Consider the following 55,837-nt stretch of genomic DNA (forward strand, 5'->3'; position numbering starts at 1 on the left):
GAGGAAGACACGGAGGTAAACATTGAGCCGCTCAACACCTTTGCTTATGGCGTCGCGGCAGGGGCGGAGGCGCGTCTGAGCGTTTTCAGGCTGGGAGCCCGCTACAACCTGGGGGTGGAGGACCTTCGCAAAGAAACAAACCAGGGGCAAAAGATAAACCAGGATATAAAACACGGTGTATTTCAGGTATACCTGGGCCTCGGTTTTTAAGGTATAGCGCCACTTCATCCTCTCCAAAACAGGGACCTGACAGCAGGCCCCTGTTTTGTTTCAGGCCCAAGCCTGGTAAGCTCTGATTCAGCCCTTTGTCTCCGTATACCGTATTTTACTAATGCAAGGAAACCACCCCTGTGCCGCCGGGCACAGCGCCTATACCTATATGAACACACACAGCCACCGACTATACCATACCCTGCTGTGGGTTATGCTGGCCATTGCCGGCGTAGCCTGCGACACCACCGTGAAAACAGACGAAGCGGAGATTGGGGCCGCCATCAACTACCTGGCTCCCTTCAACGCGGACCAAACCTTTCAGATCGATACGGCCGGAAGCTCCGTAACCTGGATCGGCGCCAAAGTGACAGGCCGCCACAATGGACTGATCCCCGTAAAACAGGGCACCATTATGCTGCACAATGGCAAATTGCAGGGCGGTAAGGCCCTACTCGACATGACCGGTGTTCGGTCCGAGGATAAATCGATTGACGAGGCAGGCAACCTAAAGCTCACCAAACACCTGCGCTCTGCCGACTTCTTTGACGTGGAGCAGCACCCCGTCGCTTCTTTCGAGATCACATCCGTTGCCCCCTACGACAGCACCGAGCGGCAGGAGGTGCCAGCCTTTGCCGGAAATGCAAGAGAAATGCGCGTTAAGGATCCGAATCACAAAGTAACCGGCAACCTCACGATCAAGGGCATCACCAAGAGCATCAGCTTTCCGGCCCGCATTGAGGTGGAGGACTCCGTGCTGCGCGCCAAAGCCAATTTCAACATCGACCGCACCCACTGGCGGCTCAGCTATGGCTCCGATCAGTCGCTTGGGAACAGGACGATTTACCCGGCCGTAAATATTGGACTGGACATAGTGGCAAACCTACAATAAACTAACCAGCAAACACTTACACGCCTTGTTGCGTTACAGCAATTGTACTGTTCCTACATTTATTCCGCCCCGGTTATGCTAAAGTCACCCGTAATACGTTCCTACACAAACCATTTGTGAACATATTATGAGAAAATACCTTTGCCTGCTGCCTCTTTTGCTACTCAGCCTCACGGCCAACGCCCAGGGCGGTACCATAGCGGCATTTAACTTAAAGCAGGCAGAGACGCTGAAATTCGGGATGCTGGCACTGGGCGCCTGGGCTCTCGTCAATATCCTGATCAGCAGCATAAAACTGACCAAGTCGTCGCGCAACAAGCGCTTCTTTTTCCAGATGAACATTTACTGGAACATCGTGAACATGATCATTGCAGGCGGTTCGCTATATTACATCCTGTCGGCAGACGCCGGTGCGCGCACTCTCCCCCAAACGGTAGACTTCCACTTCTGGAACCTGAGGCTCCTATACCTGAGCATTGGCCTGGACCTGGCATTTCTGATGCTGGCGGCCTATTTGAAGGAGAAATCGCTGAGCTCTCCAAAGGCGGAGCAGTACCTGGGCTATGGGCAGTCGATCACGTTGCAAGCTATGTTTCTGCTGGTGCTGGATGTAACGCTGGTTGTGCTGCTGGAAGGCCCGGGCCAGGAACTACTCCAGCTGGTGCAGGGCTAAGGTATAGCTACAAAAAAGCCGCGCCGTACCCAGCAGGTATAGCGCGGCTTTTTCAGTTTTATACCTGGTCTAGCGCGCCTCGTGGCGGCCTTCGGCAAATTCCTCTACTATTTTTTTGTTGAACGCAGGTATATCGTCGGGCTTGCGGCTTGTTACCAGCCCATTGTCTACTACCACTTCTTCATCTACCCACTCGGCACCGGCGTTTTTCAGATCGGTTTTCAAGGTATGGTAGCTGGTTACTTTCTTGCCTTTCAGCTTGCCCGTCTCGATCAGCGTCCAGGGGCCGTGACAGATGGCGGCCACGGGTTTGCCGCTCTCCATAAACTGGCTCACAAAGCCAACCACCTTTTCGTTGGCGCGCAGTTTGTCGGGGCTCATCACGCCACCCGGCAGCAGCAGGCCATTGTAATCGTCGGCCTTCACGCTGTCTATCGTTCTGTCTACCTTAAATTTATCACCCCAGTCGGTGTGGTTCCAGCCCTTCACTTCGCCGTCTTTCAGGGCGATGATATGGGTCTCGGCACCGGCCTCTTCCAGTGCTTTTTTAGGCTCGGTGAGTTCTACCTGTTCAAATCCATCGGTTACTACAATCGCTATCTTTTTACCTTGCAGATTATTAGCCATTCTAAGTTCGTTTTTATAGTTTAACATTCGTATAGTTTATTCAAAACGATTTAAAGGGCAAATTGTTAACAGGAAAAACACCACAATAGCGCCTTTCCCCATTTCGTTAGCATACTATGGCCGTATACCTGAAACACCTGTTCTTACTGCTCTCGCTCAGCCTGCTTGCCAGCCTGGCGGCGCAGGCGCAGAATGTTACCACCATCAAGTTCGACCAACTGCAGGAGTTGCGGCAGGCACCGCACGACACGCTGTATGTGGTGAACTTCTGGGCTACGTGGTGCAAGCCCTGCATCAAGGAGATGCCCTATTTTGAGGCTGCGCATGCCGAATACAAAGACCAGCCCGTGCGGGTAATCTTGGTGAGTATGGATGCCGTGCAGGACAAGGAGAAGCGGGTGCTGCCTTTTGTGCAGAAGCGCAACCTGCAGTCGCGGCTATACCTGCTCGACGAGCCCGACGGCAACACCTGGATCGACCGCATCGAGCCGAAGTGGTCGGGTGCTATACCTGCCACCATGTTCTTCAACAACAAGCGCGGGCAATACGAGTTTATCGAGCGCGAGATCTCGCAGCAGGAATTACAGGAACTGATCACCAAGTATAAACCATAACGAACTACTATGAAGAATAACCGCATACCGTTTCTGTACATGGCCTGCCTGCTGTTGGTGGGTGTACTAATGGGGGCTATACCTGCCTCCGAAAACTCAGGCTACCAGGTAGGCGACACAGCCCGTGACTTCAAGCTCAAGAATGTGGATGGCAAGATGGTGTCGATGGCCGATTACAAAGATGCCAAGGGCTTTATCGTGACTTTTACCTGCAACACATGCCCTTACTCCGTGGCCTACGAAGACCGCCTGATCGAGCTGCACAACAAGTATGCGCCTAAAGGCTACCCGATCATTGCCATCAACCCGAACGATGTGAAAGTATCGCCGAAGGATTCTTACAAACACATGCAGGTGCGCGCCAAAGAAAAGAACTTCCCGTTCCCGTACGTGTATGACGAGACCCAGGAGATCACCAAAGCCTACGGCGCTACCCGCACGCCGCATTTGTATGTAGTGCAGAAGCAGCAGGACGGCACGTTCAAAGTTGCCTACATTGGCACGATAGACGACAACTCGCGCGAGCCGGAGAAAGTGCAGAAGAAGTACGCCGAGGCCGCTTTGGACGAGTTGGTAGCCGGAAAGCCCGTGAGCCAACCCAACACCAAAGCAATCGGCTGCACCATTAAATGGCGGGAAGCGTAGGCATTAACTTGACAATAGAGTTTGTGGCAAAGGACAAAAGACCACAGTGTTTTTTGTCCTTTGTCTTTTGTCAAGCATTCCTTTGTCAGGTTTCTTTCTTCACATCTACAGGTATAGGCAGCTCGGTCGGATTGATCGAGCTGTCCGCTTTTTGGGCTACGGGCAAATCGATCTCTCCTTTCAGGCCGGCAATGCGGGCCTCTACCTCGTATTTGTTGTTGTAGTAGCCCACCCGCATCGACTCGCGCAAGTATAGCCACAGAAACCGGAAAAAGCCATACTCCTGAAACTGCCGGATATGGCAAAGCTCGTGCGCCAGCCAGCCCTTGTCTTTCAGAAAACCTTCGCGCTTGACGCCGCTCAGGTGTATCGTTTTGCCTAGCACCATGGCCACATTGCTGCTCTTGAGCACCAGGCGGGCGATGCGCGCAAAAGGCGAGTTCTCCACAATTTTATACTTCATTTTTGTATCGCTTATACCTGCCGAACGATCCTTGAAATGTACGTTGCAAGGCACTCTGCCGGATGAACGTGCTACCTTTCTAGGTGAATCCTATACCTGTTACAGGTGAGCATCAACTACTTGCTATATTGCCAGTTTAGAAAATTGTACCTACTTTTGCTACCTTGTTCGCCATTCCGGGTGATTGGCGGGCAGGTTGCAGGATATAGAGCACAATTTACGAACCTATACCATCCTACAACCATACGGTGACAAAGTTTGCTGCCATGGCAGTGCTAAACATGCTAAACCCTATGACAAAAACGATCATACTGAGCGTACTGGCCATTATTTCCATCGCTCTTTCCTTCTTTTACGATGTAAAAAAGCCGGAGCCTACGCCGGCCGGAGCTGAAAAGGCTACCCTCATGCTCTACCCCATCCAGACCGGGGAGGACATAGCCAGGGCACTTGAGCTGCAGCTGCCAATGGACATGAGCGAGCCTGTTGACTCGGCCTTCTACCACCGCTACTCCCGCAAACTCGGCCTGAAGCTTGACTATAGCGAAGACAAGAACCTGCTCGAAACAGTGGCAAAGTGGCTCGGCACCCCCTACAGCTATGGTAGCAGCTCCAAAAGAGGCACCGACTGCTCCGGTTTTGTAACCCGCATTTACAGCGATGTGTACGGCATCGACCTCAGCCGCAGCTCCCGCTCCATGTTCGACGACGTTACCCGCATCCGCAAAGACAGTGTGCGCACCGGCGACCTGGTCTTCTTCCGCCGCAGCCCCAAGCAACCGATCTTTCATGTGGGCATCTATCTCAAAGATAACAAGTTCATTCACTCTGCCACTAACGGCGGCGTCATGATCAGTTCCCTGAAAGAGCCTTATTACCGCAACTACTACTACGCCGCAGGCCGCGTAGATTAGGGCTATACCTTTATAAACAGCATATAAGAACGGGTCGCAGCAAAAGGCGCCCGTTTTTCGTTTACAGGACAGAACAAAATTACTTGTAGCAAGGTATAGGAAGCTTGTTAGGAGTTGAGCAACTTGCGCCCGATTCGAACAGGTCCTGCAAAAGGGGCCGTACAAAATCACAGACACTATATGACAGACCAGAATACGCAGAACCAGCAGCAACAAAGCCCTGACGGAAAGACCATCTCCCAAAGCCCGCTGTTTAAGAGCATTCTCAAAAAGGCCGAGAAATACCTGGAGCACCCCTCGCAGGTGATCAAGCTTTTGAACGACGCCTTTAAGAAAGCCACCGCCAAGAAGAGCCTGGGCACCATCGCCGCCGAGGTATGGGAGAGCTTCCAGGTGCTTTCGCACATGATCAAAGCAGCCGTGAACGGCGAGTACAAAGGTATACCCAACACCACCCTGGTGGGCGGCATAGCCGTGATTCTCTACTTCCTGATGCCGATTGACCTTATACCTGACTTTATACCCGTGATCGGCCTCCTGGACGATGCTACGCTGCTCGCCTGGTTTATGACCAGCATCAAATCTGAGCTTGACAGGTTCAAGGCCTGGGACGAAGAGCGCCAGACGCGCCAGCAGTCTGTGCACGTGATGGAGCCGCACCACGCCGACAGCTCTTTCGGCACACCGAAGTACAGCGACCAGCCTGCCGGCACCACCGAGGTTCGTCATGAGGGTGCTTCGCAGGGCCACAGCTCCGACGAAAAAGGCCACCATGAGCCGATCGTGCGCTCAGCCACAACCGATAGCAGCCGCGTTCCCAAAGACCCCCACGATGACATTCCGGACGGCGGTAACATCCGCTAAACCTGTTAAAAGACGAGTTTTTGAAAAGCTGCCCGTAAAGGCAGCTTTTTTTCATGCCCTTGCCCGCGCACGAGAGGCTATTTTGAGGTGCCAATTAACGCTATAACATAGCGTAAAAAAATACATTACAGCCACACAATATAGTACTATTTAAATACTGAAATTTGAAAAAATTTAGAAAAAAGCCCTTTGGCTATTAGTTTCTTAAGGAATTAATTTTCTATATTTGGACTGATGATTGTGTATTTTTAACTTTTAGCCAAGGTGTCTTCATCATTTCTACGACTAACATCCGTTAATCTTCACATCGACGGAATCGGGAAGGTTCTGATCGAACGAAGCGACAAGGCCAAGCGTCTTAGCATCAGTGTGCGCCCCATCAAGGGTGTTCGTGTAGCGGTGCCTCCCCACATCTCATTCGAAAAGGCCGAGCAGCTTATCTATACCAAGAGCGATTGGATAAAGGAGCACCAGGCCCGCATGAAGCAGCACGAGGCGCGCGTGACCCTGTACGACGGCCACACCGACTTCAGGACCCGCAACCATACCTTGCGCCTGCTCACGCATGCCCAGTATACTATGCGCTGCGTGATTGAGAACGGCTATATTAACGTGTTCTACCCGGCTTACAAGGATGTGCGCGACAACGATGTGCAGAAGTTTATCCGCAAGTCGATTGAGGAGGCGTACCGCAAGGAGGCTAAAGCGTATTTGCCGGAGCGGGTGAAGTTCTTTGCCGATAAGTTTGGCTTCGATTACCAGAATGTGTTCATCAAGAATGCCAAGTCGCGCTGGGGCAGCTGCTCACATACCAACAACATCAACCTGAACCTGCACTTGATGCGCCTGCCCGACTCGCTCTGCGACTACGTGATACTGCACGAACTGGCGCACACCATCGAGAAGAACCACGGCCCGGGCTTCTGGAACCTGCTCGACAAGGTATGCCCGAACTCAAAAGCGCTCGATCAGAAACTTAAGGCTTACCGCATTTCTATCTACTAACCACCTGCCTATCGACAGAACGCTTACTACTATCGAGAACTTAGAGATACGAGGATGCGGTATAGAACATGTTGCTCTTACTGTATGTATCTAAAAAAATAAAGAAGCGGCCGGGGTTTTCACCCCGGCCGCTTCTGCTTATAACGTTTATGACAATTCGATTAGCTGGCCTTCTGCATCGCATGTGATGCCACGAAATCCACAAAGTCGCCCACCGTGTTGATCGGGACCTCATCCGGAATGGTGATTTGGAAATTTTTCTCCAATTCCAGAATTATATCCACTACATCCACCACATCAAATCCGAAATCCTTTTCCAGACGGGCATTTGCCTGCAAACGGGCAGGTCTAATTTCCTTGGTTTTGCTAATGATACGGATTACCTCGCGCTCAATAGTCTTGTCTGTTGTTGCAATCATATATTATAGGGTGTATTCTCTAAAACTTTACCATTTACAGGCACCTCTTCTTTATCCTGAGGCACAATTTTAACGCCGCCTGCGGGCTTTCTTTCTCCTTTAATTTTGGCTCTCAGCTTCTCGTTGAGCAGGTACATCACCGGCACGATCAGGAGCGTGATGATGGTGGCAAATCCCAGGCCAAAAATGATGGTCCAGGCCAGCGGCCCCCAGAAAGCGGCACTGTCGCCGCCCATGAACAGGTTCGCTTTAAACTCCGTGAACAAGGTATAGAAGTTCAGGTTTATACCTAACGCCAAGGGTATCAGGCCTAGTATAGTAGCTGTGGCTGTCAGCAGCACGGGGTTCAGGCGTGTCTTGCCGGCTTCCACAATCGCTTCCTTCAGGTCACGCCCCTCGGCTATCAGCATATCCGTAAATTCCACTATCAGGATGCCGTTTTTCACCACAATGCCTGCCAATGCCACAATACCAACACCTGTCATTACGACCGACACATCCATGCCAAAGATGGAGAAGCCCAGCAACACGCCGATGATGCTGAACAGCACCTCCGAGAGAATGATGAACGGTTTGGAGACGGAGTTGAATTGCGTCACCAGCACCAGGAAGATGATCAGGAAAGCCGCCACCAGGGCAATCATCAGGAAGTTGGCAGTTTCCTCCTGCTCCTCCTGCTGTCCGCCCATGCTGATCTCATAGCCTTCCGGCGTCTGAAAATTCTGCAACGAACTTCCAATGCTCTGCACCACCTCATTGGCATTGTACCCGTCCAGCACGTTCGACTCCAGTGTTACCACCCGCTTCAGGTCCTTGCGCTTGATGCCTCCGTATGAGGTACCGTATTCTATTGTCGCCACCGATGAGAGCGGGATCTGGCGGACCATTCCACTGTTCATGTCGCGGTAGGTGATGCGCATATCGAGCAGCGCATCGATGTTCTTGCGATAAGGCTCTGCGTAGCGTACCTGTATTGGGTACTCCTCTTCGTCGAGCTTGAACTTGGAGGCCTCTTCACCAAAAATGGCTGTGCGCAGCTCCATCCCGATCTGCCCGGTGCTGATGCCTTCGCGGTTGGCGCGCTCCCGGTCGATGTTAATGATGATCTCCGGTTTGCTGTCCTCCAGGTCGCTTCGGAGTTCCTCTATCCCTCCGATCTGCTGCTGCTCGATATAAGCCTGCACCTGTTTTGACAGCGCCACCAATCCTTCAAAGTCCTCGCCCGCAATTTCGATACTGATCGGCTTGCCCACCGGCGGACCGTTCTGCTCCTTGTCCACCGTGATGTTGGTGCCGGGTATTCCGCGCACCGCCTCCCGTATTTCGTTCATGTACTCCTGCGTACTGCGCTCGCCGGCCCGGTATTGATACTCAACAAAGGCTACGGTAACCTTTCCTAAATGAGATTGTGCGGTTACGCTGCGGTCGTTTTGGTCGCCGGCCCCGATCGCCACATTGGAAATGACCGATTCCACGTCAGGGTTTTCTTTCCCGATCACGCGGTAGATGCGGCGCTCCACTTCTTTCGTAACCGAGTCAGTCACAAGCTGATCGGTGCCAACAGGCATGCTAATGTAGGTATACACGAAATTCGGATCCGAATCCGGGAAGAATACTACTTTTGGCGCTCTTATCCCGGTCAGAAAAATTGAGAAAATAAGTAGCCCAAACATGCTCAAAAACATCCACACGGGGCGCCTGCCCAGCAGCATCCAGCGCAGGAGCCGCTCGTAGGCACGCATGAAGCGAGGCAGCGTTGTGTTCTGGAAACCATGAATCATGCGGCGGAACATAAAGCGATTGAGCAGTACCAGCACCACGACCAGCATGATGAGGTTGGCCGTGCCGTACCAGCCGGCCAGATAACCCACAATGGCCACCAACGTGGCGCCACCTATCAGCAGCCAGAAGTTTCGGCGGGCACGCGGTGCAACATCGGCCTCCTGCTCATGCTCTTTCTTCATGAAGGAAACCGCAAACACCGGGTTGATGATGAAGGCCACCAGCAAAGAGGCCATCAGCGTAACAATGAGCGTGATCGGTAGGAAGAACATGAACTTGCCCACCACACCCGGCCAGAAGGCCAGCGGCAGGAAAGGTGCCACTGTAGTAAGTGTACCCGCTAACACGGGCACAAACACCTCGCCAGCCGCCAGTTTCGCCGATTTAACCACTCCCAGATTGGATTGATGCAGAATCCGGTGTGTGTTCTCAATCACCACAATGGCGTCGTCCACCACAATGCCCAGGGCCAGCAGGAACGAGAAAAGCACAATCATGTTGAGCGAAAAGCCCAGCACAGGCATCAGCATAAAGGCAATGAACATGGAGATCGGCACCGAAAGCCCCACAAAAATGGCGTTGGTCGTGCCCATGAAGAACATCAGGATCAGGGTAACCAGCACAAAACCGATGATGATCGTGTTGATCAGGTCATTGAGGGTATGGCGGGTCTGGGTGGACTGGTCGCCGGTGATAGTGACCTTAAGATCGGCTGGCAGCACGCTCGCCTGCATCTCCTCCACCAAGTCGTGGATGTTGTCGGATGCCTCGATCAGGTTCTCGCCACTCCGTTTGATAACGTTGAGTGTGATAACGGGTGCATTATCAAGGCGCGCAAAGCTTTCCTGCTCCTCAAATCCCTCTTTCACCTCTGCTATCTCTTTCAATTGTATGTTGGCGCCCGACAGCGACTGCACCACAATGTCGCCGATCTTGTTCGGGTCGACGTACTGGCCTACCACGCGCACCGAGCGCTTCATTTCGCCCACCGAGATATTGCCACCCGACACGGTTACGTTTTCAGAAGATATGGCCCGGCTGATGTCTGCAAATGTCACCTGCGCGACCTGCATCTTGTACAGGTCCACGTTTACCTGCACCTCCCGGTCAAGGGCGCCCACCATGTCCACGCGCGTGATCTCCGGCTGCGCCTCGATACGGTCCTGGATGTCTTCGGCGTACTTTTTCAGGCGGTCGAGGCTGTAGTTGCCTGACACATTGAGGTACATGATCGGGAACTCGGAGAAGTTCACCTCCTGCACGTCCGGGTCCTGGTCCAGGTCGGTGGGCAGGTCGGTGCGGGCTTTGTCCACGGCATCCTTCACCAGTTGCTTCGCCTCTACCACATCCACATCGGTGTTGAACTCCACCGTGATCATAGAGAAGTCCTGAATAGAATTGGACGTTACCTCTTTCACTCCCGAAATGGCTTTCAGTTGCTTCTCAATGGGCCGGGTTACCAGGTTCTCAATATCGGCTGGCGAGGTGCCCGGGTATACGGTGCCTACAAACACCGTTGGGATCACGATGTCCGGAAAGTTCTCTTTCTGAAGTGTGATGTACGAGAAGATACCCCACACCGAAATGATGAGGGTGATGATGTAAATACTCGTTCTGTTATCAATAGACCAATTAGTCGGCTTGAAATATTTCATAGTCTTCGGCTAAAAAGGTTAGTGCTGCGCGATGCTTTCCTGGCTGAAAACAACTGGCTGCCCCTCGTTCACGCTCTGGTAGCCTGCTGTAATGATGTAGTCCTGTGCTGTGAGGCCATCCAATACTTCGACCTGCCCCTGGTAGTTCACGCCCGTTTCTACCTCGCGTCTTGAGGCCACGTAGCGCTCACCCTGCTTCTGGGCCACGTACACATACTGTGCTTTCTCGTCGCGCTGCACCAGGTTGACAGGTATAACAATGGCGTCTTCCTTGCGGTAGTCCTGAATGCGCACCACGGCCACCAGGTTCGGTCGAAGGGCCACATCCACATTCTTAGGCCGCATCTCAATGGTGAAGGTGCGGCTGCTAGGGTTGATAAAGCTGCTCACCACATCCACCGTGGCGGTTATTTCCCGATTCAGGTCCGGGAAGCGCACCAGCGCCTCGTCACCTTTACTGATCTTGGTCAGGTAAGCCTCCGACACCTCGGCCACGATCTTGGAGCCGCTCGTGTTTACCACCCGGATAATGCCCACGCCCGGTGCCACAGCCTCGCCCGCATTCGGTATCACATCATCTACCACCCCGCTCACGGGTGATTTGACGTTGAACTGATCGCGCTGCTGCTGCAGGGCTGCCAGGTTGCGCTCCAGCGCCTCCTTGTTATTCTTGGCTGTCAGGAACTGCATCTCGGTACCGATCTTCTGGTCCCATAGGTTTTTCTGGCGCTCGTAGGCTACATTGGCCAGTTCCAGACGGGTACGCACCTCTGCTATATTCTGCTCCAGTACCTGTGCATCGATGGTGGCCATGGTCTGGCCTTTGGTCACTTTGTCGCCACGCTTTACCCGTATACCTGTCAGCACACCCGGTACTTTGGCGCTCACCAGCACGTTCTGGTCAAAGTCCACACGACCCTGTACCTCCACGTAGTGGCGGAAAGTATCCTGCTGCACCTGTGCCACGCTTACCGGCACCGTTTTTTTCTCCACCGGCCCTGCCTGGCCTTCTGCCTTCAGCTCTGCCTCCAGTTGTGCGATCTGCTCCTGCAGCTCGGTCTGCTGCTTTTTCAGTTCGGCCAGCTGTGCCTCTTTATCGCCCCCCTGGTTGCAGGCGGTCAGGCTTAAGAACAGCGCAAGCGATGAAACTCCGAATATTCTTTTCATAGTAAGTCGTGTAAGTCTTTAGTAAGGGGATTTATTTTGTGAGAAGGGTGCCGGTGGCTTTATCGAGGTTCACTTTGGCGATGAGAGCATCATACATGGCGGCGTAGTAATTGGTCTGGGCCTGGCGCAGGTCAGTTTCGGCCGTCACCACCTCCAGATTAGAGCCCACGCCCTCCTGAAACTTGATCTTGGACACGCGGGCGATCTCCTCGGCCAGTTCCAGGTTCTCGCGCTGCGATGCCAGCACATCCAGCGAGTTGGTCAGGTCGGTGGAGGCTTGCTCCAGTTCCAGGTCTATACCCTGCTCCAGGCTCTCAAAACCAAGTTTGGCGTTTTCGAGTGTGAGCCGTGACTGCTGCACCTGGTAGTGTTTGCGCAGGCCGTCAAAGATCGGCACTTGCAAGCCCAGGCCCACATAAGCAAAGTCGAACCAATTGCGGCTGCGGGTAATCTCGCTGAAGTCGTTGTTGGCAGCGAGGTAGCCGTAGCGGCCATTCAGGTATAGCTTGGGCAGGTAGCCGGAGCGGATGTTGCGCAAGTTTAGCATGGCCAGGTCGCGCTGCGTCTCCAACACAGAGTACTCGATACGGTTGCTGTAGTTAAAACCATTGCGGTCTGCCTTAGCCATATCCACCTGCACTTCGCTCAGGCTGTCTGTCAAAATCAACTGCTCTTTCTGCGGCATCCCCATTTGGAATTTGAGCAAGTCTTCGCCTAAGGTCAACAAGCGTTCGGTCTTCTGTTTTTCAACTTTCAGGTTGTTGTAGGTCACCCGCAGACGGTCCACATCCAGCTTTTCAGCCACCCCGTTGTTGAACATCACCTGCGTCTGGTTCAGGAGCGTGTCGAGACGGTTGAGGTTCTGGTTGAGGAGCTCCATGCGCTCGCGGCTCACCAATACGCTGTAATAGGCCTTGGTCACCTGCTCTACCACGTCGATCTCGTTCTGCTCGGTAGTTTTGCGGGACAGCTCGGTATAGGTCTTGGCGGCTTTCAAACCGATCAGGTATGAGCCGTCGAACAAAAGCTGGCTGGCCGTGATAGCCGCGTTGCCGGTATACTGCGGCGTGAATACCACGGGCACGAAAGTGCCTGGCTCTGGTGCGTTCGGGTTATCAGGATCCTGAAAGAACTCGGCCGGCAAGAAGCTCTTTTGCTGGATGACGTTCTTGCCCAGGTCAGCAGCGGCATCGATCTGCGGTAAGCCCATTGCCCGGATCTCTCCGACTTTAGCTTTATCAATGTCCTGCTGGTTGCGGGCTATTTTCAGGTTGACGCGGTTCTGAAGCGCATAGTCGATGCTCTGCTGCAAACTAAAGGCCTGCGGCGAACCTTGCGCCAGCACCCCAAGCGGGCTGAGCAAGAAGAACAATGCCAATATCAGATTGCTGTGTTTTTTCATAGTTGGAGGGGCTATTCAGTTATTCTTCTTCAGTGATTTGCTTGTAGTCGTTGATCATCTTGTGCCCTTTGAGTGTGGCGATGCCGAGCATAAAGTGCTCCAGGCTGGCTGTTTGCACATGCAGCAACTCAAATTGGAAACGGGGGAAAATCCTTTCGTCGAAGGGCACTTCGATCTGGGCCAGACGCAGGCGGGCGATCACCTCCACATCCAGGTCTTTGCGGAACAAACCCTCTGTCATGCCCCGCTCCAGGTTACCCTTGATGCGGTTCAGGAAGTGGTGGTTCTTGTATTCCTGCCACTTGCTCCAGGCATCGGCGTGGTATTTCTGCAGATCGTAAAATATACCGGGGTGAATGCTGGCAAAAACCTGTCGGGTCGTTTTCATGATCGCGAAAAGCTCCTCGATGGCATTGGGCATTTCCTGCCTGCACTGCTCGCAGTCTGCGTCTACGGAGGTCAGGTATGAGTTAATGGCCCAAAGCACGATCTCGTCTTTGTTGCTAAACCATTTGTAAATGGTCTTTTTAGACATTGAAAGGTGCTGCGCAATGTCATCAACAGAGGTACCTTTAATGCCTCTTCGGCAGAAGAGCTTAAATGACTCCTCCGCAATCTTATCTTTTACCGATGGCTGTACGGATGTTTCCATTTTCATAATTCCGCCACAAAACTAAGGAAACGTTTTTGATCACCAAAGTTTCCGAAAAGATTAACAGAATTATTTCGCTAATGTTTAGCCTGATCGGGTAAGGAAGGCCCCGCCTCAGGCAAGGCAAAGTTGTCAGGTTTTCAGGAAGAGTAAAAACTATTTAGACGAACAGGGCAAAAGCTGATTCAGACACTGGAATTCTGACTCTGAACAGCTAAAGGCATATTCATAATTAAATAAATGCAACCGAATTGCTGACAAGTTGTAATTAGATTCCCAACACGCTTCGCAGGCGGGTATAGCCACTTTTACTCAAAGGGATGCGCTGCCCGTTGCGCAGCAGGGCCACATGGCTGTCCTTCTCAAACGGCTCGATGCGTGTGAGTTGTGACAGAGCCATGATGTAAGAGCGGTGCACGCGTACGAACTGCGCCGGGTCGAGCGCCTTTTCGTAATAGCCCATCGTCTTTTTTTTCAGGAACACACCGTCGCGGGTATGGATCTTCACATAATCGTCGTAAGCCTCCAGGTATAGCACCTCGGCCACAGGTATGATGCGGATGTTGTTGCCGGCCCGCACTACGATGCGGTGCTGTTCTTCGGGTTGTTTTCCCGCCGCTTCCTCCAGTGCAGCAGTGGCAGGTATAGTTGCCGTTGCCGCCTGGCTTTGCAGCCATTTGCGCAGGGCCGCATCAAAGCGCTCCCGGCTGAAAGGCTTGAGCAAATAATCCACGGCATTGGTCTCAAAAGCTTTGATGGCGTACTCGTCGAAAGCGGTGGTGAAGATCACGCTGGGCGCCTGCTCCACCAGCTCCAGCATTTCGAAGCCGTTGATCTTGGGCATCTGGATGTCGAGAAAGATCAGGTCGGGCTGGTGCTGCATGATGGCCTTTACACCCTCGAAGCCGTCGCCGCACTCCTGCACCACCTCCATTTCGGGATAGGCTTGCAGGTACTCGGCCACAATGCTGCGGGCCAATGGCTCATCATCTATTATCAGGCATTTTTTCATAGTGCTGGGGTATCTTGATGGTAGTCGTGAACTGATGGTCCTGCTGCGTGGTGTGCAATAAATCCTGCCGGGCATAGAGCAGGTATAGCCTGCGCCGGATGGAGTCGAGCCCGAAGCCGGTGCCTTTGCGGGGCTGGCTTGTGGCTGGGTCGTAGGGGTTTTGAGTGGTAATGGTCAGGTAGCCCTCTGCTGCCGTCGCTTTTACCTTGATGGCCGTCTCCCCGACCGTGTCATAAAGGCCGAACTTTATGGCGTTTTCCACCACCGGTTGCAGTAGCAGAGCGGGCAGCTTCATGCCCTGGCACTCTTCGCTGGCCTCCACCTCTACCTGCAACCGGTGCCCGAAACGCACTTTCTCAATCGCCAGGTATAGCTCCAGTTGTTTCAGCTCATCGCACAGCGGCACCAGTTGGTTATTGTCTTGCCGGAGCGTGCCGCGCAAAAAGTCTGACAGCTGCTGCACCATGGTGCGGGCCTGTTCCGGCCGGCTCACGGCCAAAGCGCTGATCGAGTTAAGGCTGTTGAACAAAAAGTGCGGCTGCAACTGCTGGCGCAGGTTGTAGAGTTCGGCTTCGCGGGCCAGTTTCTCGGTGGCGGCTTTGCGCTTTTCGGCTTCCTGCAGCTCGCGGGTATAGAACCAGAGCCAGGTCAGGAGCAGCATTAACAGGAGCATCAGCCAGTTAAAGGCCACCCGTATCGCCAGTGTGCTGTCCACGAAACTTAGGTATAGCGCATTGCCTTCGAACAGGGCATGCGTGCTCCAGTAGAAAACAGTGGCGCTTATACCTGCCAGGCCAAGGCTCCAGCCCAACAGGTAACCCGCCTGCCGCAGACTGGGTTGGTAGTAGCGTAGGCCGGTCCCCATGGCAAAGCCGCCAATGGCCAGTACCAGGTTGGTCAGCAAAGCGTCGGTGACGACAATACGCCAACCAAAGCCCGTCGGCCACAGCACCAGCACCTGCACCGCCGACCAGAGCAAAGCCCAGCCCAGGTAAAGCAGTCCCAGGCGCACCTGCGATGCCACCCCCTCCATTAGTAGCTCTTAATGCTTAGTCCGCCAAAGAGGGTGGTGCCTTTCAGAATGAGCACCTTGTTCGGGTCGTAACCCTGTGGCATGGCCGGGCGCTTGTCGTCGATACCGCCCAGTATGGCCACCATCTCGTCGGATTTTACCTGCCAGTGCGGCGGAATGATCAGGGAAGTACCTCCAAATATCTGGGTGGCCTCCAGCACGATCGGGTGCTGTATATCAGCCTGCATCAGGTTGAGCTCCGTGCCCCCGAACACACTCACCACTTCGCCGCCCTTGAAGTTTTTAGAGACGATGTTTTTTTTTATGCCTCCGAGCACAGCCGTACTGTCGATGTGGTCTTCGGGTCCGCCTGCCACATAGCCGTTAGTGCCTTCGTAGCCTGGTGCCGTGTAGGCCTCATCGCCTGTGTAGTCGGTGTAGCCGCCAGGGTAAGCACCGTTTACCGGATCGGTGTAATAAGCGGGCGTTTCTTCTGGTTTCAGAGCGGTGGCCGAGTTAACGTAATCTTGCCAGTTGTTTCGTTTTTTGGGTTTCAACAGCAGCCAGAGACCCAAACCAATGATCAGAATAGGCCAGAAGTACATCTTCAGGTTGAAATTAAGGAAGAAGTGCTTATCGAGCAGAAACACACCGCCAATCACGATCAGCACCAGCCAGCTTGGCTTCTGGAACGAGTGCTTGAAGCCCAGGTATAGGCCCAGCGCGATCAGGAACATCGGCCAGGAGAACACCCAGCCCGGCAAAAAGAAGATACCCATTTTGGCAGTGAGCAAGAGCACGCCCACCATCAGGAGAAATACGCCAGCCATTTTGCCGGAACCGCCTCTATTGTAATCTTGATTTTTCATGGTTTTATTTCGTTTAGTTTTAAGATCTGTTCCAAAGGTATAGGATGCCTGTGCGCCACTCAATGGCAATTAGGCTACCCTTGGGCAGAAGTCGGTGAACGGCCGGTTGTCGTCGGTAAACCAAGTTAGCATTTGTTTACCGATTGGCAAGGTATAGCAAATCAAGCCATTTTGCCTTTCACATTTCGCAAATTATTATCTTTGCATACTATGGTTGAGAATATACAGAGAGTAGCACAAGAAATAGAAGCCGCGCAGCTTGGGAGCGCTGCCGAGCTGGAGCAATTCAGAATCGCCTACATTGGCCGCAAAGGTGCCATTGCCGCCCTTTTCGACGACTTGAAGTCAGTAGCGCCGGAGCAGCGCCGTCAGGTAGGTCAGGAGCTGAATCAGCTTAAAAACCGCGCACAGGCCCGTTTCGACGAGGCGCAGGAGCAGCTGACCAACGCCTCGGCTGGCGCTGAGGCAGAAAACGCTTTTGACTTCACGCTACCTCCTATACCGAATACCTTAGGTACCCGCCACCCGCTTTCGCTGGTTCGCGCCGAGATCGTGCGCATTTTCGAGCGCATCGGCTTCAACGTGGCCGACGGCCCCGAAATTGAGGACGACTGGCACAACTTCACGGCCCTCAACTTCCCCGAGAACCACCCGGCCCGCGAAATGCAGGACACCTTCTTTTTGAGCGAGGACCGTGACAAGCTGTTGCGTACCCATACCTCCAACGTGCAGGTGCGCCTGATGGAGAACAACCAGCCGCCGCTGCGCAGCATCATGCCGGGTCGCGTATACCGTAACGAGGCCATCTCAGCCCGTGCGCACATGGTGTTCCAGCAAGTGGAAGGTCTGTACGTGAACAAAGGTGTGAGCTTCAAAGACCTGAAAGAAACGCTTTATTACTTTGCCAAGGAGATGTTCGGTCAGGAGACCAAGATCCGTTTCCGTCCGTCGTTTTTCCCGTTCACCGAGCCTAGCGCCGAGATCGATATTTCGTGCCTTATCTGTAAAGGCGAGGGCTGCAACATCTGCAAGCAATCGGGCTGGGTAGAGATTGGCGGCGCCGGCATGGTAGACCCGAACGTGCTCGATAATTGCGGTATTGACTCCACCGTATACACAGGCTTCGCTTTCGGTATGGGCATCGAGCGCATCACCATGCTCCGCTACCAGATCCGCGATCTGCGCCTGTTCACCGAAAACGATGTGCGCTTCCTGCGGCAATTCAAGGGAGTGATTTAGCGATTGAGTGAATGAGTGATTCTTAATTTTTTGATTGGGGAGTTATTCATTGGTTTGATGATCTGGCCTATTAGTCCAAAAGGCTGACACAAGTTGCAATTCGATCACTACCTGAATTACTAAATCAAAATTCACCCAATATACCTAATCACTCATTCACTCAATCACTCATTCAAAAATCAAAAAAACTCGCTAAATCACTCATTCACTAACTCACTCAATCATGACTTTCGAGGCTATCAAGACGATCGGTATAGTAGGTGCTGGCACCATGGGCCAGGGTATAGCGCAGATCTGTGCGCAGGCCGGCTATAAGACCATCCTGTTCGATATCAATGCGCAGGTGCTCAAAAAATCTGAAGCTACTACCGTGAGTAACCTCGACAAAGGGATTGAGCGCGGCAAACTCACCGAAGCTGAGAAACAGGCTACCCTGGCGAACTTAACCTATACCGGCGATACGCTGCAGTTGAGTTGCGACGTTATCATAGAAGCCGTGATAGAACGGCTGGAGGTGAAGCAGAGCATCTTTAAAGACCTGGACGCGGTTAACACGCCCGACACCATATTTGCCTCCAATACTTCGTCTATACCGATTACCCGCATCGCGGCAGGTATACCGCACCCCGAACGCGTTGTAGGCATGCACTTTTTTAACCCGGCCCACATCATGAAGCTGGTCGAGGTGATTTCTGGAGCAGCCACTTCACCGGAAGTAGCCGAGACGATCCGTCAGCTGGCCTTGAAACTGGATAAGAAACCAGTGATGGCGAAGGATGCGCCAGGCTTTATCGTGAACCGGGTGGCGCGCCACTTTTACGTAGAAGGGCTCAAGTTGCTGGAAGAAGGCGTAGCCGATGCCAAGGGGATTGACCGCCTGATGCAGGCCAGTGGCTTTAAGATGGGACCTTTCGAACTGATGGACCTGATCGGCGTAGACACCAATTACTCTGTTACCTCCTCTATGTTTGAGGCTTTCCATTATGACCCGAAATTCAGACCGAGCCGCATACAGCAGCAGAAAGTGGACGCTGGCCACCATGGCCGCAAGTCTGGTAAAGGCTTTTACGACTACCAGTAAACTCCTCAGCCTGCTGGTGCTGTTTCTCCTTGCTTCCTGCGGCAGCGACAGCCAGGGGCCGGGTATACCCAATGTGCCGGTAAGCGAGCAGATTAACGTGAACAGCCAACTGTACACGCGTTTGCGCCAGGATGGTGGTTACGTATACCTCAACTCAGGCTACAAAGGCATTATCGTGATTCGGCAGAACGCTAACCTATACCTGGCTTTCGAGCGGGCCTGCCCTTACGACCCAACCGCTGACGCACCTTGCGGCCAGGTAGAAGCCGACCAGTCCAACTTGTTTATGGTAGACGCTTGCTGCGGCTCGCAGTTCAATTTTCAGGGAGGTGTGATGGCGGGACCCGCCGTGTATGGGCTCAGGCAGTACCGCACAACCCTGAATGGCACTTTGCTCTCCATTTTCAATTAAAATTTTCAGATTGATTTCCAGAAATTTACGCCAAATAGGAAGATTTTTTTTGGACAGGACTTGCATAATCTCAAAAAGAGGCGTAATATTGCATCATAATTCAACGGCATCAGGCCCGCGAAATAACCGAAACACTCTTCCTTAGCTCAGTCGGTTAGAGCATCTGACTGTTAATCAGAGGGTCCCTGGTTCGAGCCCAGGAGGGAGAGCAAAAGCCACTCAATCGAGTGGCTTTTCTGTTTTATACCCTTTCCGGCTAAACTTCCGCTCCCGCGTGTTATCAACTCAAATCCAACCTTTTCCCCAGAAAGCAAGTATCTGAATATATGACGATTTTGTCATATTAGCCACTGCCAGGTGCTTCAAAAAAGCATGTGGAGCGGCTTACAACTTAAACCAAACAAGACTATGAAAAATATAAGATTATACCTGCCCGTGCTGTTTGTACTGCTGGCAGTAACCATGACCAGTTGCGATGTCATTGCCGATATCTTTAAGGCTGGTATGTGGACCGCCCTCATCATCATCGTCCTGATCGTCGCCCTGGTGGGCTGGCTGTTCAGCCGCTTCAGACGATAACCGTTAATACCTAACAAAAGAAAAGGGAGCCAATCGGCTCCCTTTTTGATTTTCTATACCTGCAACTATTTTGAGTTGGTGCGCTTCGGCATAGTGCCCAGTATGTAATCCCAGAGCGGCGACGACACGCCGTAGGCCACGTTAGGGTCTTTGTAGTGGTGAATGCTGTGATGAATCCAGAGTTGCTTCAGGAAGTTTTTTGGTGGCGCGTAGGCATGCACCGCATAGTGCACAAACAGGTATAGCGCATAGCCAAACAGCAAACCAGCCACCACGCCAAACACAAACTGCCCGAAGATGAGCTTAAACACAAAGAAAAAGAACGAGGCGATGAACAAGCTTACGATCGGCGGCATGGCCAGGCGCTCTTTGTCTTTCGGGTACTCGTGGTGGTTGCCGTGGAAGGTATACTGAATGCGCTCCTTCATGGGCGTATCGGTATCCATGTGGAACACAAAACGGTGCGCACAGTACTCGATCAGTGAGAAGATTAGCCAGCCCAGCAGGAAAAAGCTGATCGCCTCCAGCACATTAATGAAGCTGTACGTGATCCCATAATAGATCAGGCCGATGGCAATAACGATGAAAATGGAAATGGGCAGTGCGATGTGTGTGCGCGTCAGTCTTTCCAGCACAGGGTTCTGGAATATCTGGGCTTGTCCTTTGTGATTGGGTTTCATAGTCAGATTTTGCTAAAAACGGATTTCAACTGCAAAATTAGTTAAATATTAGGTATACCGTATGTATTTATCCGCGGCAGTACATACGTGGTAACAAGGAGTTTCAGTTATGGTTTAACTAACGATTCTAACTGTTCAATGTTATACCTTTTTCCCGATACCGTGTACCTGGCCTGCTTGTAGAATGCCAGGCGTGTAGCTAATGTTTTGACTATGAAATCTTTTAGGTCAGCCTCGCTTTTTTGTGCCAGCAGCGGGCGTTGACTCAAATCTGTTAAAAGCAGTCGCTGGACCAGCTCTTCGGCAGGCACGTCCAGAAAAATGCTTGCACCGTGCTGGTTGATGAAATCGATGTTGTCGAAAAAGCAGGGGGTGCCGCCGCCTGTGGCGATTATGGCTTGCTCAAAGTCCTGAACAACGGCTTCCAGCGCCGCACGCTCTGCCCGCCGGAAGCCCTCCTGCCCTGCTGCCTCAAACAGCTCCTGAATGCTACGGCCTTCCCGCTGCTCGATGTACTCGTCGAGGTCCACGAAGGTATAGCCGAGCCGCCCGGCCAACTCACGTCCCAGGGTGGTTTTGCCGGCTCCCATCATACCGATCAGGAAAATGCGTTGTGTGTTCAAAGGAATCGCTTTTGCAGCATTAGGTACAGCAAACGGCTTACAGCAAACTCACCAATTCCGATACTTCGGGCGTGTCGTTGTGGTGCCACATGCCTTTTACGGTACCGTCCTGCAGCAGCATGGTGCCAGGGTTGGAGCGCATCATGGTCTTGAGCACGGTGCCGTCGCCGAAATAATAAGGAGCGCCCAGCCCTACCTCGTGGCGAAAAGCCTCGAACTCCTGGCGTCCGGAGGAAGTAATGACCACTGGCGCTATACCTTGCTGCTCGGCTGCCTGCACCAGCTTGTTGATTTTGTCGATGTTGCTGCGGTTAGCTTTGCCCACGCTGTGTACGATCACGAGCAGTTTGTTGCCGGTCAGGATCTCCTGCGTTAGGTCGCCCTCGTCGTTCCACACGTTAAAGTCCGTGATCTTCGGACCATCCTCCGGGTTCACGGCCACCATCTCTTTAAAGGTATAGCCCTCCTCCATCGGGTATTCCTCAAACTCCTGCTCCTGCCCGTCTTTCACCATCACATACTTGTAGCGCAGCGGTGCCGAGGGTTCCATCAGCGTCGGAATGTTGTTACCTATTTTATAGGCGCGGAAGTCTACATAAGGCAGGTGCTCGTAGGCGTACCAGCCAATGCCCACCGAAATCAGTGCGGTAAGCGCCGTAACGGTCGCGCCCACCTTGGCCTGCACCAGTGGCTGCAGCTGCTTGCGGTAAATAAGCAACCACACGATCATTACCAGCAGCACAATATCTTTTGTGAACGACTCCCATGGCGTAAGTTTAATGGCATCGCCGAAGCAGCCGCAATCGGTCACTTTGTTGAAGTAGGCTGAGTAAAAGGTCAGAAATGTGAAGAAGACGATCATGGCCAGCAGCAGCCAGAGCACTTCTTTCAGCTTCCAGCGCAGCAGCAGTGCTACACCCAGCACGATCTCCGCTGCACTCAGGAAGATAGACAGAAACAGCGCCGCCGGCACCAGCGACAAAAATACAGGCGAAATGTCGTGGGCGAATACCTCGAAGTACTCTTCCAGTTTAATGGCTGTACCAACCGGGTCGTTGATTTTGATCAGGCCCGAGAAGATGAAGAGCACTCCTACAAAAAGCCAGAAAAATTTAGTGATGTAGCGCATGGTTTACCTCCCCCCTGCCCCCTCCTAAAAACAGAAGGGGGTGAGGAATTATGTTTATGTTTTAGTAAAAGTTCGGCTTAGCTAAGGCACGTTTATATGCTTTAGGTCTTGTTGCCGTTTAATGATTCCTATTTCTGAGTGAACCTGATCAGTTCATTTATATACAGATCACCGAAGCTATCCTGGGTCATGGTTATAAAGCCTTCCGTATGATTCCCCCTGTGTCTTAAGGTCTCTCTGTTATTCCGTTGCCGGGCAATCTTAGTGCTTTCTTCTATTGTGGTGAATTTATCTTTCTCCCCTGCTACAATTAGCATGTCGCACTTTATTTTTTTCAGCTTTGAGGTATAACCGTCGGCTCCTGTCGGCAGCACAATATCCCGGTCTTTTAACTCCTTTATTTTTGAAACATAGGCACCAGGTTCATAGACAAACCCCTCTCCTATCAGAAAGTCCACCTTCTCCTGCTGCAAGGCGAGCGTCGCTACGATTGTGCCCATCGAAAATGCCAGCACTCCTGTTTTATTCCCCTTGATGTTCTTTTTTGTCCACCCCAACACAGTCTGCAAATCGATGGCAAACTCATTGTAATAAAGATTAAGGGGGTTAATTTCAAAATCAGAGCTTTCCCCGAAACCCCTGTAGTCGTATGCTACCACAGTAAAGCCATTATCTGTAAGAGCCTTGATGTGGTAGAGCCAATAAGACATGTTACCGCTATCAGCATAAGTCAGTACCAATGTTGTTTTAGTGTCTTTGTCCTCTGCTGGCTTAATAACCCAGGTGTTGATGGCATAACCATCCACGGTATTCAGCACCTGCTGCTTATAACGCATTCCCAGGCTGTCGGGCGTGGCTACATATTCTCTGACTGGTTTTATGGCATAGCAGTCAAAGGAAAACAGAAAGACAAGAACCAATAGTATATTTTTCATTATATGCTTTTCAGTAAAGTCTCTCCTGTTTAAACTGTACCCTTTCAAACTAGCTTCCTCACTTAATTTAGTTTACGAGAGCTCCCCCTCCTGTTTTTAGGAGGGGGCCGGGGGGAGGTTACTCCGCAAAGCCTGACTTAATCAGCGCGAACACCGCATAATTGATCATGTCGCGGTAGTTGGCCTCTACGCCTTCCGAGATCAGGGTCTGGCCTTCGTTGTCTTCGATCTGCTTGGTACGGTAGAGCTTCATCAGGATGATGTCGGTGATGGAGCTCACACGCATGTCGCGCCAGGCCTCGCCGTAGTCGTGGTTTTTGGCGTTGAGCAGCTTGATGTTCTCTTCGATCTGTTGGGTATACATGTGCTCCACCTCCTCTGCCGAAAGCGTCAGTTCGTCACTCTCCTGCAGGCCGAGCTGCATCAGGGCGATCACGCAGTAGTTGATGATGCCCACAAACTCGTCGCGGATGTCATCCTCTACCATTTGCCTGCCTTTCTCCTGAATGGAGCGGATGCGCTGGGCCTTGATGAAGATCTGGTCGGTGATGGACGGCAATCGGAGCACGCGCCAGGCGGTGCCGTAATCTTTGGTCTTCTTGACGAAGGTATCTTTGCAGCGGTTTACTACCTGATTATATTCCTGGAGTGTTTGACTAATCAACTTTTTAGCTTTAATTTTAAACGATTGACAGATACGCCAACATTGGAATCGAAAGATAAGTTTTTTCGAAAGAAAAGCACACTTAACTGCCGCGGAAAAATCCTTTCGCTGGACACGCCGCTCGTTATGGGCATCCTCAACGTCACGCCTGACTCCTTCTTTGCAGACAGCCGACTCAGCTCCATTGATGAAGTTTTGCACCGCACCGAAGCCATGTTGCGCGACGGAGCTGACATGCTTGACCTGGGGGGTTATTCCTCCCGACCAGGTGCTGCAGAGGTTTCTGTGGCAGAGGAACTGGACCGCGTTATACCTGCCGTAGAGGCCATCATGCAGCACTTTCCGGAAACCATCATCTCCGTAGATACCTTTCGGGCCAAGGTGGCTGAGGAAAGTATAGCGGCAGGCGCTTCCATTATTAACGATATAGCGGGCGGCAACCTCGACGAGGCCATGTTCGAGACCGTGGCACGACTGCAGGTACCGTACATTCTCATGCACATGCGCGGCACACCGCAAACCATGAACAGCCTGACCGATTACAACGACCTGGTGCTGGAGGTGATAGACGAGTTGCAGGCCAAAGTGGCACAGCTAAAAAATCTGGGCGTGAACGACATTATCCTGGACCCTGGATTTGGTTTTGCCAAGACCGTAGACCAGAACTTTGAGTTAATGCGCCGCCTTGAGGAACTTCGTATACTCGAGCTGCCGTTACTAGTGGGAGTATCCCGCAAGTCCATGACCTACAAATACCTCGGCATTGACCAATCAGAGGCACTGGCCGGCACAATAGCACTCAACACCATCGCGTTAGGGAAAGGCGCCGACATTTTGCGGGTGCACGACGTAAAAGAAACTAAACAGACTATCCAACTATACACGAAAGTAGCGCATTGATTCCTTTATTTACACTGGGTTTTTTGGAGATTGAGTTGCTGGATGTGCTCGACATCCTGCTCGTTACGGTACTGTTGTACCAGCTCTACAAACTCCTGACCGGTAGCGTAGCCCTCAAAATTTTCCTGGGCCTGCTCTCCATCTACCTGCTATACTTGGTGGTGAGAGCGGCGGGCATGGAGTTGCTCAGCATCATCCTCGGCCAGTTTATGGGTGTGGGTGTGCTCGCAGCCATTATTGTGTTCCAGCCCGAGATCCGCCGTTTCCTGCTGCTCATCGGTAAAACGACCGCCTTCAACAACGACCGCCTGTTCCGGGGCTTCCCGTGGCGCCGCGATCAGGTGGAGAAACTCAGCCTCACCCCTTTTATTGAAGCCGCCAAATCGCTGGCCGCCAAAAACACGGGCGCGCTGATCGTGTTTGCCAAGAGTTCTGAACTGAAGTACTACGCCGAGTCCGGTGACCTGATCGATGCCGTGATCTCAAAGCGCCTGCTGATGTCGATCTTCAACAAGACAAGTCCGCTGCATGACGGTGCCGTGATCATTTCGGGCAATCGCATTAAAGCGGCCCGCTGCATTTTGCCCGTAACAGAAAACAACGATATACCTGCTTCGATGGGTCTGCGCCACCGCGCTGCCATTGGCCTGAGCGAGGTAACGGACAGCGTGGTGCTGGTGGTATCAGAAGAGACGGGGCAGATCGCGCTCGTGCGCAATGCCGAGGTATACCGCAACTTGTCCTCTGCCGACCTGCGTGTGAAGCTAAACCAATTCCTGTTTGACACCGATCAGAAACCAGCCGCTGCTCCGGCTCCCGCTGAAAAATCAGTGAGCGCAGCCTAAGTATAAAGAAATAGAAACAGCGAAGCCAACCTGTCAAATGGGTTGGCTTCGCTGTTCTTAGACGGGTAGCAGGTATAGCAGTTTTGTAGCTGACCCTGTCCGCTCTCACCCCAACCTGGGGAACAGATTCCCCACTTTCATGTTCCCTTCCACAGTTTGTGATAAATCCGCATAAACAACAACCAACTGATTACCAATCGATTGAGCTCAAATACCAGTTCTGGCACGGTTATGCCAATAGGGCAATGCGAAACAAATGTTAATCTAAACTAAACTGACATAACATGAAAAAAGTAACTTTTTTAGCAGCCGCCATCGCCCTTCTTGGATTTACATCAATTGATGCGAACGCACAAGCTACACAGGCTGCTGAGCAAGCCCAGACACAGACACAAAACGACAATAAAGAGAAAGTTACAAAAGATCAGCTTCCTGCGCCTGTAAAGGCTGTTTTGGATCACGAAGCTTACAAAGAGTGGACAGTAGGCGACATCTACAAAGTGAAACCGGCTGAAGGTGCCGCTAACGCAAAAGTTGTTTACGAAATCGCCCTGACGAACAAAGAAGGCCAGACTGGTACTATTACGCTTGATGAGCAAGGCCAGGACGCTTCTAAAGAGCAGGAATAGTCTTAGCTAAAGCATACAAATAGCCAAAGCGCATTTAAAGAAACTATACTTAGAACTATGGAAAGGGCCTCCGCTTAGCGGAGGCTTTTTTGCTTTTACCCCTTAAATTCTACGCTTCCAGAATACCCAGTAAGCCAGCAAGCCAAACACGGGCACCACCCAAAGCACCACCATCCAGAGCAGGCGCTCGGTCAGGGTATAGTTGGTTCGGAAGATCAGGTGCAGGAGCGAGAGCACCACCAGGACGTAGTGGATTACCACCAGCAGCACCATAAGGCTGAAGAAAGGCTCCATTTCAATATAACAGAACAGCATAGCGATGATTCAGTGTCGTGGATGGCTTATCAGAAAATAATCTGACTGACAAACCAGGCCAGGTAGGCCAGTGCAGGTGCGCAGAGTAGCAAAACCATCCCCAGGTTCACGCGCACCCACTGCGGGTTGAGCATCATGCTCAGGTAAGCCTCCGCCGAGAGCAAGATAGAGAAGTAAAAGGTAATCTGCAGTAGCGTGCCTGTCAGGTTCACCTCACCCCGCATATCCGCTGTGGCATAGGCCAGAAACGAAATCACCAGCCAGGCCAGCACGGTACCGAGCAGCAACTGACCAGCTTTTATCTTGACATTGTTCATAGGTATAGCAGGTATAGGTATAAGCAATCATGACAAGGTAACAAAAAAACGGCCGCTTCCCAATGAAAGCGGCCGTTTCTATACCTGGCGGGTTTGTTGTTTTACTTGATCACACCCAATTCACGGCCTACTTCTGTGAAGGCAGCGATACATTTATCCAGGTGCACACGGTCGTGCACGGCGGAGAGCTGCACCCGGATGCGGGCCTGGCCTTTCGGTACTACTGGGTAGTAGAAACCGATTACGTAGATGCCTTTGTCGAGCATGCGGGCCGCGAACTCCTGCGCCAGCGGTGCGTCGTAGAGCATCACCGGCACAATCGGGTGGTCGCCTGGCTTAATGTCGAAACCAGCGGCGGTGATTTGCTCACGGAAGTACTTCGTGTTCCACTCCAGCTTGTCTCGCAGCTCGGTTGTGGAGCTCAGCAGATCGAGCACGGCGATAGACGCACCCACGATAGACGGTGCCAGTGAGTTGGAGAACAGGTATGGACGCGAGCGCTGGCGCAGCATGTCGATGATCTCTTTACGGCCTGAGGTGAAACCACCCATCGCGCCACCCAGGGCTTTGCCGAGTGTACCTGTAATGATGTCAATCTGGCCCATTACGTTGTGGTACTCGTGCGTGCCGCGACCTGTCTTGCCCATAAAGCCGGAGCTGTGGCATTCGTCCACCATAATCAGAGCCTTGTACTTGTCGGCCAGCTCCACAATTTTGTCGAGCTGCGCCACGGTGCCGTCCATTGAGAAAGCGCCGTCGGTGACGATGATGCGGTGCTTGGTGCCGGCATTTACAGCCTCCTGCAGCTTGGCCTCCAGGTCCTCCATGTTATTATGCTCATAACGGAAACGCTGCGCCTTGCACAGACGGATGCCGTCGATGATTGACGCATGGTTAAGGGCATCGGAAATGATCGCCGACTCAGCATCGAACAAGGGCTCGAACACACCGCCGTTGGCGTCGAACGCCGCCGCGTACAAAATGGTGTCTTCTGTGCCGAGGAACTCAGAGATCTTGCGCTCCAGCTCTTTGTGGATGTCCTGGGTGCCGCAGATAAAGCGCACCGAGCTCATACCGTAACCGTGCGTATCGATGGCGTGTTTGGCTGCCTCGATTACCCGTGGATGAGCTGACAGGCCCAGGTAGTTGTTGGCGCAGAAGTTGAGCACATGCGCCTGCTGCGTGGTATCAATATCAGCGCCCTGTGGGGTAGTGATAATGCGTTCCTGCTTATACAAACCAGCTTCCTTGATCTCGGCAAGCTGCTGTTCTAAATCTGGTTTTAAGGTTTCGTACATGGGTTATCTTCGTTAAGCGGTTACTTGTTTTTATGTTGTGGCAGGTATAGTGCCTGCTTGGATTTACTCTTCCGTTTTGGGCGGCGGACGACGCATGATCGGTCTTGGCCGTGGCGGCTTGGGTTGGGGTGCCTCCTCAGGTATAGACGCAGGCGGTACGCTTGACGGTTCGTCTTCCGGCTTCTGCTGTCCTTCTACTTTCGGGTTGGCCGTTTGATCTAACCCCGTTGAAGCTGCTGCCGGTGCCGGACGTTTGATGATTGGACGCGGCCGTGGAGGTTTGGGTGTTCCTTCGCTTGCGAACTGGCTCGGGTTGTCATTAGCTGTTCCTTCTGCTGCAGCTGGTTTCTCTTCTGCCCCGGGACTATCTTCTTCCTGCACAGGTTTCTGCAAAGCCGTCGGACGCCTGATGACCGGCCTCGGGCGTGGAGGCTTCGGAGTCTCTGCAGCGGCATCGCCCGTTGGCGCCATACCTGCAGCCGGAACATCCGGATTTGGGGCTGGCCTATCTACAGTTGCCTCTTCTTGTTCCTGCACTGGCTTTTGCAAAGCGGCCGGCCTTTTGATGACGGGTCTTGGGCGGGCTGGCTTTGCAGGTTCAGCGGATGGGTTTGCCGCAGCGGGCTGCTCAGGTATAGCGTTATCCGCATGTGTTTCGCTTGCTGGTTGCAACGGCGGTTTCGACAGGGCTGCTGGGCGCTTGATCACCGCCCGGGCTCGTGGCGCGACTGGCTCCTGTGGTACAGGCGAATCCGCCTCTGCGGGCTTGTCGATCGTTGGATCGGCAGCTGGCTTCGATATAACAGGACGCTTGATAACGGGCCTGGCCTTGGGAGTAGCAGGAGTTGTTCCTTCCGCTGGCTTTTCCGAGGCTGTCTGGTCGCCGGTTTCTGGGTTTTGCAAAGCGGCAGGGCGGCGCACTACTGGTCTCGGTTTAGGCACTGCGGCTGGTGTAACCTGCTTCTCCTCAGTTGTTTCCTGTGGAACATCTGTCGCGGCAGGTATAGCTGGCGCATCAGAGTTTGTGCCAACCGGAGTCTCAGGTATAGCAGCAGATGGGGCAGCACGCCGCGCGGCCGGTCTCGGAGCGGCGGTTGCGGCTGGCTTCGGCACGTCTTCTTCGCGCAGGTGGTAGCGCAGGCGTACGTTGTTGAGCACCATCTTTACGGCCACATAAAAGCTATTGGGATGCATCTGCGCATACATGCTTTCCCAAGCCAGATAACGGGCCGGGTCCTCTGCCGCAAAGGCATCCTTGTTTATCCGTTTTTTTATGAGGTACTCTTCAAACGTCATAATATGCTGACCGTGTGCTATACCTGCAAAGGTACGGAAACAGGTCGGAATCGTGTTTCTATATTCGCTCCATCAGCTGGCTGCCTGGTTTGCAGTGCCCGATCGCTCAACAAATATAAGAAAATCGCACACCTGAAACAGGCGGGCATTATTTCTATTTTACTATTGCATTACTTAATCGTTAAATCTGCCTTTGGCTATTTCAGTACCCGATCTGCGGCTATACCTTTGGTGCGTGGTGAAAATATTAGGTTAAGATTAAATTAGTGAGCTTGAAGCGCTTGCCCCTGGCAAGCGTTTTCTATTTGTACCCATTTCAAGTTCAACGTGCTTCTGCTCTGTAGCCTTGCGATTCTTGCACCTATACTTTCAGTATTGCCTCGAAATCGGTTACTTTGTGCAAAATAATTTAACAGACTATGGCAAACACAAGTGACACGGTATTGGTGATTGGTGCCTGCGGACAACTTGGCTCGGAACTCACCCTGGAGCTGCGCAACATGTACGGTGGGTCGAATGTGGTGGCGGTCGACATTGCGGCGCCCAAGCAGGCCGACCTCCGCGACTCAGGCCCTTTTGAGAAAGTGGATGTGCTGGACACAAACGTACTGGCCGAACTGGCCTCTAAATATAAATTCAAGCAGATTTACCACCTGGCGGCTGTGCTCTCGGCCACCGGTGAGCGTAACCCGAAGTTCGCCTGGAAACTGAACATGGAGGGCCTCTTCAACGTGCTGGACCTCTCGCTGGAGCACAAGGTGCAGAAGGTATACTGGCCCAGCTCGATTGCTGTTTTCGGCCCGAACACCCCGCGTCAGAACACGCCGCAGTACACCGTCATGGACCCGAACACGGTTTATGGTGTAAGCAAGCAGGCGGGTGAGCGCTGGTGCGAGTACTACTTCCAGAAGTATGGCCTTGATGTGCGCAGCCTCCGCTACCCCGGCCTCATCGGTTACAAAGCCCTGCCAGGCGGCGGCACTACTGATTATGCCGTGGACATTTACCACAAAGCCCTGGAAAACGAAACCTACGAGTGCTTCCTGAGCGAAAACACTTACCTGCCGATGATGTACATGCCAGATGCCCTCAAAGCGACCCTGGACCTGATGCACGCACCAGCCGAGCAGGTGAAGATACGTGATTCTTATAACCTGAGTGCCATGAGCTTCTCGCCAAAAGAGATCACGGAATCCATTCAAAAGTTTATACCTGACTTCAAGATCACTTACAAACCTGACTACCGTCAGCAGATCGCCGACTCGTGGCCACAGAGCATCGACGACAGCACCGCCCAGCAGGATTGGGGCTGGAAACCGGCCTACGACCTGGATGCCATGACCAAGGATATGCTGCTGAACCTGAAGAAGATGAAGGAAGAGCAGACGCTGGCGTAGTATTGACAAAAGACTACTGGTTTTGCCAAAATACGATTAGACAAAGGACTTTTAACAATAAGGGCGTTAGGTCGCCGGGCTATACCTGTAGCCTGCAAAGCATAATCTAAAAGCGGGAGGTGCGAAAGCATCGCCCGCTTTTATTGCACCCGTAATACACTAACAGACAACATATTAACAAACACCCCGTCTGCTTTACATCCTTTTTATTCCTACTTATACCCTAAATCACCCAACATGGCATAGTATTTGGTTTTATCTATATATAACTAACCAAATCTACTATATGAAGCTAAAACTACTAGCCCTTTCCTGCTGCCTGGCCGCAGCTTTCACAGCACAGGCGCAGACCGCAGAGGTAGTACAACCTGAAAACAAAACTTATAAGCCAACCGCAGGCGACATCACTACTGAAGTCAGTGTCAATTTAGAATATGGCACATTCCTTAACGGCGGCCAGCTGCGTGTCCGTAAGTTTACGGCTGAAAACAAGGCGTTGCGACTAGGCACCAGTCTGGACTACACCTATAGCAAAATGGAAGCTGAGGTCTACAGCTCTACTTTCGGCATTAGCCTGGCACCAGGTATAGAAAGGCACTTTGGTGGCACTAACAGGCTTTCGCCTTATATCGGAGTTGAGTTGCCGATTGGTTTCAGAACATCGAAGTATGAAACGGATCACTTCACTGTAAAGGGATCGACAGCTTATAACAGTTTAGCGGATCAAGCCAATTTCAACATAGGCTTGAACGGTCTGGCAGGTGTCGACTATTATTTTGCGCCACGTTTTTACGTGGGGTTCGAAGTTGGTGCAGGCGTGCGCTATAACAAATACAATGACATTGAAACCACCTTCAAAAGAGATTTTCCTAACTCTTCGCAAGAACAGGAAGGCTACCACTCCATTCGCTTCTATCCTTTTGCCAATGGAGGTCTACGGGTAGGATTTGTATTTTAATAAAGTTTAAAGATTAGCTACACTTATACAATCAGCCGCTTGCATCTTGCAGGCGGCTGTTTTCTTATTCAGCAGTTAACCTATATTTTGCACAAAACGTCTACAGATTACAGGAATACCGCCGCGGGTTTCCCGGCCTCAAAACACAAAATATGACTGTATCTGATATAAATGACAACAAGCTGCGCCAGCTGATATTTGAAAAGGAAAGAGTGATCGTCAAGTTCACCGACCCGGCATGCCCGGTTTGCAAACAACTTTCCCCATCCTTCCGCAAACTTTCCACGGAACCACAATACCATACTATCACCTTTGCCCGCATGAGTGCCAGCGAAAACCCAGTATCCAGCCAGGAGGTTAGGCTAACCGGCACGCCATTTTTTGCTTCGTACCTGAAAGGAACAATTCAGGAGTGCGGCATTGTTGACACCGAAGAAGGCATTCGCGCTATGCTGACCCGGCTCCTGCAGCCTGCGGCCCAGGAATCCTGATTTGCTATACCTGGCACAGGTATAGCGAAAGCGCAAAAGCCGTAAATTGCGTCCTTATTCAGAAGCCTATACCGCGTGTTCCGACTCACTACCCTGCAGCTTGTATTTATTTTGTTCGTGCTGAGCATCCTGCTCACCTTTCAGGCCTGTTCCAGCACCGCTCGTCTGGACACGGAAGCTCCGCCAGTTACGGTGGCAAGCCCAACTGCCTATCAACCCAAGCTGTCTTCTATCAGCATACCTGTGTCTATACCTTTGGCAGCTATTGAGGAGAAGCTGAACCAGGAACTGCAGGGCGCTCTTTACAAAGACGACAACCTAAACGATGACAACTTGATGGTGACGGTGCTCAAAAAGGGCCGCATGACCATTCGGGCCGAACAGGACAAACTTTACTTCAGTGTGCCGCTTCAGGTACATGCCAAAGGGCGCTGGAACTGGGAGCCCTGTAAAGCCTGCCCTTCGTTCAGCAAGACCGAAGCCACCTCTTTTGACATGGTCGTGCGTACCGAGAGCCGCTTTGGCCTGACCGACGACTACAAAGTTAACACCATCACCAGCGGCAATTTCGAGTGGGGAGACACCAAACCTTATATTACGCTGGGGCCGATCAAAATCGGGTTGACCCGGTTTATAGAGCCTGCCATGAAGCAGCAGATGAACACGATCGCCCGCCAGCTCGACAAGGAAATACAAAACCGCCTGAATCTGCGCCAGTATGTGGCCGACACCTGGGTGCAACTGCAGCAACCCGTGAAGCTGGACGATCAGCTCAATGCCTGGCTCACCGTGAAGCCGCAGGAAGTTCGCATGGCCCCGCTGTATGCCCACAACGGCAGTCTGCACACACGGCTGGGTATCAGCTCGTTCATACACGTCAACACCAATGGCAAGCCGCAGGCGCAGGTAAACAAAACCCTGCCTCGCCTCATCATCGACAGCCGCCTGAGCGACGACATTCAGATCGGGCTTACCGCCACCGTTCCTTATACCCAGGCCAGCAACCTGATGCAGCAACAGGTAGCCAACCAGACCTATACCTTCGACGACGGCAAAAGCCAGCTTACGGTGAAGGACGCCGCCATTACTCCGAGCGGCGAGCAACTGGTGCTGATGCTGGCCGTGGACGGCAAAACCAAGGCAGGGCTTTTCACCAAGAAGCTGGTTGGTAAGGTATACCTGCGCGGCACGCCTTACTACGATGCCCAAACCGCCTCCATCAAACTGCGCGACGTAGACTACGACCTCCACACCAAAGACATGCTGCTGAATACGGCCAGCTGGCTCGCTAAAAACAAGTTCAAGGACATGATCCAAAGCCAGGTGAACATACCGGTGCAAAGCCAGTTAACCGACGTGCGCAATCTGCTCCAGCAAACCCTGAACCAGTCAGGGCGCCTGCACGAGTCTGTGCTGCTGCGCGGGGCCGTGAGTGAGCTGGCCCTCGAGAACATTTACCTCAGCCCGGCAGGTATACAGGCCGTCGTGAATGCTCGCGGTAACCTCACTGCCACCATCGACAAGTTGTAGTTTCGGGCGCGGTACTTAAGCTGTAAGACTTTAAAAACGGGAAGGGCTGCCAGGTATGGCAGCCCTTCCCGTTTCTTCTCCTCTATACCGGTCCGGTAGAAATGATGTCGTGTCTTATATTCCCAGAACTAAAGTTTTTCAATTGGTGTGGGGCTGTTGAACACGCTATCTGGCACTTCGCCTGGCGTGGCGATGTCGGTCAGCTTGAATTCACCTTGGGCGTTGCTGCGGTCGGAGGCTAATTTTATATTGCCGTAGTCTTTGTAGTCGCTCCAGCGCCGGGTAAAGGTGGGCTCGGCATCTTCTGCGTTTCGGAAGAAGGCCCACTGCGTTATCAGACCCTGCTCCTGATCCACCCATAGTTTGTACTTGTTCTGCGGCGTGAGGCCCACCTGGGCGAAGGTCATCTCCAGCACATCGGCCGGCGCCCCTTCCAGGGTTTGCTCCTCACCCACATACCGGAGCGTCACGCCTTCGTCCTGCAGCTTAAAGGGCATCACGAGCCAATAGGAGTTGTTTATCCAGAGGGCATAGGCGCGCTCCAGCAGTTTCTGTTTCTCCTCCAGGTCCTGCAGTTCCTGACCCGCTACGTATACCTTGCCGTCCTTGGTGTCGGTGTTGATAATGGCTACGAGGCTGTCCTGCTCCCAGCGGAAGCGGTTCTGGTGCTTGTCCCACACCTGGTACTGCTTGTTGAATGTCCAGGCCAGGTAGCGGGTGTCGTTCCAACCTTTCTCCCCGCCCATGTTTTCCAACACCTGCTGGGCTATACCTTGGGCTTTGTCGCCGGGGCTCTGAGCGCAGCCGAAAAGCAACAGGAACAAAAACAGTGTTTGGAGTTGGTTTCTTAGCGACATGGGGCTATACCTTATATTCGCTCCCGTGTACGAATTTATACCTGCGCAGGATGTCGCCAATACGTTGAAGGCAACTGTGCTCTAACCCATTACGAGCGAAGGGCCATGCGCGAGCTGTCGTTTGATAACATCTACCTGATGCTGGCAGGTATACAGGCTGTCATGAACGCCCGTGTCAACCTCACAGCCACCACCGACAAGCTGTAGGGTTTCCAACCTAACATTTCCCGCTGTCGTATCAAAAAGCTATTCTGATGATACAGACAAGCAACATGACGAAATCTATAACCAGCATTATATTTCCTCTTTCCAAAAATACCTTCAACGGGTTTCTGGACAATGGCTCGTTGCTGCTCGCTGCAGCGCTGGCCTTCAACGCCATTTTCTCCATCCCGCCCTTGCTTGTTATCATCATACAGGCGGCGGGTTTTTTTCTGGGGGAAAAGGCCGTTTCGGGTGAGCTCTCCGCGCAGATTTCCGCTGCCATAGGCCCTAGCGCGGCTGAGTCTATTGAAACCATTGTGCAGAACGCGGCGCTAAGCGAAGGCGGCGGCATCGCTTTCTGGATTGGTATCGGTACCCTGATCTTCGCATCCACCACCTTCTTTGCCACCCTGCAGGAGTCGCTGAACCGGGTGTGGAACGTGAAGCCTAAACCGACGAACGGTATTGTGAAGATGCTGCAGGTGCGCATGTTCTCGTTTGGCATTGTGCTGAGCATCGCCCTGCTGATGTTGGTTTCGCTTCTGCTGAGCGCCGTCATCTCTATCCTGAGCGATTACCTCCGCCAGATATTCGACAATTACCTGCAGTTCATCTCGCCTGATGTGCTTTATTTCCTGATTAAGGCGATGGACTTTGTGCTGTCGGTAGCCATTATTACAGCTTTATTCTCGCTTATTTTCAAGTACCTGCCGGATGCCTATATCAAGTGGCGCGATGTATGGGTAGGTGCTTTGATCACGGCTTTGCTCTTCACGATCGGCAAGTTTCTGATCAGCTGGTTTATCAGCACCAGCGACCCGGGCTCGGCTTACGGGGCAGCAGGCTCTATCATCGTGATTTTGGTATGGATCTACTACTCCTCGCTCATTGTGCTGTTCGGAGCCGAGTTTACCCAGCAGTATGCCGCCGAGTTTGGCCAGGAGATTCGGCCGAAGGAGCACGCCGTGCTGTTCAGAGAACAGGAAGTCACGCAAAACCCACACGACATTTCCAGCGGCAGACCCAGACCGGAAGGCAGGTTCAACAAAGCCAGTTAGATGGGCTGACAAGTATAACAAAAGGCCCCTGCTACAGGTATAGCAGGGGCCTTTTGTTTCAGGTATAACTAACGCGCTTAAGCGGGCTGTTTCTCTTTCACGGCGAGCTGTCCGCAGGCAGCGTCGATGTCTTTGCCACGGCTGCGGCGCACATTCACCTGCACGCCACGGTCTGCGAGGTAGTAAATGAAGTTCTGCCAGCGCTCTTCGTCTGTGTTCTTATAATCGGCGTTCTCGATGGGGTTATACTCGATCAGGTTGATCTTGCAAGGGATCACTTTGGAGAAACGGTACAGTTCCTCGGCATCCTCCAGCGTATCGTTGAAGTTCTGGAACACGATGTACTCGTAGGTTACCTTGCGGCCTGTCACCTGGTGGAAGTGCTTCAGAGCATCGGTCAGCGCCTCCAACGAGTTGGTCTCGTTGATGGGCATAATCTGGTTGCGCTTCTCGTCGTTGGCTGCGTGCAGCGACAGGGCCAGGTTGGCTTTCACGCCATCGTCGGCCATCTTCTTTATCATCTTCGCTATACCTGCGGTGCTCACCGTAATGCGGCGTGCGGCCATACCCAGGCCGTCGTGCGCCGTGATGCGCTCGATGCTCTTCATCACGTTGGCGTAGTTGAGCATTGGTTCGCCCATGCCCATGTACACGATGTTGGAAAGCGGCTGGCCGTACTGCTCCAGGCTCTGCTGGTTGATGCGCACCACCTGATCGTAGATCTCGGCGGCATCGAGGTTGCGGACGCGGTCCATGTAGCCGGTGGCGCAGAACTTACAGGTAAGCGAGCACCCTACCTGGCTGCTCACGCAGGCGGTCTTGCGCTCTTCGTGCGGTATAAGCACGCCCTCCACGATGTTGTTGTCGTAGAGTTTGAAGGCAGACTTGATGGTGCCGTCGTTGCTGATCTGCTTGGTGGCCACCTGCACCGCGTTAATGGCAAAGTGCTGGTCCAGCTTTTCGCGCAGGGCCAGGCTCACGTTGTTCATCTCCTCAAACGACTGGGCCGAGTGCTTCCAGATCCACTCGTATACCTGCTTGGCACGGAACGCTTTCTCGCCCTGCTCCACGAGCCAGGCTTTCAGGTCGTCCAGCGACAGCTTACGAATGTCTTTTTTAGTTAAAACGGGTATATCTGCAATCAAATTCATACCACAAAATTACAAAAATACTTAGGCATTAGTTTCAATCCGGGCTTTTACTTCGTCGGGCAGTGCCATTAATTTTCGCTGCTGGTAGTTAAAGCACAGCATACCCGTCTTGGCGCGGGCCACTTCCTTGCCATTCTGGTTGAGCACGTGGTAGGTAATATCGAAGCCATACTTGTGCACATCGTCAAAAGCCAGCTTCAGGGTAAGCACATCGCCGTAGAAGCCCTCGCCCTTGTACTCGATGGCTACGTCGGCCATAATCAGGCTGGCCCCGCCCAGGTCGAGCTCGGTATAGCCGAAGTGTTTCAACAACTGCAAACGGGCCTCGTGCAGGATGGAAAGCAGGGCATCGTTGCCCAGGTGGGCGCCGTAGTTCAGGTCGGTGATGCGGACAGGTATAGCGGTTTCGAAAGAGACGTGGTCAGGTATAGCGACTTTGATGCGGGGCATGTTTTAAATTGTTGATTGTTGATTGTTAATTGTTGAATGGTTGTATTGTTAAATTGTTGGTTATGAACGATTCGAGCAGGTTGTGACCTGTCCTTATAGCAAATTAATGCTTTACAGAATATGGATATCCCGAAGCAAACTGCTGAGTATGTTCACATCTAAGGATTGGTAAACGTGGACTCATAACTCGGAATCAGCTGTGCAGCGTTAGAGCTCAGCAAATAGTAAGATAGAAGTTTGGCTGCGGAGTAGTTCATCACCTTAATCAATCCACTCTAATCATTACGCACTAACGATTATTCATTAATCATTAATCATTCTTGATTAGTCATTACCTATAATTATTCATTCCTGATTGCTTACATTTGTAAATTAAACAAATAATCATGCATCTCGAAATCAGGCAGACCAAAGATGGCTCCTACACCTTGTATGTGCCCGAAATGAACGAGCACTACCACTCGGTGCATGGGGCGTTGCAGGAGTCGCAGCATGTCTTTATTAAGCACGGCCTGGAGCATGTGCTCAATACACGCAAAGACATCAAGCTACTGGAGGTGGGCTTTGGCACCGGACTCAATGCCATCCTTTCTTACCCTTTCGCTCTTGCCCAGAAGGCTTTCATCCAATACGACACACTGGAGAAATTCCCACTGACTATGGAGGTGGTGGAGCAACTGCAATTTGATAAGGTGATCCTGAACCCTGAATTGCACGATGTGTTCCTGCAGCTGCACCGTGCGCCCTGGAACGAACCGTTTGAGATAATTCCGTATTTCACGCTGCAGAAAATTCACGAAACGCTCGAGGAGTTCGTGCCGCCGCGCGCCTATTACGACCTGATCTACTTCGATGCCTTCGCTCCCGAAAAGCAACCCGAGTTGTGGTCGGACGAAATGTTTGCCAAGCTCTTCCAGGCGACCCGCCCTGGCGGTGTGTTGGTTACTTACTGCGCCAAAGGCTCGTTTAAGCGCAGCCTCAAAGCCGCCGGATTCGAAGTGGAGGCCCTGCCAGGCCCTCCGGGCAAGCGGGAGATGACCCGTGGGGTGAGGCCGGTCGAATAAAACCTTTTGATAGATTTTCGGTTGAGGTATAGCATATACCTTACAGACGAAACCATGAGCAAATCTCAGAACAAGAGCGAATTTTATAACCTATCGGCTACTTCTTTGCAGGGCAAAGAGGTGAACATGGAAGATTTTAAGGGGAAGGTAGTATTGGTGGTGAACACGGCCAGCCACTGTGGCTTTACGCCCCAGTATGAAGGCCTGGAAAACCTGTACAAGAAGTACAAAGACGAGGGCTTGGTGGTGCTGGGCTTCCCCTGCAACCAGTTCGGCAACCAGGAACCAGGTGGTAAAGAGGAGATTGAGCAAGGCTGCCTGATCAATTACGGCGTGAGCTTTCCAATGATGGAGAAAGTGGACGTGAACGGCAACAATGCTCACCCCGTGTTTCAGTACCTGAAGTCGGAGTTGGGCGGCCTGCTGGGCAGCCGCGTGAAATGGAATTTCACCAAATTCCTGATTGATGCCGACGGGAAGCCTGTAAAACGCTACGCCCCGATTACCAAACCAGAGAAAATAACACCGGACATAGAACGCTTACTCCAGAAAACAGCTGTATCACCCGACACCTTGGAGCAGGCTAACAAATAGCATATCAGCAAGTTGCACCATGCACTAGCATCACTAACAATACATAAAACCAAGGTATAGCGTATGCGTGCTATACCTTGGTTTTATTACAAGCTCTTACCACTTTGCCCGCCATAACAAAGTTCAATCTTAACAAAGTATAAAACAGCAACTTATAATTCTGTTGTTACATTTTTTTTAAGGGCTCTGCCACAAAAATTGTTTTATTTCTGGAATTAAGTCTTATTTTGCATTGTCTTAGAGCAATGAAAGCAAATCAACAGGAAGCAAAATGAAGAAACTATTACAGAAAGTGGTAAAGCCTTTGGTAACTCCATTCCAGGCGAAGTACGAAGTAGTGTGCACGACCTACCAGGTTATACCGGGGCTGCCCGTTAACAAAAACGAGTCAAGACACCATTTTGAGCGCGGCGCCGTTTTGGAGGCCCGTGAATTTTACACCAAAGTGGTGAGCTCAGACATGACCCGCACCATGGCGCCTGTTGAAGTGCAGTTGCGCAAAATTTACCTGGGCGGCAAAACCATTGAGCAGGCTGAATTCGGTCCTGTGGCTCAGCTTCGCCAGGTAGTAAGCGGCAAAAAGAAATAAGCGCTGATAGCGTTCCCCTTAAAGCCCTGTTGTAGCCCATGCAGCAGGGCTTTTTGTTTGGTATCCCTTGAAAAGAAAGAAAGCTATCAACAAAGGAGCGCTTGTAAGACAATTGCTAATGGAGTGTTAAGGTATAACTTCAGGCCAGACGCCTTCGGGCGTAATGGCAAAATCGAGCGGCACGTCAAACTCGTTGGGATCTGCGATTTGCTCCACGGGCGGCTCCAGCGATAACCCAACCTTTACCACATCGGGCCGGCAGTCGGCCAGAAAGCGGTCGTAGAAGCCTTTTCCATACCCTACCCGGTGGCCTTGCCTGTCGAAAGCCAGCAGCGGGATCAGTACCAGATCCACCTCATCAGCATGCACGATCCGGGCGTCTTTCGGCTCCGGTATACCCCAGGCATTTTCCACCAGCACCGACTCCTCGGTGAGGTGATGGTGGGTGAGCACGTTCTGGGCCGCATCGGTCACAGGCACCACCACCCGCACCTCGGGCTGCTCCAGCCGCAGCCGCTCAATGATGGGCCAGGTATTTACCTCGTTGTTTTTGACGATGGGCAGAAACACGTGCACCGTCTGCCCTGCCTGCAGCGGGAAATGCCTGAAAAACAGATCGGCAATGCGCTGGCTTCGCACGGCCACCTCATCCGCCGACAGTGCCCGGCGGCGTTGCAGCATGATTTTGCGCAGCTCGGCCTTGTACATTACTCTTCCTCCAGTATCGTAAATTTAAACTCGAGCGGGTCAAAAGCCTCCACCAGGGCAGGTATAAAGTTAGGGTGGTTGGTCTGGTACGAGAGCAGGTTATCCTGGCGCTCCTGCAAACTGCCGTTCGGAAAAAGCTTGTCCTTCAGGTTTTCGAGTTGCTTGAATGTCTGCTCGTGTTTGCTGTCGCGGGCTTTGGCGAGTTTTTTCTCAAGCATCTGCAGCGAGTTGTTGGCTTTCTGCTGCTCGGCCGCCACGGCCTTCACCAAAGTAGGGTCTATACCTGCGGCAAGTTCTTCTACCTCTTTGAACGCCCTGGCCACCGCCTTGCGTTGCGTCTCCAAGTCTAATTCCACCTCGTGCAGTTGGGCGGAGAGCTTCTTCTTGAGTTCCTGATAATCCTGGAACAGATCGAGCGGCTGCAGGCCCAGTTTGTGCATGCGGGTGGCGTTCGGCTTGCTGATATAGAGTGCTGAGTTGCGCAGCATGATGATCGGGAAAGTTACCTGATGGGCCTCGAACACCTTACAAAGCTGGAACCAGTACGCCACTTCTGCCCCGCCGCCAATATAGGCCAGGTTCGGCAGCACCAGCTCCTCGTACAGTGGCCGTAGTATTACATTCGGGCTGAAGCGCTCCGGGTGCTCCTGCGCCTCCTGCAGGATTTCCTGCTGCGTAAAACTAAGGTCGGTATTGAGTACGCTATACCTGTCGCCCTCCTGCACAATGCGCTCGCGCATACCTTCCTGCAGGTAAAACAGATTGATCTCGCGCGAAAACACCTGCGGCCTGTACCCCAGTTGCTCCAGTTGCACATTGGTCTCCTCCACCAGTCTGTTCGACAGTTGCTCGGTCAGCTCCTTTTCCACCACAGGTATAAGGGCCTTCTTAAGTTCTGCGTGGTCACCGTCAATGCTCACCAGCCCGTACTCGCCAAACAGGGCATGCGTAATGGCACGGGTGGCATCAGCCAGGGTCTTGCTGTTGCGGTAGGCTTCTTCAAAAACCGGGAAAGCTTCGGGCAGCTCTTCGAGCACTTTGTCGAGGCCGGCTGTAGCGAAACGACCCACGGCCCCCTTCTGCTCCGACTCCCAGGTATAGCGTTTGCCAAATAGGTTGAAGTGGTTGATCTCCGCGAAATCATGGTCCTCAGTGGCCATCCAGTACACTGGCACAAAGTTGTAATCCGGGTAAGCTGCCTTCAGCTGGCGACAGGTGTTGATGGCCGTCACGATCTTGTACACAAAGTAAAGCGGGCCTGTAAAGATATTAAGCTGGTGGCCCGTGGTAACGGTATAGGTGTTAGGCTGCTGCAACAGCTCCAGGTGCTGCTGCACCGCAGGGTGAATGTCAGCCACCGAACCGTATTGCTCTTGCAAAGCCAAGTATAAGGTATGGCGCTGGGCCTTGTCGAACGTTTTTTCTTTGATTTGCTCCTCAAAAGCCTCCAGCGTCGGGAAGCGATGATAGAACGCCTGCATCTTTTCGTTTTGGGCAAGGTAATCGGCTATTGTCTGGGAGAAGGCGCCTGTGGCGGCATATGTTACCTTCGAGATTTTCATATCGGTTACTTCCATCTGCTCTGTTTTGTGGCGTAGCACCAGCGGCCTATACCTGCACGGTATAACAAAACGCCTGTGCCTATGTTGGCTACAAAGTACGTTTTTTTATTTTTGATATACAGCTGATACGATAGAAAACAGGTAGAGGCGGATGGAATCTGGAGTTTATACGTATAAGCATTCGGACAACTCCTGCAGAACATCCTGTTGCGGGCTATACCTGCACCTTCTGCTGTCCTTTGTCAAATGTTCTCTTATCCAGTCAACCTTATGGGACTACTAAACGGAATACTGGGCCACGCCTCAGCAGTACCTGTCGAGAAACTCACCAAAGAGTTTCAGCCGATATTGCTCCACGACGAGCAGATCGAAAAAGCCTTCCGCCTGATCCGCGACATGCTCGTGTTTACGAACAAGCGGCTGATCGTGGTGAACAAACAAGGCCTTACGGGATCCAAAGTAGAGTACCAGAGCGTGCCTTACAGCAGTATCAAGATGTTTTCAAAAGAGAGTGCCGGCATGTTAGACTTTGATGCCGAACTGAAGATCTGGCTTACGGGTGAAGCCACGCCCACTATTAAACAGGAGTTCCGCAAAGGCGACAATGTGAACGAGGCTTACCAGGTACTGAGCAAGTACGTGCTGAAATAACCTACAGGGAGTTGAGCCAGGCTTCACCGTTCTCAACTGTCTCAAACCCTTTGGCGATGCCGTTCCGAACCATGTTCAAGGCTCTGTCGGTGGAAAGGCGACTAAAGTAATCCTGCGAGTAAACGGCGGCGTGATATTCTAAGCCTGCTTTTTCGGCCCGTGGGTGCCAGTCGTGAGCCAGCCATTCCGTCAGTTCTACCCAAAGGCCCTGCACATCGTAGTGGTTGTCGAGTAGCTTGTGGCAGCGCTCCTTCTGCAGAAAAAACAGGATCTGCTCGTAGCCTTGTTTAATCACATCGCTTGTGAAAACACCATGCCAGGTGGCCGAAATGTAATCTTCGACAGCGTTATATTCGAGAGTGAGCGAATCGGTTGTAAGGAGCTTAATGTGCCGCATATAGGTAAAGTAGACTTTACGAGAGAAAGCCTGCGTTTTGTGCTATACTCTGGTTTGAATGTCCATAATACACAATTCCGGGATAGAAACAAAAAAGGAAACTCCCTGTTCGCCAAAGCACTTAGGGAGTTTCCTTTGATAATGGTTGTTATTAAACTTGACGAAGAAGATTTAGACAAAGGACAAAAGACTTCCATTCGTCCGTGCCCCGCCGAAGTGTATACCTGACTCAAAGCCAAAATACATTTTCTTCTGACTTTACATCTGGTCTATACCTGCAAGGTATAGCCGCATTTAAACTCTAAGTCCCAACTAGAGAACTACTTCCCCATACAGGTCAAAGTCCGAAGAATCGGTGATCCTCACGTTGGCGAAGTCGCCGAGGCGCACATACTGGTTGTCGGCTGGCACGAGCACCTCGTTGTCTACCTCCGGCGAGTCATACTGGGTACGGCCCACAAAGTAGCCGCTCTCTTTGCGGTCGAATAGCACTTTGTAGGTTTTGCCTATTTTCTCCTCATTCAACTCTACCGAAATACCCTGCTGCAGCTCCATGATGGCATCGGCGCGCTCCTGCTTCACCTCGTCCGGCACGTTGTCCTCTAAGGTATAGGAGTGGGTGTTTTCTTCGTGTGAGTAGGTGAAGATACCCAGACGCTCAAAGCGGGTTTCTTCCACCCAATCGTACAGCTCCTGGAAATCCTGATCGGTTTCGCCCGGGTGACCAGCGATGAGTGTGGTGCGCAAAGCAATATCGGGCACACGCTGGCGGATCTGATCCACGAGCTCGATGGTGCGGCGCTTGCTGATACCACGGCGCATGGTCTTGAGCATGTTGTCGGAGATGTGCTGCAGTGGCATATCCAGGTACTTGCAAATGTTCTCGCGCTCGTTCATCACGTCGAACACCTCCATCGGGAACTGCGACGGGTAAGCATACTGCATACGAATCCAGTCGATACCTTCCACATCGGACAGGTTGCGGAGCAGATCAGCCAGCTTGCGCTCGCCGTAGTGCTGCAGTCCGTAGTAAGTCAGGTCCTGGGCAATCAGGATGAGTTCCTTGGTACCCATGCTGGCCAAACGCTTTGCCTCTTTCACCAAGTCCTCGATCGGACGGTCTACGTGCTTGCCGCGCATCAGAGGTATAGCACAGAAAGAGCAAGGGCGATTACAGCCTTCAGCAATCTTAAAGTAAGCAAAGTGCGAAGGCGTGGTGATGAGTCGCTCGCCGATGAGCTCGTGCTTGTAGTCGGCCTCCAGCTTTTTGAGGAGCTGCGGCATTTCGAGCGTACCGAAATAAGCATCTACTTGCGGGATCTCGGCTTCCAGAGAATCCTTGTAGCGCTGCGACAAACAGCCCGTTACGTATAGCTTGTCGATCTGGCCGGCCTCTTTCGCCTCGGCGTAGCGCAGAATGGTATCAATGGACTCCTGCTTGGCGTTGTCGATAAAGCCGCAGGTATTCACGATGATGATATTCGAATCGTCGTTTTCAGACTCGTGCGCCACGTCAAATTCATTGGCACGCAGCTGCCCCATCAGCACTTCCGAATCCACCAGGTTCTTCGAGCAACCCAAGGTGATGACGTTGACCTTGTCTTTCTTTAAACTTCTTACTTTCACTTATTTCTGTATTAGCGCGATAATTCCCAATTCTTCAAAACCATTGCTATTGCGCATTAGTTCGATCGGGCAGACGAACTGCAAAAGTACAACATGTTTGGTTAATAAAAGAACAGCCCGCTAAGTAGCAGGCTGTTTTGTTTTTATGATCCATGCTTTACTGCATCAAACTGCTTTACTTCTTATCATCCCGACCATGTAGGCAGCTATAGCTACCATTGCTGAAAACACCAGCCCTGTAATCATGGAAAGGTTCCGCCCCATGTCGTTCGTAAGCTTCCGCAGGGCAGCCTCTTGTGCTGGCGTTACCTCGTTCGCACCAAAGAAACCATCACCGTCCAGGTCATATCTGTTCAAGTCCCATTGATAGTAGATATCGTAAAAGGTAGCCCCGCCAACAATGAGCGCATAAGTAGCGAGGAAGATCACGAGGGAAACCCAGTAGCTCTTCTTTGACTGTGTTCTGAGTAGCCGCTCCCTCCTGACTAGGATAAGTAATAGCACCGCAATGCTAGCTACCGTAGGGATTAACAGGTGGTAGGGAACAGTTATAGGGCTCATCAGGCCATTTAAGGATTAAGGTAAGCTTTGTAAATCAGCAGCTAAGTAACTTACTTATGTCTTTAAGCTGCTGAAGGGCGCCTAATAAAACGCATTGTAATTCACCAGAAACTCCACCGTCGTCACTTCGCCTTCCTTTACCTCCACTGGAAAGATGTTCATCTCCCCGTCGAAAAGGTTCGCAAAAAGGCCCTGCTCTTCCTTGGTGAAGAGGCTATACCTGCCGGGCTTCAGGCTGACTGCAAAGTTGCCGTTGGCGTCTGTCTTTACCTGGGTAACTAGTTTCGTTTTGATGTTGGTGTGGAAAACACCGTCTGTAGATGTGGTTTGCGAACTGTTAGTCAGCTCGTAGATGTATACGGTGCGCTCCACGCCGCGGCAGCCGCTGCTGGGCGGTGCGTCCGGGGAGGGCATCTGGTTACCTGCCTCCCAGAGAATCTGCCCCTGTATACCTTGCTTTACTTGCATCTGCTGGCCCTGCTGTGCTTTCATTTCCTGCTGCGTGCTTTGCGCTTCGCCCTCCTGCCCTGCGGTACCCTGGGTACCGTTGCATACGGTCAGCATCAGTGACAAAACGATCAACAGCAATTTCGCCATACAGGCAGCAGCTTATGTTATTTTTTGCGGGAGAAGAATGACTCTACGAACTGATGCTTGTCGAACAGCTGCAGGTCTTCGATCTTTTCACCTACCCCAATGTATTTCACCGGAATTTTAAACTCATCAGAAATACCGATCACCACACCGCCTTTGGCTGTACCGTCCAGCTTGGTGATGGCCAGCGCCGTTACGTCGGTAGCTTTAGTAAACTCACGCGCCTGAATCAGGGCGTTCTGGCCTGTGCTGCCGTCGAGCACCAACAGCACCTCGTGCGGGGTGTCTGCCGTAATCTTCTGCATCACACGCTTGATCTTCGAAAGCTCGTTCATCAGGCCCACTTTGTTGTGCAGTCGGCCCGCCGTGTCGATGATCACCACGTCAGCACCAGTGTCCACACCTTTCTTTACGGCATCATAAGCCACCGAGGCCGGGTCCGTGTTCATGCCGTGCGAAATTACCGGCACGCCCACACGCTCGCCCCAGATGATCAATTGGTCTACGGCAGCGGCACGGAAGGTATCGGCAGCGCCCAGCACGACTTTCTTGCCGGCTTTGTGGAACTGCGCGGCCAATTTGCCGATGGTCGTGGTTTTACCCACGCCGTTTACGCCCACCACCATGATCACGTATGGCTTTATACCTGCCGGCAGATCGAAGTTGGCGCCGTCGCCGGCACGGTTCTCCTCAAGCAGGGCGGCAATCTCTTCCCGCAGGATCCGATCGAGCTCGCTGGTGCTCACGTACTTGTCGCGGGCTACGCGTTTCTCAATGCGGTCAATAATCTTCACCGTTGTCTCTACCCCTACGTCCGCATGCACCAGAATTTCCTCCAGTTCGTCGAGCACCTCCACGTCAACCGTAGACTTGCCCACGACTGCTTTGCTCAACTGCCCGAAAAAGCTGGTTTTGGTTTTCTCCAGACCTTTGTCGAGCGATTCTTTCTTCTGCTCTTTGCTGAAAAAGTCAAAAATTCCCATCTGCGTGTTTTGTAGGGTGAAGACTGTCTCGGTGTGATACGGTAATATACTAAAAAAGTCCCAATAAAGGGACTTCTTCATGTATTCTATCTATGTATAAGTAGAGTAGGCTTAATTACTTCTTCAGGAAGTCCTGTACTTTGTCAACAGGCACCATCTCTTCTTTAAAGCTGTAAGCACCAGTTTTTGGAGACTTAACGGCTTTGATCACTTTTGCCCAATCTTTACCTGTAGCGGTCTTTAGGGTTGCAACTACCTTCTTAGCCATGGTTATTTAATTTCTTTATGTACAGTTACTTTTTTCAACACAGGGTTATACTTCTTAAGCTCTAAACGCTCAGCCGTATTTTTTCTGTTTTTGGTAGTGATGTACCTTGAAGTTCCAGGCATGCCAGTCGCTTTATGCTCTGTGCACTCCATAATTACCTGGATTCTATTACCTTTTGCTTTTTTAGCCATCTCAACAGTAAATTTTTATTTAGGACTGCAAATATACAAGCTTAAATCTCTAATTACAAACAAAGTATAAATTTTTCTGAATTAGCTTTTTCGACCTTCCTGCAGGTCATTACTATACTTCGCTTGTGCTGCCCATTAATCGAGCTTAGGCAGCTTAAAAACATCCAATGCGCTCGGCTGGGCCATGGTCTTTTCAATTTCCTCTACCGTGCGTGGCGCCTGCTTCGACAGGTTTTCCCAGCCCTTTTCGGCGATCAGGATATCGTCTTCGATGCGCACGCCAATGCCCCACCACTTTTTGTCGCAGGGGCTGCCTTCCGGTATGTAAATGCCTGGTTCTACAGTGATAACAGTGTTGGCCTGGAAAGGCCCGAAGCTACCGCGGTCGTGCACATCCAGACCCAGGTAGTGCGAAGTGCCGTGCGGAAAGTAGCGCTGTACCTCTTCCCTTTTTTTAATGATGCCCAGCTTCACCAGCCCATCGGCTATCACAGTCTCGGCAGCCTGGTGCGGCGCATTGAAAGCGTTGCCGACTTTACATTGCTGAAAGCCCGCTTCCTGCGCTTTGAGCACCAGCTCGTAAATCGCTTTTTGCTCTTTTGTGAATTTGCCGTTGGCCGGTATCGTGCGGGTCACATCGGCGGTGTAGCCCAAGTACTCAGCACCCACATCCATCAGCACCAATTCGCTGCCTGGTATAGCTGGTTTGTTGCTGGCCGTGTAGTGCAGCACACAGCCGTTGTTGCCGGCCCCAACGATCGAAGGGTAACCGACATGCTGCGCCCCGTATTTCTTGAACACAAACTCGTGTATACCCTGTATCTCCATCTCAGACATACCCGGCTTCATGGCTTTCATCACCTCGATCTGCCCGATGGCCGACATACTAGCCGCCTTGCGAAGCAGCCTGACCTCTTCCTCGGTTTTCACTTCCCGTAACTGGTCCAGCATCTGGTCTAGTGTGTAGGCATCGAGCTTTTGCTCAGGTATAGCAGCCACGGCCTGGGTGCGGGCACGCATGTCTTTGGCCTGCAGATAGCCCTGCAGCGCCTGGTCGTTTTTCAGGTCAGGCTCCTGTAGCATGGCCTGTCGAATGTAGAGCGCCACTCCTTCGGCCTGCGCTAGCCCGTGCTCCCGCGTGATGCCATAGAGCATGCTGCGCGTTGCACTGAAGTTAATCGGATATTTTACTTTCGTCTTGAACTGACCCAGCAAACTGTACAGATCTGCCTCGTCCGCGGCATCGTCGCGTACGTCGTGCGGCAAACTTTTAATCAGGATCTGCTGCAGATTGGCCGTGTCGAGTTTAAACCCCGCGAAGTCGGTGTTGGGAAGCGTGACTATACCTAGCTCCTTCGACGCGCCTTCCACGCCCAGCCGCTTGCCGTTCCAGAGTTCGTGCATCGGGTCGTTGGGCTGCACGAACAGCAGTTCGTGCACCTGCTTGCCGTTCAGGTTCTGCGGGCTTCCAAAGAGCAGCAGCACGGCGTTCGGCTCGGTATACCCGGTGAGGTAATAAAAGTCGGGGTCGGGATGGTAGTAGTAGTCCACGTCGTTGGCGCGGTTGCGCACGGGACTGGCAAAAAGAACGGCAACGGAGCGAGGGGGCAGCTGTTGCCGCAACACCTCTCTCCGTTGCCGATGAAACTCTTTATCTAAAGTATCAGATGGCTTTTCCGAGCCTGAATGCGGTTGCGCTACTGCCGTAAGCGACAGCCAGCATAAGAGCGCACACAGCCGGAAGGCTGCCATTAGTACATAATGTAGCCTTGCTCAACAGCCTTCTTCAATACTGAAGAGATGCCGTTCTTGTTGATTGTTCTCAATGCTGAAGTAGAAACTTTAAGGGTTACCCAAGCATCTTCCTCAGGGATGTAGAAACGCTTCTTCTGAAGGTTCGGATAGAACTTACGCTTTGTCTTATTATTAGCGTGAGAAACGTTATTTCCTACTCGTACTCTCTTTCCGGTTAAATCGCAAACTCGTGCCATCTTGTATTTTCTTCTAAATTATTTCAATAGGGGTGCAAATATCTATAAAAAGATACACAATGTCAAAGGCATAGCAGATAATTTTAGCAAAACATGCTCTAAAACAGCTACAAAGGCCTTTTAACTGTAGAGGTTACACCTGGCCGGCGCCTTTCTCATCCGCTTCTTTTTTCTTTTTGGTGAAGCCGTAGGGGCAGTTGCGACAGGCGTTGCGGCAGCAGTAGCCCCGCTTGAGCAGGTACTTGGCCGTCAGCACCATCAGTCCACGTTCAAAGTAAAAATCCTCGCCTTCTTTCAGGTCACTCACAGCTATACTTCTTTTTAAACGACAAATATCTGCAAATTCGGGTCGTTCACAAAATAATCATCACCCTAACTCCCTCTTCTGCATCATATTCGTTAAACAATATATTATTCCTTGCCGCGAACTCATCACCTAAATCATAAAGACCATGTCACGTTTCAACAACTTAAGCGAGGCAGTATCCGTTATGCGCGCCCGCGGCTTTGTGAATACCTTCAGCATACAGCACCAGCAGGTGTACTGCTCTGAGCTGAGCAAGTCCATCTCCCCCACCCAACTCACACTGCTTGAGCGGCACATCGTTCCTTCCCCAGCCTCGCAAAAAGGCGAAGAAGAGGTATACGGTTTCCGGACCGACGACAACCAGTTGGGCATCATGACCAACATTTACGCCGAGTACGATCCGGAGGGATTCTACACCGTATTCAGGCAGTGCCTGAAGGGGCAGGCAGGGCGCGCCTAGGCTCGTTTTCCGGGTAAAGGTATAATTCAGGCTGTTTTCACTATATTTACAACAATTCACCAGAATCCCTGTAAATATAGGTCGGGAGTTGTAGCCTGTGGCGCAGCGTTGCCCCGAGTTTCTGACATCAGCTTTTTTTAACACATAAACTATGAACACGCTATCCATCACCTCCAGCCAGCAGGCCATCGAAACCGAAGAAAAGTACGGCGCCCACAACTACCACCCACTGCCGGTAGTACTCAGCAAAGGCGAGGGCGTATACCTGTGGGATGTGGAGGGCAAACGCTATTATGACTTCCTGTCGGCTTACAGCGCCGTGAACCAGGGTCATTGTCACCCGCGCATCATCAACGCCCTGATCGAGCAGGCGCAGCAGCTTACCCTTACTTCCCGCGCCTTCTACAACGACAAACTAGGTATAGCCGAGAAGTACATCTGCGAGCTGTTTGGCTACGACAAGTCGCTGTACATGAACTCGGGTGCCGAGGCCGTGGAGACCGCCATCAAACTGGCCCGTAAGTGGGGCTACCTCAAAAAAGGCATCGCCCCGCACAACGCCGAGATTATTGTGGTGGAACGCAACTTCCACGGTCGTACCACCGGCATCATCTCTTTCTCCACCGACCCCGATTCTACCAAAGGCTTTGGCCCCTATATGCCAGGCTTTAAAGTTATTCCTTATAACGACCTCGAGGCGCTGGAAACTGCTCTGAAAGAAAACCCGAACGTGTGCGGTTTCCTGGTGGAGCCGATTCAGGGCGAAGCGGGCGTGGTCGTGCCGCAGGATGGTTACCTGGCCAAGGCACATGCGCTTTGCAAAGAATACAATGTGCTGCTCATGGCCGACGAGATTCAGACAGGTATAGCTCGAACCGGTAAAATGCTTGCCAGCTATTACGACGACGTGAAAGCTGACATCCTGATCCTGGGTAAGGCCCTTTCGGGTGGCGTGCTGCCAGTGTCCTGCGTGCTGGCCAACGACGACATCATGCTCTGCATCCAGCCGGGCGAGCACGGCTCTACTTTTGGCGGTAACCCCATGGCGGCTGCAGTGGCTATTGCTGCATTGGAGGTGATCAAGGAGGAGAACCTGGTGGAGAACGCCTACAAACTGGGCGAGATCTTCCGTGACCGTATGAACCAACTGAAAGCCAAGCGTCCGGAAGTGGTTACGCTGGTAAGAGGCCGCGGCTTGCTCAACGCCATCGTGATCGAACCGGCAGCTGACGGACGCACCGCCTGGGACGTGTGCGTGGAGTTGAAAGAAAACGGACTTTTGGCCAAGCCAACCCACGGCGACATTATCCGTTTTGCGCCGCCTTTGGTAATGACCGAAGAGCAACTGCACGAGTGCTGCGATATTATTGAGCGAGTGGTGATGAACTTCTAAGTCAGGTATACCTGAAACGCACGAAAGGCGAGGCTGTAGTGGCTTCGCCTTTTTTGTTTTGTCTACAAGCGCTATGCGATTCTTCATAAAATTCGCTAGCTTTATTAAGCAACAACTACTTAGACATGCCTCAATCCGAACAAACAAAACCCACCATCATCTTCTCCGGCGACTTCCATAGGGCAGCTGTCATTAAAAACATGCTTGAGAATCATGGCATTTACGTTTTTATGCAAAACGAGCACATGGGTAGCATCGCCCCTTTCCAAGTAGCATCAGGCGGATTTAATCCGGTGCGGCTTATTATTTCGGGTCATGATGAAGAAGAGGCGAAAAAGCTACTGGAGAGTTTTGACCTGGACAAAACAGATGACATGGAGTAGCATTTCGCTTTACCCCGCATAAGCCGTACCTTTGCCGTATACCTATGTTGAAGCATTTTAGAGCAATCGCTATACTATGATCACGAAAAGACCAAGACGAAACCGCTATAACGAAGTCATCCGCAGCATGGTGCAGGAAACCGCCCTGGAGCTGAACGACTTCATCTTCCCGCTCTTCATTATCGAGGGGCAAAACCAAAAGGTAGAAGTGGCCTCGATGCCGGGCATTAACCGCTACTCCGTAGACACCCTGTTAGACGAAGTGGCCTCCTGCGTCGATTTGGGCATCAAAGCCTTCGCCCCTTTCCCGAGCATCCCCGAAAACCTGAAAGACAAGTACGCCAAAGAGAGCGCAAACCCAGATGGCCTCTTCCCAAGGGCCATCCGCGAGATCAAGAAGAACTTCCCGGACGTGGTGTTGATGACCGACGTGGCCATGGACCCTTACAGCTCCGACGGCCACGACGGCATTGTGATCAACGGTGAGATCGTGAACGACGAAACACTGGAGGTGTTGGGCAAGATGGCGCTCACACAGGCGCAGGCTGGTGCCGACATTGTGGGCCCCTCGGACATGATGGACGGCCGCGTGGGCTACATCCGCCGCGTGCTCGACGAGAACGGCTTCCACAAGGTGGGCATCATGAGCTATACCGCCAAGTATGCCAGCGCCTTCTACGGTCCGTTCCGCGACGCCCTCGACTCTGCCCCCAAAATGGGTGACAAGAAGACTTACCAGATGAACCCGGCCAACAGCCGCGAGGCCCTGATCGAAGCTGCGCTCGACACCGAAGAGGGGGCCGACTACCTGATGGTAAAACCTGCTTTGGCTTACCTGGACATCATCAAATTGCTCCGCGACAACTCACACCTGCCCATAGCCGCCTACAACGTGAGTGGAGAATACGCCATGGTGAAAGCTGCCGGGCTGAAAGGCTGGATTGACGGCGAGAAAGCCATGCTGGAGAGTCTGCTGAGCATCAAACGAGCCGGCGCCGACATCATCTTGTCGTATTTTGCCAAAGACTTTGCGAACTACCTTCGCAAATAATTAAATAGAAATACTGAGACAAAGCGCTCTGGGCTACAAGCCTAGGGCGCTTTGTTTTTTCAGGAGCCGTGCTGACCTAACACAAGGTATAGGGAACCTACGCGTCGATGTTTAACCAATTATCCTATTCATTCTGAACCTTTTGGCGTTCGGACACTTTTAGCTATATTGGTAGTTCTAAATTTCTACCTACTACAACTTTATGAGAGGATTGAGCCTTTGGCTGATGGCTGCGGCACTTGCAACAACTTCTGTTAGCTTCGCGCAGCAGGGTGGTTCGGTGCCCGTGCGTGCTAATGTGAAGGAACTGGGCCGCATTGCGGCAGCTGAAGACAAAGATTACCGTGCAAGACGTGCAGAGGCCATTGCGCTGGCCAGGCAAAACGGCTGGGAAATTGAAAAGACCTACCCGGACGGTACCCACCTTTCGCTGCAACGCATCGATGCGCTGGGCATGCCGGTCTATTACATCACCTACAATACTACAGCCGCCATCACGACCCGCACCGACCAGCTTTGGGCGGGCGGCAAACTTGGCCTTAACCTGAGCGGGGCAAGCAGCAGCGTGACCGACAAAATGGGCATCTGGGACGGCGGCTTGATCCGGGAGTCGCATGTGGAACTGCGCGGCCGGGTGGAGCACAAAGACAAAGCCTCGAAACTGAACGAACACGCCACCCACGTGGCCGGCACACTCATTGCCAGTGGCCAGAGCAGTATGGCAAAAGGCATGGCCTACGGGGTGAAAAAGCTCCTGGCTTATGACTTTAACAACAACGCTGCCGAAATGGCCGAGGCCGCGCAGACCAATATGCTCGTCTCGAACCATTCGTACGGCACCATTGCCGGCTGGCGCTATAACAGCGAACGCAAAGGCACCGACGAGGACCCCTACTGGGAATGGTGGGGCACCCCGCAGGTAAGCGAAACAGAGGATTACAAATTCGGCCTCTACGACGAAACTTCTGTCAGCTGGGACCGCATAGCCTACAACGCGCCCTACTTTCTGATCGTGAAGTCGGGCGGGAACAACCGGCAGGAACAGGGCCCCGCCGTGGGCAAGCCCTACATGCAGCGCAATACCAATGGCAACTTTACGCTCGTGGCCAAGCGCCCAGACAACATTAGCAACAACGACAGCTACGATGCCATCGCCACCTACGGCAATGCCAAAAATATCCTGACGGTTGGGGCTGTCAACAACATCCCGGGCGGTTATAACCAGCCATCTGACGTCCGGGTGACGGGTTTCAGCAGCTTTGGCCCTACCGACGACGGCCGCATCAAGCCCGACCTGGTAGGCAGCGGCGAAAAGGTTCTTTCCACGACCAGCACCAACGACAAATCATACAAAGTACTGAGCGGCACCTCCATGGCGGCCCCTAATATCTCAGGCTCGCTGCTGCTGTTGCAGGAGCACTACGCCAACCTGCGCAACGGGCAGGTGATGCGTGCCGCCACCCTCAAGGGCCTCGCCATCCACACGGCCGACGAAGCGGGCGATGCCCCTGGCCCCGACTACAAACACGGCTGGGGATTGCTGAACGCGAGTCGGGCTGCTACCATGATCAGCAACGCAAAGGGCACGCATTTAATGGAGGAGCGCAGCCTGGAGCAGGGCAAAACCTATACTTTCGAGGTGGTGGCATCTGGTGACGGGCCGCTCGTAGCCACTATTTCCTGGACCGATCCGGAAGGCGCCACTCACCCAACGGCAAGCGCCCTGAACAACCGCAGCCCGCGCCTGGTCAACGACCTGGATGTGCGCATCACAAACCGCGGCAACACGATCATGCCCTGGGTCCTCAACCCCAATGCACCAGACCAGCCCGCCACCCGCGGCGACAACGTGGTGGACAACGTGGAGCAAGTGCTTATCCCAAGTCCTATACCTGGCGAGACCTATACGATCACCGTTTCGCACAAGCGTACGCTCCAGAAAGGACCGCAAGCATATTCCCTGTTGGTGAGCGGCGCGGGTGGAACGGCCTATTGCGCAAGCACTCCCACTTCAGAAGCCGGCTCCCGCATCAACAGCCTCACCTTCGACGGCATCACGACCTCCTTTGAGGGCTGCGCCACCTACCGCCTGCAAAATGAGATGCGGTTGACCTTTGAGCCCGGGCAGACCAAAACAGTATCGTTTGAGCTGGGAACCTGCGGCGCCAACGCCAGCAAGGCCGCCAAGGTATACGTGGACTGGAACGGCAACGGCAGTTTTGCAGATGCTGGTGAGGAAGCCGCAACTTCAGGTGTGATAACCGGAGTTGGGGTATTCAATGCTTCCATTTCAGCGCCATCCTTCCTGGAGCCCGGTTCCATTACCCGACTGCGTGTAGTGCTGGCTGAGACAGCTAACCCAGCCAGCATAAAACCCTGCGGCACCTATACCCGCGGCGAAACCCAGGACTACATCATTCAGGTGGCAAGACCATCGTCAGACATTGTGCTACAACAGGTAGCGCCGGTCGGAGCTGCGCTTTGCGCGGGTACTACGCAGCAGTTTATGGTTACACTCCGCAACAATGGCCTGCGCGACCAAAAGGCTA

Annotated in this window: 63 protein-coding genes and 1 tRNA gene (2 of these 64 only partly in view); 30 read left to right on the forward strand and 34 right to left on the reverse strand. The window is 52.4% G+C overall.

All coding sequences use genetic code 11. From position 1 onward, the window contains the following. The 3 genes from BD749_RS10230 to BD749_RS10240 all read left to right on the forward strand — a co-directional run. Nucleotides 1–210, forward strand: the 3' portion of a protein-coding gene (locus BD749_RS10230) for a porin family protein (RefSeq protein ID WP_101444248.1). It extends 420 nt beyond the left edge of the window; 210 of the gene's 630 nt are visible here — the last part of the coding sequence; the start codon falls outside the window, past its left edge; the stop codon is at nt 208–210. A gap of 121 nt (nt 211–331) precedes the next feature. Then, nucleotides 332–1,102 (forward strand): YceI family protein, encoded by a 771-nt coding sequence (locus BD749_RS10235; RefSeq protein ID WP_101444249.1) that lies wholly within the window; start codon nt 332–334, stop codon nt 1,100–1,102. Nucleotides 1,103–1,229: 127 nt separating this feature from the next. Beyond that, nucleotides 1,230–1,775, forward strand: a complete 546-nt coding sequence (locus tag BD749_RS10240; RefSeq protein WP_245869021.1) for a DUF6992 family protein — start codon at nt 1,230–1,232, stop codon at nt 1,773–1,775. 69 nt (nt 1,776–1,844) lie between these two features. Here the strand turns inward: BD749_RS10240 and BD749_RS10245 are convergent, their stop codons facing one another. Beyond that, a complete protein-coding gene (locus tag BD749_RS10245) occupies nt 1,845–2,402 on the reverse strand; it encodes a type 1 glutamine amidotransferase domain-containing protein (protein ID WP_101444250.1) in 558 nt (185 codons plus the stop codon). 116 nt (nt 2,403–2,518) lie between these two features. On the opposite strand from BD749_RS10245, the gene BD749_RS10250 reads away from it, so the two are divergent. Continuing rightward, nucleotides 2,519–3,016, forward strand: a complete 498-nt coding sequence (locus BD749_RS10250; protein WP_101444251.1) for a TlpA disulfide reductase family protein — start codon at nt 2,519–2,521, stop codon at nt 3,014–3,016. Between the two features lie 9 nt (nt 3,017–3,025). Further along, on the forward strand, nt 3,026–3,661 hold the full coding sequence (locus BD749_RS10255) for a thioredoxin family protein (RefSeq protein WP_101444252.1): 636 nt from the start codon (nt 3,026–3,028) through the stop codon (nt 3,659–3,661). 85 nt (nt 3,662–3,746) lie between these two features. Here BD749_RS10255 and BD749_RS10260 read toward each other — a convergent pair whose 3' ends face one another. After that, nucleotides 3,747–4,124, reverse strand: a complete 378-nt coding sequence (locus tag BD749_RS10260; RefSeq protein ID WP_101444253.1) for a hypothetical protein — start codon at nt 4,122–4,124, stop codon at nt 3,747–3,749. A 293-nt stretch (nt 4,125–4,417) separates the two neighbouring features. Between BD749_RS10260 and BD749_RS10265 the strand changes: the two genes are divergently transcribed. From BD749_RS10265 to BD749_RS10275, 3 genes are all read left to right on the forward strand, one after another. Continuing rightward, complete coding sequence (locus BD749_RS10265) at nt 4,418–5,038, forward strand: C40 family peptidase (protein WP_180336378.1); 621 nt, start codon at nt 4,418–4,420, stop codon at nt 5,036–5,038. A 180-nt stretch (nt 5,039–5,218) separates the two neighbouring features. Next, nucleotides 5,219–5,902: a DUF1232 domain-containing protein gene (locus tag BD749_RS10270; protein ID WP_101444255.1), complete on the forward strand. Its 684-nt coding sequence runs from the start codon at nt 5,219–5,221 to the stop codon at nt 5,900–5,902. Between the two features lie 264 nt (nt 5,903–6,166). Further along, the gene (locus BD749_RS10275; RefSeq protein ID WP_101444256.1) at nt 6,167–6,907 is read left to right on the forward strand and encodes a M48 family metallopeptidase; all 741 of its coding nucleotides are present in this window, start codon (nt 6,167–6,169) and stop codon (nt 6,905–6,907) included. Between the two features lie 161 nt (nt 6,908–7,068). Here the strand turns inward: BD749_RS10275 and BD749_RS10280 are convergent, their stop codons facing one another. The 8 genes from BD749_RS10280 to BD749_RS10315 form a co-directional block, all read right to left on the reverse strand. After that, on the reverse strand, nt 7,069–7,326 hold the full coding sequence (locus BD749_RS10280; RefSeq protein ID WP_076668911.1) for an acyl carrier protein: 258 nt from the start codon (nt 7,324–7,326) through the stop codon (nt 7,069–7,071). After that, a complete protein-coding gene (locus BD749_RS10285) occupies nt 7,323–10,763 on the reverse strand; it encodes an efflux RND transporter permease subunit (protein WP_101444257.1) in 3,441 nt (1,146 codons plus the stop codon). The genes BD749_RS10280 and BD749_RS10285 overlap by 4 nt, the downstream gene beginning before the upstream one ends. Nucleotides 10,764–10,781: 18 nt before the next feature. Then, nucleotides 10,782–11,930 (reverse strand): efflux RND transporter periplasmic adaptor subunit, encoded by a 1,149-nt coding sequence (locus BD749_RS10290; RefSeq protein WP_101444258.1) that lies wholly within the window; start codon nt 11,928–11,930, stop codon nt 10,782–10,784. 31 nt (nt 11,931–11,961) lie between these two features. Continuing rightward, entirely contained in the window at nt 11,962–13,332 is a 1,371-nt protein-coding gene (locus BD749_RS10295) for a TolC family protein (RefSeq protein WP_101444259.1), read from the reverse strand. Nucleotides 13,333–13,351: 19 nt separating this feature from the next. Then, nucleotides 13,352–13,984, reverse strand: coding sequence for a TetR/AcrR family transcriptional regulator (locus BD749_RS10300; RefSeq protein WP_245869024.1), 633 nt, complete (start codon nt 13,982–13,984; stop codon nt 13,352–13,354). Between the two features lie 268 nt (nt 13,985–14,252). Continuing rightward, on the reverse strand, nt 14,253–14,996 hold the full coding sequence (locus BD749_RS10305) for a LytR/AlgR family response regulator transcription factor (protein ID WP_101444261.1): 744 nt from the start codon (nt 14,994–14,996) through the stop codon (nt 14,253–14,255). Then, a complete protein-coding gene (locus BD749_RS10310) occupies nt 14,971–16,029 on the reverse strand; it encodes a sensor histidine kinase (protein WP_101444262.1) in 1,059 nt (352 codons plus the stop codon). The genes BD749_RS10305 and BD749_RS10310 overlap by 26 nt, the downstream gene beginning before the upstream one ends. Then, a complete protein-coding gene (locus BD749_RS10315) occupies nt 16,029–16,877 on the reverse strand; it encodes a LiaF transmembrane domain-containing protein (protein ID WP_101444263.1) in 849 nt (282 codons plus the stop codon). Before BD749_RS10315 ends, BD749_RS10310 begins: the two co-directional genes overlap by 1 nt. 210 nt (nt 16,878–17,087) lie before the next feature. On the opposite strand from BD749_RS10315, the gene pheS reads away from it, so the two are divergent. From pheS to BD749_RS19405, 5 genes are all read left to right on the forward strand, one after another. Beyond that, the gene (gene pheS, locus BD749_RS10320; protein ID WP_101444739.1) at nt 17,088–18,116 is read left to right on the forward strand and encodes a phenylalanine--tRNA ligase subunit alpha; all 1,029 of its coding nucleotides are present in this window, start codon (nt 17,088–17,090) and stop codon (nt 18,114–18,116) included. A 223-nt stretch (nt 18,117–18,339) separates the two neighbouring features. After that, nucleotides 18,340–19,197 (forward strand): 3-hydroxyacyl-CoA dehydrogenase family protein, encoded by an 858-nt coding sequence (locus tag BD749_RS10325; RefSeq protein WP_101444264.1) that lies wholly within the window; start codon nt 18,340–18,342, stop codon nt 19,195–19,197. Then, nucleotides 19,157–19,609, forward strand: a complete 453-nt coding sequence (locus tag BD749_RS10330) for a Rieske (2Fe-2S) protein (protein WP_245869027.1) — start codon at nt 19,157–19,159, stop codon at nt 19,607–19,609. The genes BD749_RS10325 and BD749_RS10330 overlap by 41 nt, the downstream gene beginning before the upstream one ends. A gap of 135 nt (nt 19,610–19,744) precedes the next feature. After that, nucleotides 19,745–19,818 (forward strand) — tRNA-Asn (locus BD749_RS10335). A 199-nt stretch (nt 19,819–20,017) separates the two neighbouring features. Beyond that, nucleotides 20,018–20,188: a hypothetical protein gene (locus BD749_RS19405; RefSeq protein WP_180336379.1), complete on the forward strand. Its 171-nt coding sequence runs from the start codon at nt 20,018–20,020 to the stop codon at nt 20,186–20,188. A 65-nt stretch (nt 20,189–20,253) separates the two neighbouring features. On the opposite strand, the gene BD749_RS10340 is transcribed toward BD749_RS19405, so the two are convergent. From BD749_RS10340 to BD749_RS10360, 5 genes are all read right to left on the reverse strand, one after another. Then, nucleotides 20,254–20,868 (reverse strand): sterol desaturase family protein, encoded by a 615-nt coding sequence (locus BD749_RS10340; protein ID WP_101444265.1) that lies wholly within the window; start codon nt 20,866–20,868, stop codon nt 20,254–20,256. Between the two features lie 107 nt (nt 20,869–20,975). Continuing rightward, entirely contained in the window at nt 20,976–21,491 is a 516-nt protein-coding gene (locus tag BD749_RS10345; protein ID WP_101444266.1) for a shikimate kinase, read from the reverse strand. Between the two features lie 37 nt (nt 21,492–21,528). Further along, nucleotides 21,529–22,620 carry a BT_3928 family protein gene (locus tag BD749_RS10350; RefSeq protein WP_101444267.1) on the reverse strand — a complete coding sequence of 364 codons (1,092 nt, stop codon included), beginning with the start codon at nt 22,618–22,620 and terminating at the stop codon, nt 21,529–21,531. A 128-nt stretch (nt 22,621–22,748) separates the two neighbouring features. Further along, nucleotides 22,749–23,555, reverse strand: coding sequence for an alpha/beta hydrolase family protein (locus tag BD749_RS10355; protein ID WP_101444268.1), 807 nt, complete (start codon nt 23,553–23,555; stop codon nt 22,749–22,751). Nucleotides 23,556–23,673: 118 nt separating this feature from the next. Next, on the reverse strand, nt 23,674–24,219 hold the full coding sequence (locus BD749_RS10360; RefSeq protein ID WP_101444269.1) for a DUF1599 domain-containing protein: 546 nt from the start codon (nt 24,217–24,219) through the stop codon (nt 23,674–23,676). Between the two features lie 42 nt (nt 24,220–24,261). On the opposite strand from BD749_RS10360, the gene folP reads away from it, so the two are divergent. From folP to BD749_RS10375, 3 genes are all read left to right on the forward strand, one after another. Continuing rightward, complete coding sequence (folP, locus tag BD749_RS10365) at nt 24,262–25,119, forward strand: dihydropteroate synthase (RefSeq protein ID WP_101444270.1); 858 nt, start codon at nt 24,262–24,264, stop codon at nt 25,117–25,119. Next, the gene (gene cdaA / locus BD749_RS10370; RefSeq protein ID WP_101444271.1) at nt 25,116–25,964 is read left to right on the forward strand and encodes a diadenylate cyclase CdaA; all 849 of its coding nucleotides are present in this window, start codon (nt 25,116–25,118) and stop codon (nt 25,962–25,964) included. Before folP ends, cdaA begins: the two co-directional genes overlap by 4 nt. Before the next feature lie 284 nt (nt 25,965–26,248). After that, entirely contained in the window at nt 26,249–26,593 is a 345-nt protein-coding gene (locus tag BD749_RS10375) for a hypothetical protein (RefSeq protein ID WP_101444272.1), read from the forward strand. Nucleotides 26,594–26,695: 102 nt separating this feature from the next. On the opposite strand, the gene BD749_RS10380 is transcribed toward BD749_RS10375, so the two are convergent. The 4 genes from BD749_RS10380 to BD749_RS10395 form a co-directional block, all read right to left on the reverse strand. Beyond that, nucleotides 26,696–26,908, reverse strand: a complete 213-nt coding sequence (locus BD749_RS10380) for a PLDc N-terminal domain-containing protein (RefSeq protein WP_101444273.1) — start codon at nt 26,906–26,908, stop codon at nt 26,696–26,698. A gap of 29 nt (nt 26,909–26,937) precedes the next feature. After that, nucleotides 26,938–27,225, reverse strand: coding sequence for a hypothetical protein (locus BD749_RS10385; RefSeq protein ID WP_101444274.1), 288 nt, complete (start codon nt 27,223–27,225; stop codon nt 26,938–26,940). Between the two features lie 101 nt (nt 27,226–27,326). Beyond that, on the reverse strand, nt 27,327–28,523 hold the full coding sequence (kbl, locus tag BD749_RS10390) for a glycine C-acetyltransferase (RefSeq protein ID WP_101444275.1): 1,197 nt from the start codon (nt 28,521–28,523) through the stop codon (nt 27,327–27,329). A gap of 63 nt (nt 28,524–28,586) precedes the next feature. Continuing rightward, on the reverse strand, nt 28,587–29,819 hold the full coding sequence (locus tag BD749_RS10395; protein ID WP_101444276.1) for a hypothetical protein: 1,233 nt from the start codon (nt 29,817–29,819) through the stop codon (nt 28,587–28,589). A gap of 419 nt (nt 29,820–30,238) precedes the next feature. On the opposite strand from BD749_RS10395, the gene BD749_RS10400 reads away from it, so the two are divergent. From BD749_RS10400 to BD749_RS10415, 4 genes are all read left to right on the forward strand, one after another. Further along, nucleotides 30,239–31,216 carry an NAD-dependent epimerase/dehydratase family protein gene (locus BD749_RS10400; RefSeq protein ID WP_101444277.1) on the forward strand — a complete coding sequence of 326 codons (978 nt, stop codon included), beginning with the start codon at nt 30,239–30,241 and terminating at the stop codon, nt 31,214–31,216. Between the two features lie 286 nt (nt 31,217–31,502). Further along, complete coding sequence (locus BD749_RS10405) at nt 31,503–32,174, forward strand: opacity family porin (RefSeq protein WP_101444278.1); 672 nt, start codon at nt 31,503–31,505, stop codon at nt 32,172–32,174. Between the two features lie 152 nt (nt 32,175–32,326). Beyond that, on the forward strand, nt 32,327–32,665 hold the full coding sequence (locus tag BD749_RS10410; RefSeq protein ID WP_101444279.1) for a thioredoxin family protein: 339 nt from the start codon (nt 32,327–32,329) through the stop codon (nt 32,663–32,665). A gap of 75 nt (nt 32,666–32,740) precedes the next feature. Then, nucleotides 32,741–34,195: a DUF4403 family protein gene (locus tag BD749_RS10415; protein WP_245869030.1), complete on the forward strand. Its 1,455-nt coding sequence runs from the start codon at nt 32,741–32,743 to the stop codon at nt 34,193–34,195. Nucleotides 34,196–34,323: 128 nt separating this feature from the next. Here the strand turns inward: BD749_RS10415 and BD749_RS10420 are convergent, their stop codons facing one another. Then, the gene (locus BD749_RS10420; protein WP_101444280.1) at nt 34,324–35,052 is read right to left on the reverse strand and encodes a hypothetical protein; all 729 of its coding nucleotides are present in this window, start codon (nt 35,050–35,052) and stop codon (nt 34,324–34,326) included. Between the two features lie 272 nt (nt 35,053–35,324). Between BD749_RS10420 and BD749_RS10425 the strand changes: the two genes are divergently transcribed. After that, nucleotides 35,325–36,314, forward strand: coding sequence for a YihY/virulence factor BrkB family protein (locus BD749_RS10425; RefSeq protein WP_245869033.1), 990 nt, complete (start codon nt 35,325–35,327; stop codon nt 36,312–36,314). A 77-nt stretch (nt 36,315–36,391) separates the two neighbouring features. Here BD749_RS10425 and rlmN read toward each other — a convergent pair whose 3' ends face one another. Both rlmN and BD749_RS10435 read right to left on the reverse strand, forming a co-directional pair. After that, the gene (gene rlmN / locus BD749_RS10430; protein WP_076668855.1) at nt 36,392–37,465 is read right to left on the reverse strand and encodes a 23S rRNA (adenine(2503)-C(2))-methyltransferase RlmN; all 1,074 of its coding nucleotides are present in this window, start codon (nt 37,463–37,465) and stop codon (nt 36,392–36,394) included. A 21-nt stretch (nt 37,466–37,486) separates the two neighbouring features. Continuing rightward, nucleotides 37,487–37,915: an acyl-CoA thioesterase gene (locus BD749_RS10435; protein ID WP_101444281.1), complete on the reverse strand. Its 429-nt coding sequence runs from the start codon at nt 37,913–37,915 to the stop codon at nt 37,487–37,489. Nucleotides 37,916–38,301: 386 nt separating this feature from the next. Between BD749_RS10435 and mnmD the strand changes: the two genes are divergently transcribed. From mnmD to BD749_RS10450, 3 genes are all read left to right on the forward strand, one after another. Then, entirely contained in the window at nt 38,302–38,979 is a 678-nt protein-coding gene (mnmD, locus tag BD749_RS10440; protein WP_101444282.1) for a tRNA (5-methylaminomethyl-2-thiouridine)(34)-methyltransferase MnmD, read from the forward strand. 54 nt (nt 38,980–39,033) lie between these two features. Then, a complete protein-coding gene (locus BD749_RS10445; RefSeq protein WP_101444283.1) occupies nt 39,034–39,573 on the forward strand; it encodes a glutathione peroxidase in 540 nt (179 codons plus the stop codon). 271 nt (nt 39,574–39,844) lie between these two features. Further along, nucleotides 39,845–40,162 carry a hypothetical protein gene (locus tag BD749_RS10450; RefSeq protein ID WP_101444284.1) on the forward strand — a complete coding sequence of 106 codons (318 nt, stop codon included), beginning with the start codon at nt 39,845–39,847 and terminating at the stop codon, nt 40,160–40,162. A gap of 126 nt (nt 40,163–40,288) precedes the next feature. Here the strand turns inward: BD749_RS10450 and BD749_RS10455 are convergent, their stop codons facing one another. Both BD749_RS10455 and bshC read right to left on the reverse strand, forming a co-directional pair. Then, nucleotides 40,289–40,870: a 5-formyltetrahydrofolate cyclo-ligase gene (locus BD749_RS10455; RefSeq protein ID WP_101444285.1), complete on the reverse strand. Its 582-nt coding sequence runs from the start codon at nt 40,868–40,870 to the stop codon at nt 40,289–40,291. Then, nucleotides 40,870–42,447 (reverse strand): bacillithiol biosynthesis cysteine-adding enzyme BshC, encoded by a 1,578-nt coding sequence (bshC, locus tag BD749_RS10460; protein ID WP_180336380.1) that lies wholly within the window; start codon nt 42,445–42,447, stop codon nt 40,870–40,872. The genes BD749_RS10455 and bshC overlap by 1 nt, the downstream gene beginning before the upstream one ends. Nucleotides 42,448–42,702: 255 nt before the next feature. Here bshC and BD749_RS10465 point away from each other — a divergent pair, with 255 nt between their 5' ends. Beyond that, nucleotides 42,703–43,083 (forward strand): PH domain-containing protein, encoded by a 381-nt coding sequence (locus BD749_RS10465; protein WP_180336381.1) that lies wholly within the window; start codon nt 42,703–42,705, stop codon nt 43,081–43,083. Nucleotide 43,084: 1 nt separating this feature from the next. On the opposite strand, the gene BD749_RS10470 is transcribed toward BD749_RS10465, so the two are convergent. The 10 genes from BD749_RS10470 to BD749_RS19410 all read right to left on the reverse strand — a co-directional run bounded on the left by BD749_RS10470 (nt 43,085) and on the right by BD749_RS19410 (nt 50,001). Further along, complete coding sequence (locus BD749_RS10470) at nt 43,085–43,480, reverse strand: hypothetical protein (RefSeq protein ID WP_101444286.1); 396 nt, start codon at nt 43,478–43,480, stop codon at nt 43,085–43,087. A 312-nt stretch (nt 43,481–43,792) separates the two neighbouring features. Next, nucleotides 43,793–45,106 carry a 30S ribosomal protein S12 methylthiotransferase RimO gene (rimO, locus tag BD749_RS10475; protein ID WP_101444287.1) on the reverse strand — a complete coding sequence of 438 codons (1,314 nt, stop codon included), beginning with the start codon at nt 45,104–45,106 and terminating at the stop codon, nt 43,793–43,795. Between the two features lie 165 nt (nt 45,107–45,271). Then, entirely contained in the window at nt 45,272–45,667 is a 396-nt protein-coding gene (locus BD749_RS10480; RefSeq protein WP_101444288.1) for a hypothetical protein, read from the reverse strand. A gap of 81 nt (nt 45,668–45,748) precedes the next feature. Further along, a complete protein-coding gene (locus BD749_RS10485; protein ID WP_101444289.1) occupies nt 45,749–46,264 on the reverse strand; it encodes a hypothetical protein in 516 nt (171 codons plus the stop codon). Nucleotides 46,265–46,281: 17 nt separating this feature from the next. Further along, nucleotides 46,282–47,244 (reverse strand): signal recognition particle-docking protein FtsY, encoded by a 963-nt coding sequence (gene ftsY / locus BD749_RS10490; protein WP_101444290.1) that lies wholly within the window; start codon nt 47,242–47,244, stop codon nt 46,282–46,284. A 115-nt stretch (nt 47,245–47,359) separates the two neighbouring features. After that, on the reverse strand, nt 47,360–47,512 hold the full coding sequence (locus BD749_RS10495) for a DUF4295 domain-containing protein (protein ID WP_101444291.1): 153 nt from the start codon (nt 47,510–47,512) through the stop codon (nt 47,360–47,362). Between the two features lie 2 nt (nt 47,513–47,514). Then, complete coding sequence (rpmG, locus tag BD749_RS10500) at nt 47,515–47,703, reverse strand: 50S ribosomal protein L33 (protein ID WP_007652246.1); 189 nt, start codon at nt 47,701–47,703, stop codon at nt 47,515–47,517. A 135-nt stretch (nt 47,704–47,838) separates the two neighbouring features. Further along, nucleotides 47,839–49,455, reverse strand: coding sequence for an aminopeptidase P family protein (locus tag BD749_RS10505; protein ID WP_101444292.1), 1,617 nt, complete (start codon nt 49,453–49,455; stop codon nt 47,839–47,841). Further along, nucleotides 49,455–49,694 (reverse strand): 50S ribosomal protein L28, encoded by a 240-nt coding sequence (gene rpmB / locus BD749_RS10510; protein ID WP_076668830.1) that lies wholly within the window; start codon nt 49,692–49,694, stop codon nt 49,455–49,457. The genes BD749_RS10505 and rpmB overlap by 1 nt, the downstream gene beginning before the upstream one ends. Before the next feature lie 133 nt (nt 49,695–49,827). After that, nucleotides 49,828–50,001, reverse strand: coding sequence for a DUF5522 domain-containing protein (locus BD749_RS19410; protein ID WP_317046353.1), 174 nt, complete (start codon nt 49,999–50,001; stop codon nt 49,828–49,830). 145 nt (nt 50,002–50,146) lie between these two features. On the opposite strand from BD749_RS19410, the gene BD749_RS10515 reads away from it, so the two are divergent. From BD749_RS10515 to BD749_RS10535, 5 genes are all read left to right on the forward strand, one after another. Continuing rightward, nucleotides 50,147–50,461: a hypothetical protein gene (locus BD749_RS10515; RefSeq protein WP_101444293.1), complete on the forward strand. Its 315-nt coding sequence runs from the start codon at nt 50,147–50,149 to the stop codon at nt 50,459–50,461. 151 nt (nt 50,462–50,612) lie between these two features. Continuing rightward, nucleotides 50,613–51,854: an ornithine--oxo-acid transaminase gene (gene rocD, locus BD749_RS10520; RefSeq protein ID WP_101444294.1), complete on the forward strand. Its 1,242-nt coding sequence runs from the start codon at nt 50,613–50,615 to the stop codon at nt 51,852–51,854. Nucleotides 51,855–51,979: 125 nt separating this feature from the next. Then, complete coding sequence (locus BD749_RS10525; protein WP_101444295.1) at nt 51,980–52,237, forward strand: putative signal transducing protein; 258 nt, start codon at nt 51,980–51,982, stop codon at nt 52,235–52,237. Nucleotides 52,238–52,313: 76 nt separating this feature from the next. Then, complete coding sequence (hemB, locus tag BD749_RS10530) at nt 52,314–53,288, forward strand: porphobilinogen synthase (RefSeq protein ID WP_101444296.1); 975 nt, start codon at nt 52,314–52,316, stop codon at nt 53,286–53,288. Between the two features lie 202 nt (nt 53,289–53,490). Then, nucleotides 53,491–55,837: the 5' portion of a S8 family serine peptidase gene (locus BD749_RS10535; RefSeq protein ID WP_101444297.1), read on the forward strand. 1,415 nt of this gene lie beyond the right edge of the window; 2,347 of the gene's 3,762 nt are visible here — the first part of the coding sequence; it begins with the start codon at nt 53,491–53,493; the stop codon falls past the right edge of the window.

The sequence above is a fragment of the Pontibacter ramchanderi genome, assembly GCF_002846395.1.
Taxonomy (GTDB): Bacteria; Bacteroidota; Bacteroidia; order Cytophagales; family Hymenobacteraceae; genus Pontibacter; species Pontibacter ramchanderi.

Coding starts and splice junctions, on each gene's coding strand:
- BD749_RS10235 (WP_101444249.1), top strand. CDS start 332: ATGCAAGGAAACCACCCCTGTGCCGCCGGGCACAGCGCCTATACCTAT.
- BD749_RS10240 (WP_245869021.1), top strand. CDS start 1,230: ATGAGAAAATACCTTTGCCTGCTGCCTCTTTTGCTACTCAGCCTCACG.
- BD749_RS10245 (WP_101444250.1), bottom strand. CDS start 2,402: ATGGCTAATAATCTGCAAGGTAAAAAGATAGCGATTGTAGTAACCGAT.
- BD749_RS10250 (WP_101444251.1), top strand. CDS start 2,519: ATGGCCGTATACCTGAAACACCTGTTCTTACTGCTCTCGCTCAGCCTG.
- BD749_RS10255 (WP_101444252.1), top strand. CDS start 3,026: ATGAAGAATAACCGCATACCGTTTCTGTACATGGCCTGCCTGCTGTTG.
- BD749_RS10260 (WP_101444253.1), bottom strand. CDS start 4,124: ATGAAGTATAAAATTGTGGAGAACTCGCCTTTTGCGCGCATCGCCCGC.
- BD749_RS10265 (WP_180336378.1), top strand. CDS start 4,418: ATGACAAAAACGATCATACTGAGCGTACTGGCCATTATTTCCATCGCT.
- BD749_RS10270 (WP_101444255.1), top strand. CDS start 5,219: ATGACAGACCAGAATACGCAGAACCAGCAGCAACAAAGCCCTGACGGA.
- BD749_RS10280 (WP_076668911.1), bottom strand. CDS start 7,326: ATGATTGCAACAACAGACAAGACTATTGAGCGCGAGGTAATCCGTATC.
- BD749_RS10285 (WP_101444257.1), bottom strand. CDS start 10,763: ATGAAATATTTCAAGCCGACTAATTGGTCTATTGATAACAGAACGAGT.
- BD749_RS10290 (WP_101444258.1), bottom strand. CDS start 11,930: ATGAAAAGAATATTCGGAGTTTCATCGCTTGCGCTGTTCTTAAGCCTG.
- BD749_RS10295 (WP_101444259.1), bottom strand. CDS start 13,332: ATGAAAAAACACAGCAATCTGATATTGGCATTGTTCTTCTTGCTCAGC.
- BD749_RS10300 (WP_245869024.1), bottom strand. CDS start 13,984: ATGGAAACATCCGTACAGCCATCGGTAAAAGATAAGATTGCGGAGGAG.
- BD749_RS10305 (WP_101444261.1), bottom strand. CDS start 14,996: ATGAAAAAATGCCTGATAATAGATGATGAGCCATTGGCCCGCAGCATT.
- BD749_RS10310 (WP_101444262.1), bottom strand. CDS start 16,029: ATGGAGGGGGTGGCATCGCAGGTGCGCCTGGGACTGCTTTACCTGGGC.
- BD749_RS10315 (WP_101444263.1), bottom strand. CDS start 16,877: ATGAAAAATCAAGATTACAATAGAGGCGGTTCCGGCAAAATGGCTGGC.
- pheS (WP_101444739.1), top strand. CDS start 17,088: ATGGTTGAGAATATACAGAGAGTAGCACAAGAAATAGAAGCCGCGCAG.
- BD749_RS10325 (WP_101444264.1), top strand. CDS start 18,340: ATGACTTTCGAGGCTATCAAGACGATCGGTATAGTAGGTGCTGGCACC.
- BD749_RS10330 (WP_245869027.1), top strand. CDS start 19,157: ATGGCCGCAAGTCTGGTAAAGGCTTTTACGACTACCAGTAAACTCCTC.
- BD749_RS19405 (WP_180336379.1), top strand. CDS start 20,018: ATGAAAAATATAAGATTATACCTGCCCGTGCTGTTTGTACTGCTGGCA.
- BD749_RS10340 (WP_101444265.1), bottom strand. CDS start 20,868: ATGAAACCCAATCACAAAGGACAAGCCCAGATATTCCAGAACCCTGTG.
- BD749_RS10350 (WP_101444267.1), bottom strand. CDS start 22,620: ATGCGCTACATCACTAAATTTTTCTGGCTTTTTGTAGGAGTGCTCTTC.
- BD749_RS10355 (WP_101444268.1), bottom strand. CDS start 23,555: ATGAAAAATATACTATTGGTTCTTGTCTTTCTGTTTTCCTTTGACTGC.
- BD749_RS10375 (WP_101444272.1), top strand. CDS start 26,249: ATGAAAAAAGTAACTTTTTTAGCAGCCGCCATCGCCCTTCTTGGATTT.
- BD749_RS10380 (WP_101444273.1), bottom strand. CDS start 26,908: ATGCTGTTCTGTTATATTGAAATGGAGCCTTTCTTCAGCCTTATGGTG.
- BD749_RS10385 (WP_101444274.1), bottom strand. CDS start 27,225: ATGAACAATGTCAAGATAAAAGCTGGTCAGTTGCTGCTCGGTACCGTG.
- kbl (WP_101444275.1), bottom strand. CDS start 28,523: ATGTACGAAACCTTAAAACCAGATTTAGAACAGCAGCTTGCCGAGATC.
- BD749_RS10395 (WP_101444276.1), bottom strand. CDS start 29,819: ATGACGTTTGAAGAGTACCTCATAAAAAAACGGATAAACAAGGATGCC.
- BD749_RS10400 (WP_101444277.1), top strand. CDS start 30,239: ATGGCAAACACAAGTGACACGGTATTGGTGATTGGTGCCTGCGGACAA.
- BD749_RS10405 (WP_101444278.1), top strand. CDS start 31,503: ATGAAGCTAAAACTACTAGCCCTTTCCTGCTGCCTGGCCGCAGCTTTC.
- BD749_RS10410 (WP_101444279.1), top strand. CDS start 32,327: ATGACTGTATCTGATATAAATGACAACAAGCTGCGCCAGCTGATATTT.
- BD749_RS10420 (WP_101444280.1), bottom strand. CDS start 35,052: ATGTCGCTAAGAAACCAACTCCAAACACTGTTTTTGTTCCTGTTGCTT.
- BD749_RS10425 (WP_245869033.1), top strand. CDS start 35,325: ATGACGAAATCTATAACCAGCATTATATTTCCTCTTTCCAAAAATACC.
- rlmN (WP_076668855.1), bottom strand. CDS start 37,465: ATGAATTTGATTGCAGATATACCCGTTTTAACTAAAAAAGACATTCGT.
- BD749_RS10435 (WP_101444281.1), bottom strand. CDS start 37,915: ATGCCCCGCATCAAAGTCGCTATACCTGACCACGTCTCTTTCGAAACC.
- mnmD (WP_101444282.1), top strand. CDS start 38,302: ATGCATCTCGAAATCAGGCAGACCAAAGATGGCTCCTACACCTTGTAT.
- BD749_RS10445 (WP_101444283.1), top strand. CDS start 39,034: ATGAGCAAATCTCAGAACAAGAGCGAATTTTATAACCTATCGGCTACT.
- BD749_RS10450 (WP_101444284.1), top strand. CDS start 39,845: ATGAAGAAACTATTACAGAAAGTGGTAAAGCCTTTGGTAACTCCATTC.
- BD749_RS10455 (WP_101444285.1), bottom strand. CDS start 40,870: ATGTACAAGGCCGAGCTGCGCAAAATCATGCTGCAACGCCGCCGGGCA.
- bshC (WP_180336380.1), bottom strand. CDS start 42,447: ATGGAAGTAACCGATATGAAAATCTCGAAGGTAACATATGCCGCCACA.
- BD749_RS10465 (WP_180336381.1), top strand. CDS start 42,703: ATGGGACTACTAAACGGAATACTGGGCCACGCCTCAGCAGTACCTGTC.
- BD749_RS10470 (WP_101444286.1), bottom strand. CDS start 43,480: ATGCGGCACATTAAGCTCCTTACAACCGATTCGCTCACTCTCGAATAT.
- BD749_RS10480 (WP_101444288.1), bottom strand. CDS start 45,667: ATGAGCCCTATAACTGTTCCCTACCACCTGTTAATCCCTACGGTAGCT.
- BD749_RS10485 (WP_101444289.1), bottom strand. CDS start 46,264: ATGGCGAAATTGCTGTTGATCGTTTTGTCACTGATGCTGACCGTATGC.
- ftsY (WP_101444290.1), bottom strand. CDS start 47,244: ATGGGAATTTTTGACTTTTTCAGCAAAGAGCAGAAGAAAGAATCGCTC.
- BD749_RS10495 (WP_101444291.1), bottom strand. CDS start 47,512: ATGGCTAAGAAGGTAGTTGCAACCCTAAAGACCGCTACAGGTAAAGAT.
- rpmG (WP_007652246.1), bottom strand. CDS start 47,703: ATGGCTAAAAAAGCAAAAGGTAATAGAATCCAGGTAATTATGGAGTGC.
- BD749_RS10505 (WP_101444292.1), bottom strand. CDS start 49,455: ATGGCAGCCTTCCGGCTGTGTGCGCTCTTATGCTGGCTGTCGCTTACG.
- rpmB (WP_076668830.1), bottom strand. CDS start 49,694: ATGGCACGAGTTTGCGATTTAACCGGAAAGAGAGTACGAGTAGGAAAT.
- BD749_RS10515 (WP_101444293.1), top strand. CDS start 50,147: ATGTCACGTTTCAACAACTTAAGCGAGGCAGTATCCGTTATGCGCGCC.
- rocD (WP_101444294.1), top strand. CDS start 50,613: ATGAACACGCTATCCATCACCTCCAGCCAGCAGGCCATCGAAACCGAA.
- BD749_RS10525 (WP_101444295.1), top strand. CDS start 51,980: ATGCCTCAATCCGAACAAACAAAACCCACCATCATCTTCTCCGGCGAC.
- hemB (WP_101444296.1), top strand. CDS start 52,314: ATGATCACGAAAAGACCAAGACGAAACCGCTATAACGAAGTCATCCGC.